Annotated in this window: 53 protein-coding genes and 1 tRNA gene (2 of these 54 only partly in view); 21 read left to right on the top strand and 33 right to left on the bottom strand. The window is 68.9% G+C overall.

What is annotated here, in order from left to right:
• The 3 genes from AC0IWM_RS06190 to AC0IWM_RS06200 form a co-directional block, all read left to right on the top strand.
• A protein-coding gene (locus AC0IWM_RS06190; protein WP_471753567.1) for a serine hydrolase crosses the window boundary here: on the top strand, positions 1 to 674 show its 3' portion. The gene continues 769 nt to the left of window position 1, outside the view; only the last 674 of its 1443 coding nucleotides appear in the window; its start codon lies off the left edge, out of view; it ends in the stop codon at positions 672 to 674.
• A gap of 181 nt (positions 675 to 855) precedes the next feature.
• Positions 856 to 2376 carry an aldehyde dehydrogenase gene (gene adh / locus AC0IWM_RS06195; protein WP_471753568.1) on the top strand — a complete coding sequence of 507 codons (1521 nt, stop codon included), beginning with the start codon at positions 856 to 858 and terminating at the stop codon, positions 2374 to 2376.
• A gap of 113 nt (positions 2377 to 2489) precedes the next feature.
• Positions 2490 to 2912 carry a DUF779 domain-containing protein gene (locus tag AC0IWM_RS06200; protein ID WP_056470430.1) on the top strand — a complete coding sequence of 141 codons (423 nt, stop codon included), beginning with the start codon at positions 2490 to 2492 and terminating at the stop codon, positions 2910 to 2912.
• Between the two features lie 4 nt (positions 2913 to 2916).
• On the opposite strand, the gene AC0IWM_RS06205 is transcribed toward AC0IWM_RS06200, so the two are convergent.
• From AC0IWM_RS06205 to AC0IWM_RS06230, 6 genes are all read right to left on the bottom strand, one after another.
• Positions 2917 to 3456 carry a hypothetical protein gene (locus tag AC0IWM_RS06205; protein ID WP_471753569.1) on the bottom strand — a complete coding sequence of 180 codons (540 nt, stop codon included), beginning with the start codon at positions 3454 to 3456 and terminating at the stop codon, positions 2917 to 2919.
• 37 nt (positions 3457 to 3493) lie between these two features.
• Positions 3494 to 4678 carry a hypothetical protein gene (locus AC0IWM_RS06210; RefSeq protein WP_471753570.1) on the bottom strand — a complete coding sequence of 395 codons (1185 nt, stop codon included), beginning with the start codon at positions 4676 to 4678 and terminating at the stop codon, positions 3494 to 3496.
• A 432-nt stretch (positions 4679 to 5110) separates the two neighbouring features.
• Positions 5111 to 6361 (bottom strand): alpha-hydroxy acid oxidase, encoded by a 1251-nt coding sequence (locus AC0IWM_RS06215; RefSeq protein ID WP_471753571.1) that lies wholly within the window; start codon positions 6359 to 6361, stop codon positions 5111 to 5113.
• Between the two features lie 312 nt (positions 6362 to 6673).
• A complete protein-coding gene (locus tag AC0IWM_RS06220; RefSeq protein WP_471753572.1) occupies positions 6674 to 7390 on the bottom strand; it encodes an RlmE family RNA methyltransferase in 717 nt (238 codons plus the stop codon).
• The gene (locus tag AC0IWM_RS06225) at positions 7387 to 8436 is read right to left on the bottom strand and encodes a Ppx/GppA phosphatase family protein (protein ID WP_471754109.1); all 1050 of its coding nucleotides are present in this window, start codon (positions 8434 to 8436) and stop codon (positions 7387 to 7389) included. The genes AC0IWM_RS06220 and AC0IWM_RS06225 overlap by 4 nt, the downstream gene beginning before the upstream one ends.
• 208 nt (positions 8437 to 8644) lie before the next feature.
• Entirely contained in the window at positions 8645 to 9115 is a 471-nt protein-coding gene (locus AC0IWM_RS06230) for a response regulator (protein WP_056189093.1), read from the bottom strand.
• 380 nt (positions 9116 to 9495) lie between these two features.
• On the opposite strand from AC0IWM_RS06230, the gene AC0IWM_RS06235 reads away from it, so the two are divergent.
• The gene (locus AC0IWM_RS06235) at positions 9496 to 10263 is read left to right on the top strand and encodes a cold-shock protein (protein WP_471753573.1); all 768 of its coding nucleotides are present in this window, start codon (positions 9496 to 9498) and stop codon (positions 10261 to 10263) included.
• Positions 10264 to 10376: 113 nt separating this feature from the next.
• Complete coding sequence (locus AC0IWM_RS06240) at positions 10377 to 10652, top strand: hypothetical protein (protein WP_471753574.1); 276 nt, start codon at positions 10377 to 10379, stop codon at positions 10650 to 10652.
• A 95-nt stretch (positions 10653 to 10747) separates the two neighbouring features.
• Here the strand turns inward: AC0IWM_RS06240 and rpsD are convergent, their stop codons facing one another.
• The 3 genes from rpsD to murI form a co-directional block, all read right to left on the bottom strand.
• The gene (gene rpsD / locus AC0IWM_RS06245; RefSeq protein ID WP_055953400.1) at positions 10748 to 11365 is read right to left on the bottom strand and encodes a 30S ribosomal protein S4; all 618 of its coding nucleotides are present in this window, start codon (positions 11363 to 11365) and stop codon (positions 10748 to 10750) included.
• 203 nt (positions 11366 to 11568) lie between these two features.
• Positions 11569 to 12006, bottom strand: a complete 438-nt coding sequence (locus tag AC0IWM_RS06250; RefSeq protein WP_471753575.1) for a DUF3291 domain-containing protein — start codon at positions 12004 to 12006, stop codon at positions 11569 to 11571.
• 90 nt (positions 12007 to 12096) lie between these two features.
• Positions 12097 to 12972: a glutamate racemase gene (murI, locus tag AC0IWM_RS06255; protein ID WP_471753576.1), complete on the bottom strand. Its 876-nt coding sequence runs from the start codon at positions 12970 to 12972 to the stop codon at positions 12097 to 12099.
• A gap of 212 nt (positions 12973 to 13184) precedes the next feature.
• Between murI and egtB the strand changes: the two genes are divergently transcribed.
• Positions 13185 to 14456, top strand: a complete 1272-nt coding sequence (gene egtB, locus AC0IWM_RS06260) for an ergothioneine biosynthesis protein EgtB (protein ID WP_471753577.1) — start codon at positions 13185 to 13187, stop codon at positions 14454 to 14456.
• Positions 14457 to 14488: 32 nt separating this feature from the next.
• Positions 14489 to 15463, top strand: a complete 975-nt coding sequence (gene egtD, locus AC0IWM_RS06265; protein ID WP_471753578.1) for an L-histidine N(alpha)-methyltransferase — start codon at positions 14489 to 14491, stop codon at positions 15461 to 15463.
• Positions 15464 to 15467: 4 nt separating this feature from the next.
• On the opposite strand, the gene AC0IWM_RS06270 is transcribed toward egtD, so the two are convergent.
• The 4 genes from AC0IWM_RS06270 to AC0IWM_RS06285 all read right to left on the bottom strand — a co-directional run bounded on the left by AC0IWM_RS06270 (position 15468) and on the right by AC0IWM_RS06285 (position 19605).
• Positions 15468 to 15731, bottom strand: coding sequence for a hypothetical protein (locus AC0IWM_RS06270; RefSeq protein ID WP_471753579.1), 264 nt, complete (start codon positions 15729 to 15731; stop codon positions 15468 to 15470).
• Between the two features lie 196 nt (positions 15732 to 15927).
• Positions 15928 to 18402, bottom strand: a complete 2475-nt coding sequence (gene clpA, locus AC0IWM_RS06275; protein ID WP_471753580.1) for an ATP-dependent Clp protease ATP-binding subunit ClpA — start codon at positions 18400 to 18402, stop codon at positions 15928 to 15930.
• Positions 18403 to 18425: 23 nt separating this feature from the next.
• Positions 18426 to 18854: an ATP-dependent Clp protease adapter ClpS gene (clpS, locus tag AC0IWM_RS06280; protein WP_471753581.1), complete on the bottom strand. Its 429-nt coding sequence runs from the start codon at positions 18852 to 18854 to the stop codon at positions 18426 to 18428.
• 301 nt (positions 18855 to 19155) lie between these two features.
• Positions 19156 to 19605, bottom strand: a complete 450-nt coding sequence (locus tag AC0IWM_RS06285) for a phasin family protein (protein ID WP_471753582.1) — start codon at positions 19603 to 19605, stop codon at positions 19156 to 19158.
• A gap of 301 nt (positions 19606 to 19906) precedes the next feature.
• On the opposite strand from AC0IWM_RS06285, the gene AC0IWM_RS06290 reads away from it, so the two are divergent.
• On the top strand, positions 19907 to 21397 hold the full coding sequence (locus tag AC0IWM_RS06290; protein WP_471753583.1) for a serine hydrolase: 1491 nt from the start codon (positions 19907 to 19909) through the stop codon (positions 21395 to 21397).
• Between the two features lie 130 nt (positions 21398 to 21527).
• Here AC0IWM_RS06290 and AC0IWM_RS06295 read toward each other — a convergent pair whose 3' ends face one another.
• From AC0IWM_RS06295 to AC0IWM_RS06305, 3 genes are all read right to left on the bottom strand, one after another.
• Positions 21528 to 22205 carry a J domain-containing protein gene (locus AC0IWM_RS06295; RefSeq protein WP_471753584.1) on the bottom strand — a complete coding sequence of 226 codons (678 nt, stop codon included), beginning with the start codon at positions 22203 to 22205 and terminating at the stop codon, positions 21528 to 21530.
• Positions 22202 to 22456: a hypothetical protein gene (locus tag AC0IWM_RS06300; protein WP_471753585.1), complete on the bottom strand. Its 255-nt coding sequence runs from the start codon at positions 22454 to 22456 to the stop codon at positions 22202 to 22204. The genes AC0IWM_RS06295 and AC0IWM_RS06300 overlap by 4 nt, the downstream gene beginning before the upstream one ends.
• A 65-nt stretch (positions 22457 to 22521) precedes the next feature.
• Positions 22522 to 23679 carry a S1C family serine protease gene (locus AC0IWM_RS06305; RefSeq protein ID WP_471753586.1) on the bottom strand — a complete coding sequence of 386 codons (1158 nt, stop codon included), beginning with the start codon at positions 23677 to 23679 and terminating at the stop codon, positions 22522 to 22524.
• Between the two features lie 439 nt (positions 23680 to 24118).
• Here AC0IWM_RS06305 and AC0IWM_RS06310 point away from each other — a divergent pair, with 439 nt between their 5' ends.
• Complete coding sequence (locus tag AC0IWM_RS06310; protein ID WP_055953370.1) at positions 24119 to 24334, top strand: hypothetical protein; 216 nt, start codon at positions 24119 to 24121, stop codon at positions 24332 to 24334.
• Positions 24335 to 24794: 460 nt separating this feature from the next.
• Here AC0IWM_RS06310 and galU read toward each other — a convergent pair whose 3' ends face one another.
• Positions 24795 to 25661 carry a UTP--glucose-1-phosphate uridylyltransferase GalU gene (galU, locus tag AC0IWM_RS06315; protein ID WP_471753587.1) on the bottom strand — a complete coding sequence of 289 codons (867 nt, stop codon included), beginning with the start codon at positions 25659 to 25661 and terminating at the stop codon, positions 24795 to 24797.
• Positions 25662 to 25829: 168 nt separating this feature from the next.
• Here galU and galE point away from each other — a divergent pair, with 168 nt between their 5' ends.
• From galE to AC0IWM_RS06330, 3 genes are all read left to right on the top strand, one after another.
• Positions 25830 to 26819 carry a UDP-glucose 4-epimerase GalE gene (gene galE / locus AC0IWM_RS06320; RefSeq protein WP_471753588.1) on the top strand — a complete coding sequence of 330 codons (990 nt, stop codon included), beginning with the start codon at positions 25830 to 25832 and terminating at the stop codon, positions 26817 to 26819.
• Positions 26820 to 26908: 89 nt separating this feature from the next.
• Positions 26909 to 28033 (top strand): lytic murein transglycosylase, encoded by a 1125-nt coding sequence (locus AC0IWM_RS06325; RefSeq protein WP_471753589.1) that lies wholly within the window; start codon positions 26909 to 26911, stop codon positions 28031 to 28033.
• 70 nt (positions 28034 to 28103) lie between these two features.
• Positions 28104 to 29507 carry an SGNH/GDSL hydrolase family protein gene (locus tag AC0IWM_RS06330; protein ID WP_471753590.1) on the top strand — a complete coding sequence of 468 codons (1404 nt, stop codon included), beginning with the start codon at positions 28104 to 28106 and terminating at the stop codon, positions 29505 to 29507.
• A 7-nt stretch (positions 29508 to 29514) separates the two neighbouring features.
• Here the strand turns inward: AC0IWM_RS06330 and AC0IWM_RS06335 are convergent, their stop codons facing one another.
• From AC0IWM_RS06335 to AC0IWM_RS06395, 13 genes are all read right to left on the bottom strand, one after another.
• Positions 29515 to 29838, bottom strand: a complete 324-nt coding sequence (locus AC0IWM_RS06335) for a hypothetical protein (RefSeq protein WP_471753591.1) — start codon at positions 29836 to 29838, stop codon at positions 29515 to 29517.
• Positions 29839 to 29845: 7 nt separating this feature from the next.
• Entirely contained in the window at positions 29846 to 31243 is a 1398-nt protein-coding gene (gor, locus tag AC0IWM_RS06340) for a glutathione-disulfide reductase (RefSeq protein WP_471753592.1), read from the bottom strand.
• A gap of 152 nt (positions 31244 to 31395) precedes the next feature.
• Positions 31396 to 31563 (bottom strand): 50S ribosomal protein L33, encoded by a 168-nt coding sequence (rpmG, locus tag AC0IWM_RS06345; protein WP_018044575.1) that lies wholly within the window; start codon positions 31561 to 31563, stop codon positions 31396 to 31398.
• Between the two features lie 107 nt (positions 31564 to 31670).
• Positions 31671 to 32852, bottom strand: a complete 1182-nt coding sequence (locus AC0IWM_RS06350; protein WP_471753593.1) for an MFS transporter — start codon at positions 32850 to 32852, stop codon at positions 31671 to 31673.
• Between the two features lie 156 nt (positions 32853 to 33008).
• A complete protein-coding gene (locus AC0IWM_RS06355) occupies positions 33009 to 33737 on the bottom strand; it encodes a hypothetical protein (RefSeq protein WP_471753594.1) in 729 nt (242 codons plus the stop codon).
• A 308-nt stretch (positions 33738 to 34045) separates the two neighbouring features.
• On the bottom strand, positions 34046 to 35320 hold the full coding sequence (locus AC0IWM_RS06360; RefSeq protein WP_471753595.1) for an efflux RND transporter periplasmic adaptor subunit: 1275 nt from the start codon (positions 35318 to 35320) through the stop codon (positions 34046 to 34048).
• 67 nt (positions 35321 to 35387) lie between these two features.
• A complete protein-coding gene (locus AC0IWM_RS06365) occupies positions 35388 to 38612 on the bottom strand; it encodes an efflux RND transporter permease subunit (RefSeq protein WP_471753596.1) in 3225 nt (1074 codons plus the stop codon).
• Positions 38613 to 38771: 159 nt separating this feature from the next.
• Positions 38772 to 38906 (bottom strand): hypothetical protein, encoded by a 135-nt coding sequence (locus AC0IWM_RS06370; protein WP_471753597.1) that lies wholly within the window; start codon positions 38904 to 38906, stop codon positions 38772 to 38774.
• Between the two features lie 149 nt (positions 38907 to 39055).
• Entirely contained in the window at positions 39056 to 39280 is a 225-nt protein-coding gene (locus AC0IWM_RS06375) for a YbdD/YjiX family protein (RefSeq protein ID WP_056212834.1), read from the bottom strand.
• A gap of 5 nt (positions 39281 to 39285) precedes the next feature.
• Positions 39286 to 41352, bottom strand: coding sequence for a carbon starvation CstA family protein (locus tag AC0IWM_RS06380; RefSeq protein WP_471753598.1), 2067 nt, complete (start codon positions 41350 to 41352; stop codon positions 39286 to 39288).
• A 156-nt stretch (positions 41353 to 41508) separates the two neighbouring features.
• Positions 41509 to 42141 (bottom strand): TPM domain-containing protein, encoded by a 633-nt coding sequence (locus tag AC0IWM_RS06385; protein ID WP_471753599.1) that lies wholly within the window; start codon positions 42139 to 42141, stop codon positions 41509 to 41511.
• Positions 42131 to 42961, bottom strand: coding sequence for a TPM domain-containing protein (locus AC0IWM_RS06390; RefSeq protein ID WP_471753600.1), 831 nt, complete (start codon positions 42959 to 42961; stop codon positions 42131 to 42133). Before AC0IWM_RS06390 ends, AC0IWM_RS06385 begins: the two co-directional genes overlap by 11 nt.
• Before the next feature lie 6 nt (positions 42962 to 42967).
• Complete coding sequence (locus tag AC0IWM_RS06395; protein ID WP_471753601.1) at positions 42968 to 43606, bottom strand: LemA family protein; 639 nt, start codon at positions 43604 to 43606, stop codon at positions 42968 to 42970.
• A gap of 317 nt (positions 43607 to 43923) precedes the next feature.
• On the opposite strand from AC0IWM_RS06395, the gene AC0IWM_RS06400 reads away from it, so the two are divergent.
• From AC0IWM_RS06400 to AC0IWM_RS06435, 8 genes are all read left to right on the top strand, one after another.
• Positions 43924 to 44241: an Rdx family protein gene (locus AC0IWM_RS06400; RefSeq protein WP_471753602.1), complete on the top strand. Its 318-nt coding sequence runs from the start codon at positions 43924 to 43926 to the stop codon at positions 44239 to 44241.
• On the top strand, positions 44238 to 46463 hold the full coding sequence (locus tag AC0IWM_RS06405; protein ID WP_471753603.1) for a sensor histidine kinase: 2226 nt from the start codon (positions 44238 to 44240) through the stop codon (positions 46461 to 46463). Before AC0IWM_RS06400 ends, AC0IWM_RS06405 begins: the two co-directional genes overlap by 4 nt.
• Before the next feature lie 504 nt (positions 46464 to 46967).
• Positions 46968 to 48341 carry a methyl-accepting chemotaxis protein gene (locus AC0IWM_RS06410; protein ID WP_471753604.1) on the top strand — a complete coding sequence of 458 codons (1374 nt, stop codon included), beginning with the start codon at positions 46968 to 46970 and terminating at the stop codon, positions 48339 to 48341.
• 99 nt (positions 48342 to 48440) lie between these two features.
• On the top strand, positions 48441 to 50006 hold the full coding sequence (locus AC0IWM_RS06415) for an acyl-CoA synthetase (protein WP_471753605.1): 1566 nt from the start codon (positions 48441 to 48443) through the stop codon (positions 50004 to 50006).
• Positions 50007 to 50136: 130 nt separating this feature from the next.
• Positions 50137 to 50228: transfer RNA gene (locus AC0IWM_RS06420), tRNA-Ser, on the top strand.
• 513 nt (positions 50229 to 50741) lie between these two features.
• Positions 50742 to 51017 (top strand): hypothetical protein, encoded by a 276-nt coding sequence (locus AC0IWM_RS06425; RefSeq protein WP_471753606.1) that lies wholly within the window; start codon positions 50742 to 50744, stop codon positions 51015 to 51017.
• Between the two features lie 206 nt (positions 51018 to 51223).
• Entirely contained in the window at positions 51224 to 51511 is a 288-nt protein-coding gene (locus AC0IWM_RS06430; protein ID WP_471753607.1) for a hypothetical protein, read from the top strand.
• 234 nt (positions 51512 to 51745) lie between these two features.
• Positions 51746 to 53179: a mannose-1-phosphate guanylyltransferase/mannose-6-phosphate isomerase gene (locus AC0IWM_RS06435; RefSeq protein ID WP_471753608.1), complete on the top strand. Its 1434-nt coding sequence runs from the start codon at positions 51746 to 51748 to the stop codon at positions 53177 to 53179.
• Positions 53180 to 53511: 332 nt separating this feature from the next.
• Here AC0IWM_RS06435 and AC0IWM_RS06440 read toward each other — a convergent pair whose 3' ends face one another.
• Positions 53512 to 53814, bottom strand: a complete 303-nt coding sequence (locus AC0IWM_RS06440) for a DUF6894 family protein (RefSeq protein WP_471753609.1) — start codon at positions 53812 to 53814, stop codon at positions 53512 to 53514.
• Positions 53815 to 54036: 222 nt separating this feature from the next.
• Between AC0IWM_RS06440 and AC0IWM_RS06445 the strand changes: the two genes are divergently transcribed.
• Positions 54037 to 54870 (top strand): YdcF family protein, encoded by an 834-nt coding sequence (locus AC0IWM_RS06445; protein WP_471753610.1) that lies wholly within the window; start codon positions 54037 to 54039, stop codon positions 54868 to 54870.
• On the opposite strand, the gene AC0IWM_RS06450 is transcribed toward AC0IWM_RS06445, so the two are convergent.
• Together AC0IWM_RS06450 and AC0IWM_RS06455 are read right to left on the bottom strand one after the other, a co-directional pair.
• Entirely contained in the window at positions 54828 to 55088 is a 261-nt protein-coding gene (locus tag AC0IWM_RS06450; RefSeq protein WP_471754112.1) for a DUF3253 domain-containing protein, read from the bottom strand. The genes AC0IWM_RS06445 and AC0IWM_RS06450 overlap by 43 nt on opposite strands.
• A 155-nt stretch (positions 55089 to 55243) precedes the next feature.
• On the bottom strand, positions 55244 to 55513 hold the 3' portion of the coding sequence (locus AC0IWM_RS06455) for a DUF599 domain-containing protein (protein WP_471753611.1). The gene runs 453 nt beyond the window's last position; the window shows 270 of its 723 coding nt (coding positions 454-723); its start codon lies off the right edge, out of view; its stop codon occupies positions 55244 to 55246.

The raw sequence follows: 55513 nt of genomic DNA on the forward strand, positions 1-55513 counted from the left end.
CGCCCGTGGTGCCGGCGGCGGCCCTCGGAGCCGGCGGTCTCGTCTCCACCCTCGACGACCTCGTGGCCTGGGACGCCGCGCTGCACTCGGACCGGGTCCTGCGGCCGGCCTCGGTGGCCGAGATGGTCCGCGACGGCGGCCACGGCTACGGGCTCGGCCTCTATGTCGGCCGGGCCTACGGCGAGCGGCTCCTGTCCCATGGCGGATTCCTGAACGGCTTCTCGGCGATCAAGGACACCTATCCGGATCTCGGCCTCAGCATCGTCGTCCTCGGCAACACCGAGACCGGACCGGCCCAGACCCTGTCCCGCCGCCTCGGCGCCCTCGTCCTCAGCCGGCCGGAGGCCACCGAGATCGCGGTGCCGGCCGCCGTGCTCGACCGCTATGTCGGGTTCTACCGGACGGGACCCCGTGCCGTGGTGTCCCTCGCCCGCGAGGGGGAGTGCCTCGTCGCCCGTGGGGCCGGCCCGGCGCGGCTCGTCCTGGCCCCGGAGAGCGACCGCGTCTTCGTGGCCGAGGACGGGACCCGCATCGCCCTCGACATCGAGCCCGACGGCCGGGCGACCGGCCTCCTCCTCGACCTCGCCGGCGGCGCCCGCTCCGGACCGCGCATCGACGCGGCGACGGCGCGCCGCATCGGCAACCGCCGCATGGCCCGCCTCGCTCCGCGCTGAGCCTCGGCCCGTCCGGGTCGCCAACCCGTCCGAACGGGTCTACCATCCCGCCGCGCGCCAGGACGCCATCCGGCGCGCCGAACATCCGGGCCGCGCCCGTCCGTTGGCCAAAAGTCCACCTTGATTTGACCCTGCGCCTGGCTTTGACTGCGGCCCATAAGAACAATCAGGAGGATACGCGATGAACAAGCCGGAGTTTCTCAACCAGGGTACGAAGGCGCCCTTCTCGGCGCGCTACGACAACTTCATCGGTGGCCAGTGGGTCGCGCCCGTGGCGGGCCGCTACTTCGAGAACACCTCCCCGATCACCGGCCGGGTGATCTGCGAGGTCGCCCGCTCGGACGCCGCCGACGTCGACAAGGCGCTCGACGCCGCCCACGCCGCGAAGGAGGCCTGGGGCCGCACCGCGCCGGGCGAGCGCGCCCGCATCCTGAACAGAATCGCCGACCGGATGGAGGAGAACCTCGACCTGATCGCGCTCGCCGAGACCTGGGACAACGGCAAGCCGATCCGCGAGACGACCCACGCCGACATCCCCCTCGCCATCGACCATTTCCGCTACTTCGCCGGCTGCGTGCGCGCGCAGGAGGGCTCGATCTCCGAGATCGACCACGACACCGTCGCCTACCACTTCCACGAGCCGCTCGGCGTCGTCGGCCAGATCATCCCATGGAACTTCCCTATCCTGATGGCGGTGTGGAAGCTCGCCCCGGCGCTCGCGGCCGGCAACTGCATCGTGCTGAAGCCCGCCGAGCAGACCCCGGCCTCGATCCTCGTGGTGGCCGAGCTCATCGCCGACCTGCTGCCGGCGGGCGTGCTCAACATCGTCAACGGCTTCGGCCTCGAATGCGGCAAGCCGCTGGCCTCCTCGCCCCGCATCGCCAAGATCGCCTTCACGGGCGAGACGACGACGGGCCGGCTGATCATGCAGTACGCCTCGCAGAACCTCATCCCGGTGACGCTCGAGCTCGGCGGCAAGTCGCCGAACATCTTCTTCTCCGACGTCGCCAACGAGGATGACGACTTCTTCGACAAGGCGCTGGAGGGCTTCACGATGTTCGCCCTGAACCAGGGCGAGGTCTGCACCTGTCCGAGCCGCGCCCTGGTGCACGAGTCGATCTACGACCGCTTCATGGAGCGGGCGATCAAGCGCGTCGAGGCGATCACGCAAGGGTCGCCCCTCGATCCCGCCACGATGATCGGCGCCCAGGCCTCCTCGGAGCAGCTGGAGAAGATCCTCAGCTACGTCGACATCGGCAAGCAGGAAGGCGCCGAGTGCCTCACCGGCGGCGAGCGCAACGTGAAGGATGGCGAGTTCGCGGAGGGCTACTACATGAAGCCGACCGTGTTCCGCGGCCACAACAAGATGCGCATCTTCCAGGAGGAGATCTTCGGCCCCGTCCTCTCGGTCACGACCTTCAAGGACGACGCCGACGCGCTCAGCATCGCCAACGACACCCTCTACGGCCTCGGCGCCGGCGTCTGGACCCGCGACGGGACCCGCGCCTACCGCTTCGGCCGCGCCATCCAGGCCGGCCGCGTCTGGACGAACTGCTACCATGCCTACCCGGCCCACGCGGCCTTCGGCGGCTACAAGCAGTCCGGCATCGGCCGCGAGAACCACAAGATGATGCTCGACCACTACCAGCAGACGAAGAACATGCTGGTGAGCTACTCGGCCAAGAAGCTCGGCTTCTTCTAGGACCCGTTCGAGACACGCAGACCCGCGTGAGACTTGCCCCGGCCGGACGACGGCCGGGGCTTTTTCGTTCGCCGCCCTATCTCTCCCGAAAGGCCTTTCCCGGAGACCGCCCCATGAGCGAGACCGCCCTCGACCCGACCACCGCCGATCAGGCCGGCGCCGACGGGACGCCCCTGCGCGTCACCGCGACCCCGGCCGCCATCGACCTCATCGAGGAATTGCGGGCCGATCACGGTCCGGTCATGTTCCACCAGTCCGGCGGCTGCTGCGACGGCTCGTCGCCGATGTGCTATCCCGTCGGCGACTTCCTGACCGGCGACAGCGACGTCCATCTCGGCACCGTGGCGGGGGCGGATTTCTGGATCAGCCGGCCGCAATTCGAGGTCTGGAAGCACACCCACCTCATCCTCGACGTGGTGCGCGGCCGCGGCGGCATGTTCTCCCTGGAGAACGGCCGCGACAAGCGCTTCCTGATCCGGTCCCGAATCTTCACCGAGGCCGAGAACACGGCCCTCGCGGGCGCCTGCCGGATCTGAGGCGTCAGGCGCGCGGCTTCGGCGCCTCGCCGGCATTGCAGCGCTTCATCGCCGCGAAGGCCTCGGAGGCGCCGCTGAGGTCGAAGCCCGCCTTCCAGCCCTTGCCCTTGAGCAGAATCTCCTCGGATTCCGCGGCCTTCTCGACGAGGTTGGCCGGCAGGGTTCCGACGAGCCGTGTGCCGTTGCCGGTCCAGGTCGCCTTGGCGTTCACGGTCTTGCCGCCGAGCTCGGTGGCGGCCACGATCTTCTCGTCCTTGTCGTGCTGCCACTTGCTGTAGGTCAGCACCACGACGAGCGCCTTGTTCTCCAGCGCGAAGGTGACGGAATTGTCGGCGTCGTCATCGTCCTCGTCGACGTAGGACCGCACGATCACGCAGGCATTGGTGCCGGTGATGCTGTCGGTCCGCTCGACCTGCCAGCCGTTCAGGCTCTCGAACAGGGAACGCTCCGGGAGACGACTCTCCTGGGCTGACGCGACCGCGGGGGAAACGAGACTGGCGAGGAGGCCGAACAGGCAGGTCCGGGCCGGCGACGGGCGCTTCATGACGGGGTTCTCCGGTTGGGGCGGGGACGGTCGCGGTTCAGAGCTTGGCGCCGGGCACCGGCGTGTCCGCCGGCTTGGCCGCGGACTTGGCGGCCTCGCGGGCATCCATGAACCCGGCGAAGTCCTCGGGCGTCTGGGTCGAGAACGCCACGATGGGCTGCGGATCCTCCGACAGGTCGCGGAATGCGCCGCAGAGTTCGGCAACCGGCTTCGTCAGGGTCGGCTGCAGCTTGCCCTGAACCTCTTCCAGGACCGTCGTCATCTCGGGCGCCAGGGCCGCGAGCTTGGCATCGAAGGCGGCCCGCTGCCGGGCGGTGGTCGGGATCTCGCAGCTCCCGAGAAGCTTCTGGAGGATCAGGCCCATGCCGTAGACCTTGATCCGGGTCTCCGAGGGCCGCGCGGCCGCGTTCTTCTTCTCCTGGCGCCGCGCCGTCTCGGCCGCGAAGGCCTCCGGCGGCAGGACGAGGTACTGGTCGAGGGCTGTCCCGAAAGCCGCCGCGTCGGCCGCCTTCGGGCAGAAGGGCTCCTTCGGGTCGCTGAACCGCTTGGCGAGTTCGATGTCGATCAGGGCCTGGATCGGGCTCATCTCCGGGCGCATGCCCGCCAGCTTGGCGTCGAGGTCGGCGCGCTGCTTGCCCGTGCTCGCCACCTCGCAATCGGTCAACGCCTTCTGGAAGTAGAGCCCGCTCGCGTAGTTGGCGATGCGGCCTTCCGACGGGATCTCCGTCGCGACCGGCGCCGTGTCCCCGTTGCAGCGCTTCAGGGCCTCGTAGGCTTCGGCGAAGGCCGGGATCTTGAAGTCGGCGTCGCCGTCCTTGAAGCGCAGCACGATGGCGTCGGCGCCCAGGAGGTGCGGCAGGAGCGTGTCCGGGAACTCCCCGGTGAGCTGGGTCTCGTCCGACTTCCACTTCGAGCGCGGAAGGACGACCTTGCCGCCGGCCAGGAGAACCACGGTGCGGTCCCCCTTGTCGTGCGACCAGCCCTGGTAGCCGAGGGAGAGGATCAGGAAGCCCGGATAGGTCGCGACGACGACCGAGCTGGCATTCTCGTCGTCCGGATCCTGGTAGCCGCGGGCCATGAGGCACTTGGCCTTGTCGCCCTCCCCGCTGCGGCTGATCTCCCAGTCCTTCACCTTCGCGAAGGGAACGTCCTTGGCCGCCGCCGCGGTCGCGGCGAACCCGATCCCGGTCGCGAGCAGGGACACCAGAAACCGGGAGACCATGGGCAACTCCACATCGCCTGTGCGTCCGGGGCCAAGTGCCCGGACCAGCTCCGGTCGCTGTAGACTGAGGAGCGTGGACGATGTCTTGATTTCACCGAGACCCTCGGACCTTCGTGCGGATCAGGGCTAATGAAAGCGTAATCACGCGCGATCCCGATGCCGGTGATCGTCCGTTCGGGAAGAAATCGGGACGGGTCTCGCGCCCGATCATCGGTCGGTGTGGAGTTGTCGCGCCAAACGGGCGGATCCGGAAGTCGAGGATCGACCCCGGTCCAGTTCAAGCCGGGTGAAGGGAGAGATCCGTGCAAGACCGAGGACCAACGCGCTCGGTCCGCTTCGGAAGGGCCCGAAACGCCCATCGCTCCCCGGGCGGTCCGGCCCGGGGAGCGATGTCGTGGCGGCGCGGTGAAAACCCCCGCGCGGACCGTGGGATCAGGCGCGGCTGACGCTGGCGGGGGTGATCTCGGAGAGCTTCGTGGCGCCGACCTGGCGCATGATCGTCTCGAACTCGCGCTGCATGATCGCCAGGACCGCCGTGACGCCGGGCTCGCCGAAGGCGGCCAGACCCCAGACGTAGGGACGTCCGATGCAGACCGCGTTGGCGCCCAGCGCCAGGGCCTTGATCACGTCGGTGCCGCGGCGGAAGCCGCCGTCGATGAGGACGGGTACCTTGCCGTTGACCGCCTGGACGACCTCCGGCAGCGCGTCGATGGTCGCCTCGAGGCTCTCCTCGGCGCGGCCGCCGTGGTTCGACACGATCAGGGCGTCGACGCCGTAATCGAGGGCCTTCTTGGCATCCTCGTGGGTGACGATGCCCTTGAGGACGAGCTTGCCCTTCACGATGCCGCGCAGGCGCTTCACGTAGTCCCAGGTCATGCCGGTGCCGTAGAGGTTCGTCACCTTCGACACGTCGATGTCGTCGAACATCGGCTTGCGGCTGACCTCGTTCTTGAAGCCCGGCGTATGGCAATCCGAGCAGTTGCGGGTGTCGAGGCGACGTTCCCGGAACAGCGTCTCGGTGTTGCGGCCGCCCTGACGATCGACGGTGAGCACGATCGCGGGGGCGCCGGCCTTCTCGGCCCGCTTCACCAGGGCTTCGGTCACGGCCCAGTCGTCGGTGGGGTACAGCATGTACCAGACCGGCGCGCCGCGCTCCTTGATGACGTCCTCGATCGAGGTGCTGCCTACGGTCGACAGGATCATCTGGTGACCCTTGACCTTGGCGCCGCGCGCCACGGCCGACTCGGCCTCGGGGTGGAAGGCCGCCTGGCTGCTCACCGGGGCCAGGACGATCGGGCTCGCCCAGATCTCCCCGAAGATCTTTACCGTGGTGTCGATCTTGCGCACGTCGATGAGGCGGCGGGCGCGGATGCGGATCTTCTCGAAGCCCTCGCGGTTGGCCTTGAGGGTCTCGTCGCCGTCGACGCCGCTGGCGAGGTAGCCGTAATGGGCCGGGGGCAGGGCCTTCTTCGCGGCGGGCTCGAAGTCGAAGACGTTGAGGGCCTGGCTCGGGGAATCGATGATCTCGCCGACATTGCCGGGGGACTGGCGCAGGACGTCGTAGCTCTGGGCCATGGCCGAATCGGTGCCGAGGGCCGTCAGGCCGGCGAGCGCGCTCACCATCGACGGCGCCACCACGGGGCTGGCCGACAGGAATTCCAGGAACTTGCGGCGATGGAACATTTTTTCAGTCTCAGAACCGGGCTGAGGTTGAAAAGTCTCGGACATGGAACGGGCTCACACAGCGATCTCGCGAAGCCGCCGTCCTGCACCAGAAATGTTGCACTGCGCAAGATCGCGGCGCGGATCTATAGTTCTACAGTCCGGCCCGCGAACCACCCGATATAATTCCGGCCCGCGATTTATAATGAGAATAAGCTGAGCAGATTCCGGCCTGGACAGATCCGAACAATGGAAAGGTCTGCGCGAGACTGCATGCTGTATTGCACCCGGCGCATTATGGTCACGCTTCGCGCGCCCCCAGGATGGCCCGGTTCAGTCGTCCCGAGGATCGACGGCGGCCCCGGCCGGGCCGCGATAGCCCGAAGCCAGGACGTAGAGTTCGCTCGAATCGGCCCGGCTGGCGTTCGGCTTCACGTGGCGCACGCTGGCGAAGTCGCGCTTCAGGTCGGCCAGCAGGGTCCCCTCGGTTCCGCCCTGGAACACCTTGGCGAGGTAGGAGCCGCCCGGCGCCAGGATCTCGCGGGCGAACCCCGCCGCCGTCTCGGCCAGGCCGATGATGCGCAGGTGGTCGGTCTGCTTGTGTCCGGTGGTGTTAGCGGCCATGTCGGACAGGACGAGGTCGGCCGGCCCGCCGAGGAGGTCCGTGAGCAGCTTCGGGGCTTCCGGGGCGAGGAAGTCGAGGGTGATGAAGTCGACGCCGACCATGGGCTCGATCTCGAGAAGGTCGATGCCGACGATCTTGCCGCTGGTGCCGACGATCTTGGCCGCCACCTGCGACCAGCCGCCGGGGGCCGCGCCGAGGTCGACGATGCGCTGGCCGGGCTTCAGGAGCTTGAAGCGCTCGTCGATCTCGATGAGCTTGAAGGCCGCGCGCGAGCGGTAGCCCTCGCGCTTGGCCCGGGCCACGTAGGGATCGTTGAGCTGGCGCTCGAGCCAGCGCTTCTGGGAGGCGGTACGGCCCCGCCCCGTCTTGACCCGCTGCTTGAGTTCGCCGCGCAGACCCGCGCCGGCACCACGCCTGTCACTCACCGGTAGCTCCCACGGCGCCAGACGCCGTCCTCACGCATCATGTTCATCAGGAGACCCTCGCGCAGGCCGCGATCGGCGATGCGCAGGCGGTCGGAGGGAAACGCCCGACGGATCGCCTCCAGGATGGCGCAGCCCGCGAGCACGAGGTCCGCGCGGTCGCGCCCGATGCACGGATTGTCCGCGCGCTGCTCGAGCCGGGTGTCGAGGAGGTCGTCGATGGCCTCGCCGACATCGGCGTCGCTCATCCACAGGCCGTCGACCCGCCGGCGCTCGTAGCGGGCGAGACGCAGGTGCATCGCCGCCAGCGTCGTCACCGTACCGGAGGTGCCGAGCAGGTGGAAGTGCCGGGCATTGGCGGCGGGCGCGGCCCGGATGGCGAAGCGCGCCAGCAGGTCGGCCACCTCCTCCACCATGCCCTCGAAGGTCAGGCGGGTGACGTCGGAGCCGCCGTGCCGCTCGGCCAGGGTGACGACGCCCACCGGCAGGGAATCCCAGGCCCGGATGCGCAGGGTCGGGTCGGCGGACGGGTTCGTCGCCGCCCCGTCGAGCCAGGCGATCTCGGTGGAGCCGCCGCCGATGTCGAAGATCACCACCGATTCGGAATAGGGGTCGGCCAGGGCGGCGCAGCCCGTCACCGCGAGGTAGGCCTCGGTCTGGCGGTCGACGATCTCGAGGTCGAGCCCGACCTCGTTGCGGACGCGCTCGACGAATTCGGCCCCGTTCACCGCGAGGCGGCAGGCCTCGGTGGCGATGATCTTGGCCCGCACGACGCCGCGGGCCTGCATCTTGGCCTTGCAGACCCGCAGGGCCTCGATGGTCCGCTCGATCGCCGCCTCGCTGAGCCGGTCGGAACTGCCGAGGCCCTCGCCGAGGCGCACGATGCGCGAGAAGGCGTCGATGACCCGGAAGCCGTGCGCGGCCGGCTCCGCCACCAGCAGGCGGCAATTGTTGGTCCCGAGGTCGAGGGCGGCATAGGCGCTGCGCCGGTTGGCGCGCCCCGGGGTTCCCGGCGCGTCGGCGCGCGAGGCGGGGGCCGGTGACGGCATCTTCCCACCGCTCGGGCGGGCCGGCATGGTCGCGGCGCTCTCTTCCCTCATCGGCCGAGCCGAAATCCCCGATCGTGGTCCCAGGCGGAGAGCCGGACCAACACGTCCCCGGGACGCTACAGGTCTCCCCGGCAAACTGCAAAGCCTCGATCACGAGGGCGCGTGGATCGGGGATGATTTCGGCGGCCCGAACGGAGCGGCCGGCGGGTCAGCCGAGCTTGCCGGCGGCGGCCATGCGCGGCACCGGCCTGAGCAGGCTCTTGACCTGCGAGAACGGGCGCGGCCGGTTGATCACCTCGTCGAGGCGCGACCAGAGGGTCTTGGGCGAGAACGGCTTGGCGATGATCTCGTTGACGCCGAGCGAGATCGCCCGGTCCACCACGTTCCGGCGGGGCTGCGCCAGCATCAGGATGATCGGGACGGTCGGCGACGGCGAGGTGGTGGGGGTCCGTGCGAGGCGGATGAACTCCTCGCCCGAGAGGATCGCCAGGTCCCAGTCGATGATGGTCAGGTCCGGCTTGCTCTCGGCCAGGACGCCGAGGGCCTCGGCCCCGTCCGGCGCCTCCAGGACCCGCTTGATGCCGACGCGCATCAGCATGTCGCGCACGATGCGGCGGATATAGAGGCTCTCGTCGACCACGAGTGCCGAGAGGTCCGGAAAACTCGGAGTGGCGATCATCGATGCGGCGTCGGGCCCGGCGGGTCGGGGCGAGCATGCCCCGCCGGCACCCTAGCGCCGCGGAGCTTTGCGCTTTGCTAACGTCAGCCAGCAAATCGACTCGATCGCGCCCGGCGGAAACTGCTCAAATGGCAGGCAGGGGGCGGGCCACCCGCGCGGCTGCGCGAAAAAGCTACGCATTTTGCCGCAGGAAAGTTACGGAACTCTCGCCAAGCGGGGCAGAAGCATCTTGCGATCAAGGCGGCTTTCAGTCAGGACTAAGGCGTTATTCTTGGTCACCGCTGCTGGGAGTAATGATAGGGCGGAGCGTGGGCTGTCTGGGATGGCGCGCACGCGGTTATCGAAACTGATGGTCGGCGGACGGTTTTTGCGAGCTTTCTATGGGACGTGGTCGTGATTTTCGGGGGCCGCAGAAGCGCGGCTTCGATGAGGGTGGAGCCGAGCCGCGTTGGCCGGATCAGGCTCCCCCGAGCGGCGGTGGCTACGGTGGCGGTTTCGGCGGTGGCGGCGGTTTCGACCGTGGTCCGTCGCGCGCCGCTGCGGCACCCTCTGGGCCGGAGCGCGATGCGACGGTCAAGTGGTTCAACAAGGAGAAAGGCTTCGGTTTCGTCGAGCTGGCTGACGGCTCGGGCGATGCCTTCCTCCACATCCGCGCCGTCGAAGCAGCTGGCCATGCCGACCTTCTCCCCGGCACGCGCCTGACGGTCCACACCGCGCAGGGCCAGAAGGGTCCGCAGGTGACGGACGTCACCAGCGTCGACACCTCCACGGCCGAGGCCGCTCCCATGCGCGACGCGCGTCCGCCCCGCAGCGGCGGCTTCGGCGGCGGCGACCGCTTCGGCGGTGGCGGTGGTGGGGGTTACGGTGGTGGCGGCGGCGGTGCTTATGGCGACCGCGGCGGTGATCGTGGCGGCGGCCGCTTCGCCAGCGGTCCGTCCACCGAGATGACCGGCACCGTGAAGTGGTACGACCCGGCCAAGGGCTTCGGCTTCGTCTCCGTCAACGACGGCGGCAAGGACGTGTTCGTGCACCGCTCCGCCCTCTCCCGCGCCGGCCTCGACTCCCTGGCCGAAGGCCAGCAGGTCGTCCTCGGCGTCGTCGAGGGTCAGAAGGGTCGCGAGGCCCAGAGCATCAACGTCGACGATTGATCGTCCCGGGGGGCTGGCCGCGCTGCGGCCACCTTTCACGGCATGACTGAAACGGCGGCCCCACCGGGCCGCCGTTTCACGTTTCGAGACCTGACTCGCCTTCGGAGATTGCGATGCGGACCGCCCTCCTCGCGCTGATCGGCCTCGCCGGCCTGGCGATGCAGGTCCCGGCCTCGGCCGAGGATTTCAGCGGCTTCTATGCCGGCGTGAATGCGGGCTACGGCTTCGAGACCGGTGGACGCGACAAGCGTGGCTTCGTGCCCGGCGTGCCGGGCGACGAGTCCGGAACCGCCGCCGAGACCGGACTTCCGCCGAGCGCGCGGGATGCGTCCCGCGCCCTGCAGTCGCGCAACCGCGCGTCTCAAGGGGCCGGCGCCGTCACCCGCTGACATCCCCGCATGCGCCCCGGCCGCACGAACCCGCAACGAGAAAGGGCCGCCCTCGCGGGCGGCCCTTTCGTATCGTCGCCGGTGATCCGTGGGGATCAGCGCGAGTAGAACTCGATCACGAGGTTCGGTTCCATCTGGACCGGGTAGGGAACCTCGCCGAGATTCGGCACGCGGGTGACGCGGGCGGTCATCTTGGAGTGATCCACCTCGATGTAATCGGGCACGTCGCGCTCGGCGAGCTGCGCGGCCACGACCACGATCTCGAGCTGCTTCGAGGAATCCTTGACCTCGATCAGGTCGCCCGGCTTCACGAGGTAGCTGGCGATGTTCACGCGCTGGCCGTTGACCTTGACGTGGCCGTGATTGACGAACTGGCGCGCCGCGAACGGGGTCGGAACGAACTTCGCGCGGTACACGACGGCGTCGAGGCGGCGCTCGAGCAGGCCGATCAGGTTCTCGCCGGAATCGCCGCGCAGGCGGATCGCCTCGGCGTAGTAGCGGCGGAACTGCTTCTCGGTGATGTTGGCGTAGTAGCCCTTGAGCTTCTGCTTGGCGCGCAGCTGCGTGCCGAAGTCGGACATCTTGCCCTTGCGGCGCTGGCCGTGTTGGCCGGGGCCGTACTCGCGGCGATTGACGGGGCTCTTCGGGCGGCCCCAGATGTTCTGGCCCATGCGGCGATCGAGCTTGTGCTTCGCCTGAATGCGTTTTGACATCGCGGTTCCTCTCGCAATGGAGATCTATCGAGGAACGCGCCCTCCTCTCTTCGCCGCCGGCCTCGGCCGGGGACGGAGCGACAGGACGGACATTGCCGCCCACGGGTGCGCTGGAAAATGCTTCGGGGCCCCTCGTCGGAGCCCCGTCACCGGCGCCTCGTTAGAGCAGGCCGACCTCCGCGTCAATGCCGAGCCGGCTCGGTTCAGGCCGACGCCGCCGGGCGGATCGGCCCCGAACGGGTCAGGCGGGGTTCGCGGTAGGTCATCGCCGCGTGCCGCGCGCTCGGGTGGCGGACCTTGGAGGGCCGGCCCTCGGCGCGCATGCGCGCGTCCGCCTCCGCCCAGGACGGCAGGTCCGCCGCGTCCTGGACCCAGTGTACGATCGAGGCCTCGTCGCACCAGTGGACCAGGCGCGGCATGGCACGCCGATGCGCGCCCGCCAGGATGTAGGCGCGCATGCTGGCCTCGTCGGTCCAGGCCGTCATGGTCCAGAAGGTCCAGCTCCGGTCCGGCAGCAGCGCCCCGCCCGTGAAGCCCGGGGCCGCCCGAACCTGGTTGCGGGTCCGGACGGCGTGGAGCGCGAAGCCGGGCAGGAAGCGCAGCGCGCGGATGCGCAGGCGGGTGACGCTGATGAACGGCATGGTGGGTTCGTTCGCCTCGGAAATTCCTGCGCCCACGCAGATGCCCCGCACCTGCGCAGACCCGGAGGCCGGGCGCCAGAGCCGCGTCGGCTATTGCAGGCCCAGCGGCAGGGACTCCACCGCGATTCCGTCGATGCCGCGCGCGGCCAGGGAGCGGCGTAGCGACGGGGTCAGGCCGAACCCGCCGGTGAAGGCCCCGTGTATCGGAGCGGAGGCCGGGGCGCTGCGATCGACGGGCCCGAGGAGCTGGATCACCCGCCGGGCGATGGCCGGGGCGGGGTCGATCCAGGTCACGGGCCAGGGAGCGAGCGTCTGGAAGCGGGCGAGCAGCAGGGGATAGTGCGTACAGGCGAGGCAGATCACGTCGGTGCGCCGGCCGTCCTCGAGGGTGACGAAGCAGGGCGCGATCTCGCGGGCCAGGGCGTCGTCGTCCACGGGCAGGCCGGCCAGCTCGGCCTCCGCGAAGCCGGCGAGGTTCGGGGCGCCCACCAGGGTGACGGCGCAGGCGCTCGCGTAGGATTCGATGAGTTCGTGGGTATAGGCGCGGGCCACGGTGCCGGGCGTCGCCAGCAGGCTGACGACCCGCGAGCGGGTCGCTTCGGCCGCCGGCTTGATCGGCGGTACGACGCCGACGAACGGCGTGGCGAAGCGCTGGCGCAGGGCGGGAAGCACCAGGGTCGAGGCGGTGTTGCAGGCCACCACCACGAGATCCGGCGCATGCAGGCCGATCAGGCGCTCCATGACGCCGAGCACCCGGTCGATCAGCACCGGCTCCGACAGGCGGCCATAGGGAAAAGCGGCGTCGTCGGCGGCATAGACGTAGGCCGCGTCCGGCCGGGCGCGCCGGACCTGCTCCAGCACCGTCAGGCCTCCCAGCCCGGAATCGAACACCAGGATGGTCGGCGCCGGCGCGACGCTCCGTGCCACGGCCGCCGTGGTCGCTCCTGCCATGAGATCGATCCGCATCCGAGTCCGGCCCGACTGTCCCGCGTCAACGGCGAAGTGTCGGCCCCGGAGGGTTAAGGGGAGGTCACCGTGGCCGGAAAAAGGCGATCGATCCGATGGTCCGAGCGTGGCCGCGACGAAGGACCCCGATGCGCCTCCGTTGCCGAATGCGCGCGCGGCCATATCTCCTCCTGACGTTCGAGTCCGAACCTTCAAGTCTGGGAGTGGTCGCCATGGCAGCGACGGCAGCGTTTCGCGAGACCCCTGAGGCGGAGCCTGGCCGATCCGCTTTCCCGCCCCCGCCCCTCTCGGCCAGACCCGTCGACCGTGCGGCCTGGATCGCGGCTTTCCACTATGTCCGTGACGAGACCGAGCGCCGCGCCGCGCCACTCTCTCCGGAGGACCAGCAGGTCCAGTCGATGGCGGATGCCAGTCCGACCAAGTGGCACCGCGCGCACACGACCTGGTTCTTCGAGCAGTTCCTGCTGCGCGAGCACCTGCCGGGCTACGCCATCTACGACGAGCGACTGCACTACCTGTTCAATTCCTACTACGTCGCCGCCGGCCCGCGTCAGCCGCGGATCCTGCGCGGCCTGATCACCCGCCCGACGGCGGACGAGGTCGCCGCCTATCGCGGGCATGTGGACCGGTCCGTCGACGCCCTGCTGAGCCAAGCCTCGGCGAGCGCCCTCGAAGCGGTCCTGCCGGTCCTCGAGATCGGGCTCTATCACGAGCAGCAGCACCAGGAATTGCTGGTCACCGACATCCTGCACGCCTTCGCGCAGAACCCGCTCGGACCGGCCTACGATGCGGCCTGGAGCTTTCCGCAGGCACAGGGCGCGACGGGCCGCACCGACCTGCGCCGCGGCATCGAGCCCATCGGCCACGAGGGCGAGGGCTTCTCCTTCGACAACGAATCGCCGCGGCATGACGCGCTCATCCAGGGCGGCACCATCGACCGGGCCCTGGTGACCAACGCGCAGTGGCTCGAATTCATGGCCGATGGCGGCTATGCGCGGCCCGAACTCTGGCTCTCGGACGGCTGGATCGCGGCCCAGGCCGAGGGCTGGCAGGCGCCGGGCTACTGGCGCGAGGCCGATCACGGCTGGGCGAGCATGACGCTCGCGGGGATCCGTCCGGTCGATCCGGCGCTTCCCGTCACCCATATCAGCTACTACGAGGCCGACGCCTATGCCCGCTGGGCCGGGCGCGACCTGCCCACGGAGTTCGAATGGGAGGTGGCGGCGCGCGAGGGCGATCTCCCCGACGCCTTCGGACTGGTCTGGCAATGGACCCGAAGCGCCTACACGGCCTACCCGGGCTACCGCCCGGTGGACGGGGCGCTCGGCGAGTACAACGGCAAGTTCATGTCCAACCAGTTCGTCCTGCGCGGCTCCTCGGTGGCGACGCCGCAGGGCCATGCGCGGGTCGGCTACCGCAACTTCTTCTACCCGCACCAGCGCTGGCAGTTCACGGGCCTGCGCCTGTCGGACGCCCGGTCCTGATCCTCGAATCGTCGCGCATCCGGAGACGTCCCTTGACCATCAACCCCGTCTTCACGGATGCGACCCCGATCGCCGCCATCGACGCCGAGCGTCAGTTCCTGGACGACGTGCTGGCCGGCCTCTCGGCGCCGCAGAAGTACCTCTCGGCGAAGTACTTCTACGACGCGGCGGGTTCGGATCTGTTCGAGGCGATCACCCGGCAGCCGGAATACTACCCGACGCGTACGGAGCTCGGCATCCTCGAGGCGCAGGGCGCGTCCATCGCCGCCACCCTGCCGGCAGGGGCCAACCTCGTCGAACTCGGCAGCGGCTCGACGGTCAAGGTCCGGCGCCTGATGGTGCATCGGCCGGATCTGGCCGCCTACGTCCCGGTGGACGTCTCGGAAAGTTTTCTCCTGAGCGAGGCCGAAGCCCTGGCCCGTGACTTCCCGAACCTGACGATCGCACCCGTGGCGGCCGATTTCACGCGCGCCTTCACCCTGCCCGACGGCCTGTCGGACGGCCCGGTGGCCGGATTCTTCCCGGGCTCGACCATCGGCAATTTCGAGCCGCCGCAGGCGACCCGGCTGCTGGCCCATTTCGGGCGTGTGCTCGGTGCCGGCGCCGCCCTGATCATCGGCGTCGATCTCGTGAAGGCGAAGGCCGTGCTCGATGCGGCCTATGACGACGCGGCCGGCGTGACGGCGGCCTTCAACCGCAATCTTCTCGTGCGGATGCGCCGGGAACTCGGCGCCGAGGTCGACCTCGACGCCTTCGCCCACCGCGCCTTCTTCAACGCCGAGGCGTCCCGCATCGAGATGCATCTCGTCAGCCTGAAGGCCCAGACGATCCGGATCGCCGATCGCGTGATCGCCTTCGCCGAGGGCGAGACGATCCACACCGAGAACAGCTACAAGTACACGGTCGAAGGCTTCCGCGCCCTGGCGCACGAGGCCGGTTGGAGCGCCGAGGCGGTCTGGACCGATCCCGGCCGGCTGTTCTCGATCCACGCCCTGCGGCGGGGCTGACGGATCAGCTCCGCTTCTCCATCATCGCCTTGACCTGCATCAGCTGGTCCCAGAGCTGGCCCGGCGAGGTTCCGAGGAAGTCGAGGCCGGCGGTCACGCCCCAGTAGATCCCGAAGACGATCACCGGGACGAGGATCCAGCCCAGGATCTCCTCGCCGCGCCGGCGCCGCCTGCGCCGCAGGCGGCGCTGCTCGCGGGCCGTGAGCTTCGGCGCCGGCGCCTGCTTGGTCGCGATGGGCGTGAGGGGTCCCTCGTGCAAGTCGTTCATCGGGGACGCCCCTCCTCAACCGATCTCAGCGTTGGGGAGGGGTATCCGGCCAGTCTCTCGCAGTGCCCGCTCTCCGTTCCCGCGCTTGCTAACCATCCGGCGACCGCGTGTCGACCGCCGGATGTCGTTTTCCGCACCCTCGAGACGTGACGAACCGGCCCCTCCCCACGGGCGGGGCCGGTTCGACGGAACGCGATCAGGCCTTGACCAACGGCACCTTCGGAACGGTTCGGACGCCACCGGAGCCGCCGCTCGGGCCGCCCTTGTCGTCGCGCTTGTCGTTCGTCTTGCGCGCGCTGGCCTTGGCCTTCGTGCGCTTGTGCTTCTTGGCCGCGTTGGCCACGTCCTTCTCGGGCTTGGGCGTGACCGGGCCGGCCGGGAACTCGAAGCCGAGACCGTCCTTCTCCGCGCCCTCGCCCTTGCGCAGGACCACCCGCACCGCGCCGCCATCCTTGAGCCGCCCGAACAGGACCTCGTCGGCCAGCGGGGTCTTGATGGTCGACTGGATCAGGCGGGCCATCGGCCGGGCGCCCATCGCGTCGTCGTAGCCGTTCTCGGTCAGCCACTCGCGCGCCTCGTCCGAGAGCTCGATGGTGACGTTGCGGTCGGCGAGCTGCGCCTCGAGCTGGAGGACGAACTTGTCGACCACCTTCGCCACCACGTCCTTCGGCAGGTGGCCGAAGGAGATGATCGAGTCGAGACGGTTGCGGAATTCCGGCGCGAACAGCTTGTTGATCGCCTCGACGTCGTCGCCCGTGCGCTTGGCCTGGGTGAAGCCGTAGGCCGAGCGCGCGAGGTCTGAGGCGCCCGCATTCGTGGTCATGATGATGATCACGTTGCGGAAATCGACCTGCTTGCCGTTGTGATCGGTCAGCTTGCCGTGATCCATGACCTGCAGCAGGATGTTGAACAGGTCCGGATGCGCCTTCTCGATCTCGTCGAGCAGCAGCACGCAGTGCGGGTGCTGGTCGATGCCGTCGGTGAGGAGGCCGCCCTGGTCGAACCCGACATAGCCGGGCGGCGCGCCGATGAGGCGGCTGACCGTGTGCCGCTCCATGTACTCCGACATGTCGAAGCGCAGCATCTCGACGCCGAGGGACGCGGCGAGCTGCTTGGCGGCCTCGGTCTTGCCGACGCCGGTCGGACCCGCGAACAGGTACGAGCCGATCGGCTTGTCCGGATCGCGCAGGCCGGCCCGGGCGAGCTTGATCGCCGAGGTCAGCGCCTCGATGGCGTTGGGCTGGCCGTAGACCACGCGCTTGAGGTTCTCGGTCAGGTTCTTGAGAACCACCGCGTCGTCCTTCGAGACGGTCTTCGGCGGGATGCGGGCCATCGTGGCGATGGTGGCCTCGATCTCCTTGACACCGATGGTGCGCTTCCGGCGTGCCTCCGGCACCAGCATCTGCGAGGCGCCGGTCTCGTCGATGACGTCGATCGCCTTGTCCGGCAGCTTGCGGTCGTTGATGTAGCGCGCCGACAGCTCGACCGCGGCCTTCACGGCCTCGGTGGTGTACTTGAGCTTGTGGAACTCCTCGAAATACGGCTTCAGGCCCTTCACGATCTCGATCGCATCGGGGATCGACGGCTCGTTGACGTCGATCTTCTGGAAGCGGCGCACCAGGGCGCGGTCCTTCTCGAAGTACTGGCGGTACTCCTTGTAGGTGGTCGAGCCGATGCAGCGCAGGGAGCCGTTGGCCAGCGCGGGCTTGAGCAAGTTCGAGGCGTCCATCGCCCCGCCCGAGGTCGCGCCGGCACCGATCACCGTGTGGATCTCGTCGATGAAGAGCACCGCGTTCGGATGCGCCTCGATCTCCTTCATCACCTGCTTCAGGCGCTCCTCGAAGTCGCCGCGGTAGCGGGTGCCCGCCAGCAGGGTGCCCATGTCGAGGGAGAACACCGTGGCCTCGATGAGGACCTCGGGAACCTCCTTGTTGATGATCTTGCGGGCTAGGCCCTCGGCGATGGCGGTCTTGCCGACGCCGGGCTCTCCCACGAGGAGCGGGTTGTTCTTCTGGCGGCGGCACAGGATCTGGATCGTGCGTTGCACCTCGGCCTCGCGGCCGATCAGCGGGTCGATCCGGCCGTCGCGGGCCTTCTTGTTGAGGTTGACGCAATAGGCGTCGAGGGCATCGCCCTTCTTCTTCGTGCGGCCCTCGCCCTCGTCGCCGCTCGGGCGCTCGGAGGCGGATTCCTCGTCGGCCCCGCGCACGGGCTTGGCCTCGGAGGCGCCGGGGCGCTTGGCGATGCCGTGGCTGATGTAGTTGACCGCATCGTAGCGCGTCATGTCCTGCTCCTGCAGGAAGTACGCGGCATGGCTCTCGCGCTCGGCGAAGATCGCCACCAGCACGTTCGCGCCGGTGACCTCCTCGCGCCCGGAGGACTGCACGTGGATCACGGCGCGCTGGATGACGCGCTGGAAGCCGGCCGTCGGCTTGGCATCCTGGCGGCCGTCCCCGATGAGGTTCGACAGTTCGGTGTCGACGTACTCTACGAGGGCGCGCTTGAGGGTGTCGACCTCGACGTTGCAGGCCCGCATGACGGCCGCCGCGTCCTGATCGTCCACGAGGGCGAGCAGGAGATGCTCCAGCGTCGCATATTCGTGCCGGCGCTCGCCGGCGAGCGCCAGGGCGCGGTGGAGAGCTTGTTCTAGGCTGCGAGAGAAGCTGGGCAAAGCGTGGCCTCTGTGTGGGGTGCCTATTTCTTTTCCATAACGCACTGGAGAGGATGTTGGTGTTTGCGGGCGAAGTCCATGACCTGCGTCACCTTGGTCTCCGCAACTTCGTACGTGAAGATGCCGCACTCGCCGACACCGTTGTGGTGCACGTGCATCATGATCTGAAACGCGACTTCCTGCGACTTGTTGAAGAACTTTTCGACGACGTGAACGACGAATTCTTGCGGTGTGTAGTCGTCGTTCAGCAAGAGAACCCGGTAGAGGCTCGGTCGCTTGGTCTTCGGCTTGGTGCGGGTGATGATGGCGGTTCCGGAGCGTCCGTCATCCGTACCACCCGGTTCGCGCGGCTCGTCCGCCGCCCGCACATCCGTGCGGTGACGGTGAAGCGTGAAGGTTTCGGGGCCGCCCGCGCGCGAGGATTCGCTGCCCCGTATCAGGACGTCGGTCATCTGAATTGCATCGACCCCTTGGTGCGGCATGCTGCTCGTTGGCTGCTCATCCGCGGGTCGCGCCGGCGAGGCGCGCTCGCATCGCCGGTAATCTATAGGGCGTTCGGCCGCTTCGCCAGTCGGCTGCGCGCACTTGTCCGAGACCGTCACGGTCCGGGTCCGCGCTGGTCGCCGAGCGCGTAGCCGCGAACGGTCGGCGTGAAAACGGAAACGGCCCCGTGCGATGGCTCGCACGAGGCCGAGTGGCAGGCTTTGAGGCCGGGTCCGCGAGTGGATCCCTCCGCTTGCGGAACTCCGCGGGTCAGGCGGCCTTCTGCTCGGCCGCGGGGAAGCCCGGGAGCTTCGGGAAGGACTTCAGGTCGAAGGCCTTGGGACCGAAGAACGTCTTGGGGTCGAAGAATGCCTTCGAGTCGAAGAAGGTCTTCATGTCGAAGGGAGCCTTGGCCTGCAGCGGCGCACCGATCTCCTGGGCGAGGCCCTGATACAGATCGGTCATCACCTTGGCCTGGCTCTGGAAGCGCTCGTAGGAGGCCTTCAGGTAGTCGGCCTGGATCTCGAGGGCGGACTGGAGCGTGCGGGCGGCGGCCAGCTTCTTCATCGCTTCGGCGCCGGCGCTGTAGGATTCCTTGGCGAAATCGGCCATCTCGATGCCGGCGGTATGGTTGGTCTTGGCGAGCGACGAGACGCTCTTCATCACGGTGGCGAGACCGGACTTGTTCATCTCGGCGGCCTTCTCGTAAACTTGGCTCATCTGATGATCCTTTCGCCCCGATGGGGCTTACCCTGACGTGTCGGGCAGATGCCCGCGAGGCCGATTGCGGCCCGTATCGCCTATGTGTGCGATGCAACATGGAACGTCAAGCGATATATTGCACTGCACCATGACGATCGATTTCGAGAATCGGTCTCATGGCATTAACCGGGCCGTAACTGCGTCCACCTAGCCTGATTGACAGATGTTGCGGGGTCACGGCGGCACGGCCGCACCCCCCGCCGAGATGTTGCGGTGCAAGCCGGCCCATGGGCCGTGCATGTCGAGGCAGTGAGTCGTGATGCGTAGCCATACTCCCCGCGTCGGCCGGGTGGCCGCCCTGTCGGCCGCGATCGCGGCGGCCGCCGTCCTGGCCGCCCTCGCCTCCCCGGCCGAGGCGCGGCGCGGCCACCATCACCGCGGTGGCGGCGGTGGCGGCTACAACCCGCCCTACGCCGCCATGGTGGTGGACGTGAAGACCGGCAAGACGCTGCACGCGATCAACGAGGATTCGCTGCGCCACCCGGCCTCGATCACCAAGGTGATGACCCTCTACATGCTGTTCGAGCAGCTGGAGCGCGGGCGCTACACCCTCGAGTCGCCCCTCACCGTCTCGTCCTTCGCTGCCTCCCAGGCCCCCTCGAAGCTCGGCCTGCGCCCGGGATCCACCATCGAGGTCGAGGACGCCATCAAGGCGATCGTGACCAAGTCGGCCAACGACGTGGCCTGCGCCATCGGCGAGAACATCGCCGGCTCGGAATCACGCTTCGCCGAGATGATGACGCAGAAGGCCAAGGCGCTCGGCATGAGCCGCACCCACTACGCCAATGCGTCCGGCCTGCCGGATGCCGACCAGATCACCACGGCGCGGGACCTGACGATCCTCGCCCGGGCGATCCAGGACCGCTTTCCGCGCTACTACAAGTATTTCCAGACCCGCTCCTTCGCCTTCCGCGGCCGGGTCATCGGCAATCACAACCGCCTCCTCGGCAACGTCCAGGGCGTGGACGGGATCAAGACCGGCTACACCCGGGATTCCGGCTTCAACCTGATGACGGCGGCCAGGCTCGACGACCGGCAGATCGTGGCGATCGTGCTCGGCGGAAAGTCCGGCGCCAGCCGCGACCGCATCATGGCCGACCTCGTCCGCCAGTCCCTGCCCCGCGCCTATGCCGGCTCCCGCCAGACCCCCGCGACCACCGAGGTCGCCGAGCGCGCCCGCCCGGCCGTGGTCGCCGACGGCGCTTCGCGGACCCGGACCCAGGTCGCCTCCGCCGATGACGAGGCGGACGTGGAGACCACGGCCTCGACCCTGCGGGCCGGCCAGCCCCTGGACATCTCGCCCAACCGCTCCGCCACCACGACGCCCGGCAGCGCCGGCATGAAGTGGCGCTCCGGTGCCCTCCCGGCTTCGGCGCAGGCCTATGCGCCGTCGAACGGCCAGGCCGCGTTCCCGGCCGGCGGCAAGACCGACGCCCGCCTCGCCTCCGTCGACGGCCCGCGCACCGAAGGTCCGAAGCCGGTGGCCGGCGCGCGGATCACGCCCACGGCCTGGGTCATCCAGCTCGGCGCCATGGACGACGAGGACAAGGCGAAGTCCATGCTCTCCGACGCACGCAGCCGGGCCGGCGGCGCGCTGGCCAAGGCCTCGCCCTACACCGTGAAGGTCGAGCACGGCGGCGCCACGCTGTTCCGCGCCCGCTTCTCCGGCTTCGCCGAGCAGGACACCGCGCAGGACGCCTGCAACGCCCTGAAGCGCAACGGCTTCAACTGTTTCGCCACCCGCAGCTGAGTTCGCGCTGACGGCACCGCAAGGGACCGGAGCCGCCCGCGGGCGGCCCGGCACAGCACAGCTACGCCCGGTTCGTATCGCCGGACGTCCGCACCCTCGACATTCCCTGTCTGGCAACGCGCGTGGAGTATCAGCGATGTCGGTTGTTAAGCCTGTCACGGGCCGCGTTGACGCGGGCCGCCTGCTCGGCCGTGCCTCCCTGGTCGGGGTGCAGCCGCTTCATCAGCGTCCGATGAGCCGCGCGGACCTGCTCCAGGGACGCCCCGCGCTCAAGCCCCAGGATCTCATAGGCCTCCTGCTCCGTCATCGCCCCTGGATACGCCGCGCGGCGCGGCCCCGGGTCGGGATCTCCCTGAGCGTCTACACGCCAGCCGGGATACCGGCGGTCGAGATACGCCTCTAGGCGCCGCGTCGTCTCCGCGTCGCGTCCGAACAGGGCGACCAGGGCGGGCAGCGGGATCACCGAGAGGGGCTGACCGGCATAGGGTCCCGCAAGGGCGATCCCCTCGCCGGCCCCGTCGAAGCCGATCGTCGCGCCCGTGAGGCGAACCGGATCGAAGCGGGCGGCAAAGGCCCGGCCCCGTCTCCGAAGACCGTCCGAGCCTTCGAGCAGCCAGACGGCACCCCCGCCGAACAGGATCGCGAGTTCGACGCGGCCCCGCACCAGGAACAGGCCCGCCCCCGCGAGAGCGGCGTAGCCTCCGACCCGGCGCAGGACGCGCGTGGTCAGGGCGGGATGCCGGAGCCGAAGGTTCCGCCCGAACCACCAGATCAGGAGAAGCGCGACCGCACCGGCGAGGAACGTCACCGGCCGGTGCCGTATTCGGCGCTCACCCGGCCTCCGACCCGCAGCTTCACCCCGCCGAGGTCGCGAAAGCCCTGCGCGTCCGGTGCCGCCGGTCGCGCTCGGGCGGTCCCGCAGCCGGGTCGCGGCGGCAGCCGGACGCCCTCCGGTGCGTTCTCCGGGCAGAGATGCGGCGGAACCTGCTCGGCCGCGCCGGCGGCGAGGGCGCCGGCAAGCCAGAGCAGGACGACGGGGGGAGAGCGGTGCCGGGCCATGGATCGCCTTCGCTGATCGATGCGCCGCTTTAGCGAGCGCCGCGCGCCGTGACGAGGGGGCGGTCTCAGAGCCGGCTCTCCGCCACGTCGGTGGTGGTCAGGCGGACCCGGCGCGTGCGCCCGTCGCGCTCCACGGTGAGCTCGATCGAGGCGCCGAGGCCGGCAGCCTCCATGGCGGCGGTGAGATCGGCGAGGCGGTGCACCGGCCGGTCTCCGGCGCCCACGATGATGTCTCCGATCTCGCCCGTCTGCGGATCGACCCCGCGCAGGCCGGCCGCGGCGGCGGGCGAGCCGCGCAGGACGCGCAGGACGACGACCCCGTCGATGCCGAGGCGAGCCGCGGTGGCCTCCTGCCCCGCGATGATGCCGATGCCGGGATTGCGCGTCCGGCCGTTGCGGATCAGCTCGGGCACGACGCGGTTCACGACGTCGACGGGGATCGCGAAGCCGATCCCGGCGCTGGCCCCGGAGGGCGAGAAGATCGCGGTGTTGACGCCGATGAGCCGCCCGGCGGAATCGAGGAGCGGTCCGCCGGAATTGCCCGGGTTGATCGCCGCATCGGTCTGGATCACGCCCGAGAGCTCGCGGCCCGCGCTGGTGGGCAGCCGCCGCTGCAGGGCGCTGATCACGCCGGTGGTCAGGGTGTGGTCGAGGCCGAAGGGGTTGCCGATGGCGAAGGCCGACTGGCCGACCTTGAGGTCGGCGGAGGTGCCGACCGCCAGGGGCTGCAGCGGGGCGGTCGTCCGGCCGAGGCGGATGACCGCGAGGTCATAGCTCGGCGCCGCGCCGACGAGGCTCGCCGAGACGACCTCGCCCGAGGACAGGCGCACTGCGATGGAGCCGCCGCCCTGGGCGGCCGCCGCGACCACGTGGTTGTTGGTGACGATGTGCCCGGCCGCGTCCCAGATGAATCCCGTTCCGGTCTGCGAGCCACCGCCCTGCTCGCCGTTCTCGCTGTCGACCCCCATCAGGGCCCGCCCCTGCGCCGCCGCCTGGACGAAGACGTGGACCACCGACGGGCTGGCGCGGGCGAAGAGGTCCACGGTCGCCGTCTCAGCGGGCGCGAGGTCGCCCCGGGCGGTGACCGCCCGCGGGGTCTCGGCCGAGAACAGGAAGCCGGTCAGGTAGGGCTGTGCCACGAACAGCGCGAGCAGGATGAGGGCCGCCCCGGCGGCCCAGCGCAGGAAGCGATCCGCCGGCTGCGGCGGATACCGATCGGGCATGTGTCATCCTCTTCACCATGCTGCGAAAACCGCATCGCCTCGCAGGTCCATTAACTGGGCGGTGACCCAATGCCCTTCAACTGGATGGGTGCCGTGACGGATCAGGGTGCGACAGCACACGGAAGCCGGACGCGACCATAGATAAACATCGGCTAGATATTGTCAGCCAAAGCGACAAAACAGAACGAGAGGGCGTCCAAAAGCAGCCATATTCTGCGCGCTGATCAACAACAGCGCGCTTTATGTGAGGGAGGGAGCGTTCTGGCCGGAATGAGCTTTTCATTCTTGCCTGATTTGACCTCAAAGCTGCCTTAGAGATGCTTCCATTCACCCGGATAGACGTCCCGCGGCAAATGTTCAGGTTCGAGGTCGTACAGACTTCTGGCCGGACATCCGGCATCGCGGGGAACGACCCTCACGATTGAAGGAATCGAGACCTATGGAAACCCAAGCCCTGGAACGCCCCGCCGATCTCACGATCTGGCGCACCGCTCCGGTCCCGGCGCCCCTCGCCCAACCTGCCCGCTACCGCACCCTGCGCGAGGCGATCGAGGCCGCGGCCGGCGCCCTGTCCGATCCGGCCAAGCAGCCCTGGATCATCACCGAGGATGGCGAGGTCCTCTCGCCGAACTGGATCCGCACCTACCTGAACTGAGTCCGTCGGCGCTTTCGCGCCCGTCGTCCCGCGAGCCGACCGCCGCCCCGTGCGCGGCCGGCCCGCGCGCCGCTTGGCGGCGCATGATCGATCCCTGCGGCACCACGCCGAGCCTTCGCTCCGCGACTCCGACATCGCAGTCGCGTGCAGATCCGTAGCCTCCTCTGCCTCCAACCTGACGTGCCCGCATTCCGGCGATGTTCTGGGAGCCAGCCTCACGGCGTCGGCTGGCCCGGTAGCCGCCGTGCCGCGCCGGACACCGGACGAAAAAAAGGCCGCTCCGAAGAGCGGCCCGAAGTCTAGGGAGGAAACGCCCAAGAAGGGCTGCTGAACCGCGACGCCATCGCGGTCCCGCAATGCACAATCTAAAGTGCGCCGCACAAAATGCAAGGGCTTTGAACGTCGTTCAACGCAGATTCTCGCTGCGGCGTACCACGCCTCCCGCGGCGGCGCCTCGTCCCTAGTGCTCGCTCAGGAGCTGCGCGATCTCCACCTTGAGGGCATCGGACAGGTCCTTGCGCTCGAGGGCGTAGGCGATGTTGGCCGTCAGGAAGCCGAGCTTGGAGCCGGTGTCGTAGGTCCGGCCCTGGTAGTGCATGCCGAAGAAGGCCTGGTCCTTGGCGAGCTTGATCATGGCGTCGGTGAGCTGGATCTCGCCGCCGGCACCGGTCTCGCCGTGCGCGAGAATGTCGAAGATCTCGGGCTGGAGGATGTAGCGCCCGGAGATGATGAAGTTGGACGGTGCCGTTCCGGCCTTCGGCTTCTCCACCATGCCGTTGATCTCGAAGGTCTGGCCGAAGGTCTGGCCGACGCCGACGATGCCGTACTGGTGCGTCTCCTCGGGCTTGACCTCCTCGACCGCGATGACGTTGCCGCCGTGGCGCTCGTAGGCGGAGAGCATCTGCTGCATGCAGCCCCGGCTCAGCATGTCGGGCAGCAGGACCGCGAAGGGCTCGTCGCCGACGATCTCGCGGGCGCACCACACCGCGTGGCCGAGGCCGAGGGGCGCCTGCTGCCGGGTGAAGCTGGTCTGGCCGGCGGCCGGCAGGTCGCGCTTCAGGGCCTCGTAGGCCTCGGTCTTGCCCCGCTCCTGCAGCATACGGTCGAGCTCGAAGGCGACGTCGAAGTGATCCTCGATCACCGCCTTGCCGCGTCCCGTCACGAAGATGAAGTGCTCGATCCCCGCTTCCCGAGCCTCGTCGACGACGTGCTGCACGACGGGGCGGTCGACGACGGTGAGCATCTCCTTCGGAACCGCCTTCGTGGCCGGAAGGAAACGGGTGCCCAAGCCGGCAACGGGCAGGACGGCTTTGCGAATCGGTTTCATCAAGCGGGACCCGGTAGCGAGGATAGGGTGAGGAGAACCTCGAATGGATTGACGTCGCCCCGCTACAACCTCCACTGACAGAGGTGATCGAGGCGTCGCCGTTACGGGCATAACCGACAAGCTCGATTTCCGATATATCGTCGGTGAGACGTTTGGGGAGAAGATGTCATGGCGGTTCTTGTCACGGGCGGGGCGGGCTATATCGGCAGCCACATGGTCCTGGCACTTCTCGACGCCGGACACGAAGAGGTTGTCGTGCTCGACGACCTCTCGACAGGGTTCGACTGGGCGCTCCCTCCCGAGGTCAAGCTCGTCGTCGGCGATGTCGCGGACCAGTCTCTGGTCACGGAAATCATCCTTCAGCACCGTATCGATGCGATCGCGCACTTCGCCGCGCGCATCGTCGTGCCGGATTCGGTCGCGGATCCGCTGCATTACTACTTGGCCAATACCGTAAAGACGCGGGCATTGATCGAAACCGCGGTCCGCTGCGGGGTCAAGCACGTGATCTTCTCCTCGACGGCGGCGGTCTACGGGGAGCCGGAGGTCGTGCCGGTGCCGGAGGATCTGCTGCCCGCGCCGATCAATCCGTACGGACGCTCCAAGCTGATGAGCGAGTGGATGATCGCCGATGCGGCCAAGGCCCATGGCTTCTCCTACGTCGTCCTGCGCTACTTCAACGTCGCCGGCGCCGACCCGCGCGGCCGGACCGGGCAATCGACGCCGAATGCCACCCACCTGATCAAGGTCGCGACGCAGGCCGCCCTCGGCCAGCGGACCCATCTGGAGGTCTACGGGACCGATTACCCGACCCGCGACGGCTCGTGCCTGCGCGACTACATCCAGGTCTCCGACCTCGCCGAGGCCCATCGCGTGGCGCTCAACCACCTCCGATCGGGCGGCGAGAGCCTGACCCTGAATTGCGGCTACGGCCGCGGCTACTCGGTCCTGGAGGTGATCGAGGTGGTCAAGCGCGTCTCGGGGCGCGATTTCGAGGTTCGCCTCTCGCCGCGCCGGCCGGGGGATCCCGCCCAGATCGTCGCCGAGGCGCAGCGCATCCGCGATCTCGGCTGGACCCCGCAGAACGACGACCTCGACCGGATCGTCGCCCAGGCCTTCGCCTGGGAAGAGGCCCTGACCCGGCGCAATCGCACGTGAGGCGCTGGACGCCCGTCGTCCTCGCCGCGTTGCTCGGAGCCGGCCCCGTCCAGGCGGCGGGTGCCGCGTCGACACCGGCTGCGGCGACGATGGAGGCAAGATCGGGCTTTGCCGCCTTCGTCGCCGCGCTGCGGCCGGATGCCGAGGCCCGTGGCGTCACGCCCCGGACCTTCTCGGCCGCCTTCGCGGGGATCTCCGGGCCCGATCCCGACATCCTCTCCCGCACGCGCAAGCAGGGCGAGTTCGGGCGGCCCGTCTGGGACTATCTGGTGGGCGCCGTCTCGGCTGGGCGGATTGCCCGCGGTCAGGCCCAGGCCAGGCGACTCGCGCCCGTCCTCGCCCGAATCGAGGCGCGCTACGGTGTGCCGCGGTGGATCGTGTTGGCCTTCTGGGGCGTCGAATCGGATTTCGGGGCGAGCGCCGGCAGCGTTCCGACGATCCGGGCGCTCGCGACCCTGGCGGAGGCGAAGTTCCGCGGCGCCCTGTTTCGCGACGAGCTCCTCGCCGCCCTCACCATCCTGGAGCGCGGCGACGTCACGCCGGAGCGCATGAAGGGCTCCTGGGCCGGCGCCATGGGTCAGGTGCAGTTCCTGCCCTCCAGCTTCCTGGCGCATGCCGTGGACTTCGACGGGGACGGGCATCGCGACATCTGGGGATCGGAGGCCGATGCCCTCGCCTCCATCGCCGCCTATCTCAAGGCCCTGGGCTGGAACCCGGGCCTGTCCTGGGGCTACGAGGTGATCCTGCCGCCCGGGTTCGACCTCGCGCGCTACCGCGGGAACCTCGCGGATTTCGCCCAGCGCGGCGTCAGGCGTGCCGACGGGGAAGCCCTGCCCGGCGCAGGCCTGGGCAGCCTGTTCCTGCCCGGTGGCCTCGGCGGCCCGGTCTTCCTGATCACCGACAATTTCGAGGTGGTCCGCGCCTACAACACGTCGGATTCCTACGCCCTGGCGGTGGGGCACCTCGCCGACCGGCTGGCCGGCGGACCCGTCCTCGCCGCGCCCTGGCCCGTGCGGGATGCCCGCCTCGACAAGGCCGGGCTGCAGGCGCTCCAGAGCGGCCTCGCCGGGCGCGGCCTCTACGCGGGCGAGGCCGACGGGCGCGCCGGGCCGAAGCTGCGCGAGGCGGTGCGCCAGTACCAGATCGCCGAGGGGCTGCCGGCGGACGGCTACGCCACACCTTCGCTGCTGGAGCACCTCCGGCGCCGCCCTTAGACCTCGCCCGCATCCTCCTCTAAGGTGACGGCACCCGACCGGTCTCCGGTCTGATCGATCGAGGCGTCCCATGACCTTGCCGGCATCGCGCGCGGCCTGGTGTTTCCTCTCCGGATTGTCCCTGCTCCTCGCGGGTGCCGCGCCGGCACGCGCGCAGTGGGGCGATTCCTACGATGCGCCGCGGGGCGGCGACTACCCGTCCCCGCGCCGCCGGGCGCGCGACTATTACCGGGACGACGACGGCTACGGAGCACGGCAGGCGAACCGGCGCTATGCGCCGGCGCCACCGCAGGAGGCGCCGCGCCAGTTCTACTGGCCCTGGGAGGACCGCCCGGCACCGGCCCAGGTCGCCCCTGTTCCCAGTGCCCGGCCAGCGCCGCCGCGCAATCGCGGCTACGCCGACGATGGGCGCTCGGGTCACGACGACGGACGTGCCGTCCGCCGCCGCCCCCGCCCCGCTCCGGTCGTCGCCCAGCCGAAGCCCGCCGTCCCGAAGGTCGAGCCGACGACCCGCATCGCGGTGTTCGGCGACACGCTCGCGGGCCACCTCGGGAGCGGGCTGTCGAACGTCTTCGAGGACAACACCGAGATCGGCGTCGTCGATCGCTCGAAGGCCGATAGCGGCCTCGTGCGCAAGGACGTGGTCGACTGGCCGAAGGCCGCCGAGGAGTTCCTGAAGGCGAACCCGAAGACCAGCTACGCCGTGATCATGCTGGGTTCGAACGATCGTCAGCCCATCCGCGAGGGCGACCAGACCCTCGACCCCCTGAGCGACCGCTGGCGCACCCTCTATGCCGAGCGGGTCGATGCCCTGATCAGGGTGTTCGGCGAGGCCAAGATCCCGCTGATCTGGGTCGGGGCGCCGCCCATGCGCAGCGAATCCCTGACGAAGGACATCGCGGCGATCAACGACATCTTTCGCGAGCGCGTGGCCAAGGCCGGCCAGACCTACGTCGACATCTGGCCGGGCTTCGTGGACGATCGCAATCGCTACACCGCGACGGGTCCCGATCTCGAAGGGCAGGAGGCGAAGCTGCGCACCGCGGACGGCGTGCACTTCACCAAGGCGGGCGCGCGCAAGATGGCGCATTTCGCCGACGTCGAGCTGAAGCGGATGATGGGGGCCGGCACCCCGGCCCAGCCGTCGCTCGCGGCCCCCGTGGCGGTGGCGCCGCAGCCGACGCTGGAGGGCGAGACGGCCAAACTCGACGATGCCGCCGCCATCGACCGGCAGATCACCGCGATGCTGCCGAGCCTGCCCGAGCCGCCGGGCATCCCGGCGCTTCCGGTCAAGCCCCTTGCCGGTCCCGTCGTGCCCCTCGGACGGGCCGAGGTGACGCCGGGTGGAACCCTCATCAGCGGCCGGCCGCGCGATCCCGATCCGTCGGGCACCGTCGAGCGGGCCCTGGTGCGGGGCGCCGCGCCCCTGCCCCAACCCGGCCGGGCCGACGACTTCAAGTGGCCGCCGGGCTGACCCGCGGTCAATCCTCCAGCTTGCCGAGATGCCCGATGGCGATCCAGTGCAGGGCAAAGCCCAGGGTGAGGGCACCGAGGCTCGCGACGCCGGGCTCGGTCTGGAAGTAACGCCAGATCACGTCCAGGGCCTCGCTCTGGGTCAGGCGATAGTCGTAACGGTCGTAGAGCCGGATGCCGGGCAGGAAGAAGCCCAGCATCACCAGGGATGTGCCGATGGTGTTCAGGAACGTCGCGCGGTAGCGGATCCTGTCGTTGCGCGCGTTCTTGCCGATGACGCGCCGGCGGAAGATGTAGCGCCGCGACGTATCGGGCGACGGAGCCTCGCTCACCGCGCCGCTAGCCGACGCCCACCGGGTGCTTCGTCACCACGGGGCTGCGCATCGTGACGAGTTCCTCGCCGGCCGTCGGATGCACCGCGATGGTGCGGTCGAAATCCGCCTTGGTGGCGCCCATCGTGACCGCGATGCCCACGGCCTGGATGATCTCGCCGGCATCGTGCCCGAGCACGTGCACGCCGACGACCCGGTCGCTCGCGCAATCGACCACCACCTTCATCAGCACACGTTCCGCGCGGCCGGACAGAGTCGCCTTCATCGGGCGGAAGCTCGACCGGTAGACGTCGACGGCCCCGTAGAGCTTGCGCGCCACGTCCTCGTTGTGGCCGACGACGCCGATCTCCGGCGTCGAGAAGACGGCGGTGGGGATGAGGCCGTGATCGACGCACCAGGGCTTGTCGCCGAACACGGTGTCGGCGAAGGCATGGCCCTCGCGGATCGCGATCGGCGTCAGCGCCGCCCGGTCGGTGACGTCGCCGACCGCGTAGATCGACGGAACGCAGGTCTGCGAAAACGCATCGACCGGAATCGCGCCGCGCGCATCCGGCTCGATTCCGACCCGATCGAGGCCAAGGCCGGCGATGTTCGGTCGCCGCCCCGTGGCGGTCAGGACATGATCGACCTCCAGATGGCTGCCGTCGTCGAGGGTGACGCGAATGCCGCCATCGGTCCGGTCGAGGCGTTCCACCGTCCGGTTGAGGCGCAGGTCCATGCGCTCGGCATAGGCCTCGCCGAGGGCGTCGCGGATCTCGTCGTCGAAGCCGCGCAGCAGGCGGTCGCCCCGGTGCAGCAGCGTCGTGCGGCTGCCGAGATGCGCGAAGACGCCGGCGAATTCCACCGCGATGTAGCCGCCGCCGACCACGAGGATGCGCTCGGGCAGGGTCTCGAGGTCGAAGACCTCGTTGGACGTGATGGCGAGCTCGGCGCCCGGGATCAGCGGCTCCTTGACCGGATGGGCGCCGACCGCGACCAGGATGGTGCGGGCCGTGACGCGGCGGTCCGATCCGACGAGGCGCACCGTGTGCGCATCCTCGATCACGGCCCGCTCGGGAACGACGGTGACGCCGGCACGGCCGAGATTGGCATCGTAGATGCCCTCGAGCCGCGCCACCTCCGAATCGCGCCGGGCCTTCAGGATGCTCCAGTCGAAGCGCGGTTCGGGCACCGACCAGCCGAAGCCGGCGGCATCCGCGAAGTCGTCGGCGAAGCGCCCGGCATAGACCATGAGCTTCTTCGGCACGCAGCCGCGGATTACGCAGGTGCCGCCGACCCGATACTCCTCGGCGAGCCGGACCCGGGCACCGTACCCGGCGGCGATGCGGGCCGCCCGGACGCCACCGGAGCCGCCGCCGATGACGAACAGGTCGACGTCTAAGGTGCGGTCCGGATCGTCTGCCATGAACTCATCCTGCGGGTGGGACGCGGAGGGCTCTCCATCGCCCGAACGCGGCGGTACATCAACCGTCCCGCCGCTCAAACGAAAAGGCCGCTTCCCCTCCCGGAGAAACGGCCCCTCGGACACCCGTGCGGCGCGAGAACGCCCCGGCGGGCTTACTTGATCTTGGTTTCCTTGAAGTCGACGTGCTTGCGCACGACGGGGTCGTACTTCTTCATCGACAGCTTCTCGGTCTGCGTGCGGGAGTTCTTCTTCGTGACGTAGAAGTAACCCGTATCGGCGGTCGAAATCAGCTTGACTTTAACGGTGACGGCCTTGGCCATGGACGCGGCGCTCCTGTGATCGCGGCATTCCGCATCAGCGAAACGCAAAAGGGCCGGCGTTGGCCGGCTGAATACCGGCGGGTGATTGCCTCATCGGCCGGGATTCGTCAAGGCGCATCCTGCTTCGGATGCTGGACGATGCGCAGGGCGACGACCACCGCGTAGCCGAGAAACAGCAGGCAGAGGCTGTAGGCGAAGCCCTGGGGCGGGGCGAGGTCCATGCCGCCCCCGATGATCGGCGGACCGAGCATCAGGCCGACATTGTAGAGCACCACGAAGGCGGCGTTGGCGCCTGCGAGCTCCGGTCCGCGCACCGTCGCCCCGAGATGGGCGAGGCCCACCGTGTAGAGCGTGCCGGCGATCCCGCCCCACAGGAACAGCAGGACCAGCAGTGCGGAGAACGAGGCGGAGGCGAGCGGGATCAGGCTCGACCCGAGCGCGCCGCCGAGGCCGGCCATGAGCAGCACGCGGCGGCGGTCCATGCGGTCGGCGAGCCAGCCGAAGGGGATCTGGAACACGACGTTGCCCAGCGCCAGCGCGCTGACGAGCCCGGCCGCCGTCCCGGCGTCGTAGCCGAGGCGCAGGCCGTAGAGCGGCAGGATCGCGAAGCCGCCGGTCTCCACCGCGCCGTAGACCAGGGCCGCGACCGTGGCGGCGGGGGCGAGGCGCAGATAGGCGAAGAAGGACCGCCCACGCCCTTGACCGATCACGGGCGACAGGTCCCGGGCCAGCAGGAGCGGCACCAGGGCGACGAGGAAGAGGCCGCCGCCGCCGAGATAGGGGGCGTAGCCCTGTGTGCCGAAGACGGCGAGCAGGGCCGGTCCGACCGCGAAGCCGAGGGCCAGGACCGTCGCGTAGATCCCCATCACCAGCCCGCGTCGCTCCGGCGGGGCGGCCGCGTTGATCCAGAACTCGGAGAGCACGAACAGGGCGCCGAGGCTCGTGGAGAACACGAAGCGCAGCACGAACCACCAAGCGATGCCCTGCAGCAGCTTGAAGGCGACGAGGCAGAGTGCACCGAGGACGATGGCGCCGACGAGCAGGCGCAGGACGCCGAGCCGGGCGGCGAGGCGCGGCACGAACGGAACCGTCAGAATGGCCGCGAGGCCGGCGACCGCGGTGTTCACCCCGATCAGGGTGCTCGAGGCCCCCATGCGCTCCATCTCGATGGAGAGCAGCGGGATCGTCAGGCTGAGCCCGATCCCGACCACCGCGACGCAGGTGATGGCAGCGGCAATCGAGGCGAAGCGCGCGCCGTCCGCGATCTCGCTGTGAGGTTGAGCCGGCATGTCGGGGTCCATCGCGGGTCGCCGGGGCAACGCCGGGACTGCCTTGTCCATGTCGGGTTCGCTTCGCGCAACCACCTGCGGCTGCGAGGCGACGATCCGATGGCGGCTCGCCCCGCCGTGCCGGGACCCGTGACGGGCCGCAGGGCCTTCGAGGAGTCAGGTCCGATCCACGTCGGGAAGGCGGCGACGCTCGCCCGAGACCGCCCGCATCCGCCACGCCGCCAGCAAGTCCGCCAGGGCATCCGGGCTCAACCCATAGGTGTCCGGCAGGCCCACGCCGCGTCCGGTGAGCTGGCGGTTCATCGCCGCGAGGCGCGTCTCGCCGGCGCTGGCGTCGTCGAACATGACGATCCGCTGCGCCGCGCCCGACACCGCGACCGCCGTGAATCCGCTGGCATCGTGCCAGCGCACCCGCCGCAAGCGGCCGGCCCGCACGATCGTCAGGTCCACCCCGTCCAGGTGCAGCGCCGAACCCCGGATCGCCATGACGATCATCAAGGGCGCCCCACCGAGGAAAAGTACCACGCCCGGCCAGACCAGCACCTGGGCGGCGATCGGGATCGCCTCGCGCAGCAGCATCCAGAGCATGACCCCGCCGAAGACGGCCGACAGAGCGGCCAGGAACAGGAGCTTGCGCTTCGAGGCGCGCAGGACGACCGGACCCGGGTAGCGCGCGAGCAGGGCGTCGGCGGAACGGGTCTCGGTCTCGAGCAGGCCCGGCCACATCTGCCAGACAGCGACGGCCGCGCAGACCCCGAAGAACGCCGTCGTCGTGATGCCGCCATCCGCTCCGGTGACGATCATCCCGAGACCGGCCGCGACGAACACGATACTGAGAATGAGCAGCAGGAGGTGTCGGATGCGAGACCCGTTCGCTGTCCTCATGAAGCCAAACCTGTCTTCTCTTCGTGACGGGGTCTGCCGGCGCGATCGACCCGCCCGCCCCGCGGTGTGCACCGAGGTGGCAGATTCCGACGAAGGACACCACAGCGCGCAGGTGTCGATGCTCGTCGGCTTCGAGGTCGCGCAGGGGCACGATCCCGGGATCGCCGCGGTCGATAGGTCTTCGACGCCCAGGGTCACACCTGCCCGGATTTCATCGGCTCCAAACAGGCCGGAAACACCGATCGCCCCGATGAGATCGCCCGATTTCGGCCGATGGAACGTGCGGCGCGGAGGGTGTGAAGGGTGCGCTACCGGGCCGCCGATTTCAGCGGCTTGCCGTCGCCCACGGGCGGTTTGCGCTCGATCTTCTGGCCGTCGCGCAGGTCGGCGGGCGGGCTCAGCACGATCTCCTCGCCGCCCTCCAGCCCCTGGCCGAGCTCGACGGTCGTGCCGAGGTCGCGCCGGATCGTCACCGTGCGCCACTGCGCCGTACCGTCGTCGCGGGCCACCGCCACCTGCGTGCCGCGCTGGTTGAAGACGAGGCTCTCGGCCGGCACCCGCACGTTGGGCTCGGTGCGCGGCACCTTCAGGGTGACGTAGACGTAGAGCCCGGCCCGGAGGGCGCCGTCCGTGTTCGGCACGTCGACCTGGGTCGTGAGAGTGCGCGACGAGGTCAGCAGCGCCACGGAGCTGCGCTCGACCTTGCCTGAAAAGGTCCGGTCGGCGATCTGCGGCACCTTGATCGAGGCATCGACGCCGGGCTTCACGCCGACCGCGACGTTCTGGGGCACGTTGACCGAGACGCGCAGGATGTCGTCCCGGTCCATGGAGAGCAGGGCCGTCCCCGTTCCGTCCGCGTGCACGAGGTCGCCGACATCGACGCCGCGCTGGGTGACGACGCCGTCGAAGGGCGCGATGATGTCCTTGAAGCCGGTGAGCGCGCGCAGGCGCTCCACCGTGGCCGCCTGCGCCTTGATGTTGGCCTGGGCCACCTTCACGCCGGCCTCCGCCGAGGCGAGGGTCGCGGCCTGGCTGAGCACGCTGGCCTGGGAATTGTCCGCGTTCTGCTTCGAGGCCCAGCCCTGGCCGGCGAGGGTCGTGGTGCGGGTGTTGGTGACGTTGGCGAGGTTCACGTTGGCCTTGGCCTGGTCGACCATGGACTTGGCCTGCAGGAGCGCGGCCTCGAGTTGCCCCGTCTGCGCTTCCGCCTGGGCCAGCTGCTGGTCGAGATCCGGAGCGGCGATCCGCATCAGGATGTCGCCCTGGCGGACGCGGCTGCCGATGTCGACGCGGCGTTCGGCGATGTAGCCGGTGGCGCGCGCGTAGAGGGCCGCCTTGGCGAAGGCGTCGGTCTGGCCTGGCAGGGTGATGTCGATCGGCTTGTCCGCCCGCTCCGCGGTGGCGGTGCGCACCACCGGAACGAAACTGTTCATCTTGCGCTGGGTCTCGGAGGCGGCGGCGCGCCGCTCCATCTGACCGTACCCGCCCCAGGCGAGCAGGCCGATGGCGGCCAGCGCGGCGATCAGGAACGGCGCCTTGCCGGGCGGCGGCGGAATGTCGGACGGGTCATGGGTCTGATGCATCACGGCTGTCCCATCCCCGAACCGGCGGGCCTCACCCTGCCAGCAATGCCCAAGACCCGCCAACGGCTCACGCGTAATCCTCCAACGGCTTGACCTCGCCCCGGCGCAGAAGGGCGTACAGGAACGGCACGAAGAGCAGCGTCGCCGGGGTGCCGACCGCGATGCCGCCCATCACCGCCCGGGCCAGCGCGGCGTTCTGCTCGCCCCCCTCTCCCGTTCCGAGGGCCATGGGGATCAGACCGAGGAACATCGCGCTCGCGGTCATCAGCACCGGCCGCAGGCGGGTCTCGCCGGCCAGCAGGGCCGCCTCGACCGCGCCGCATCCGGTCGCCTCGCGATGCTCCTTGGCGAAGGTGACCAGCAGGATGGAGTTGGCGGAGGCGATACCCACCGACATGATCGCGCCGAACAGCGAGGGAATCGAGAACGTCGTTCCGGTGATGAACAGGCTCGCGACGATGCCGCAGAAGGCAAGCGGCAGGGCAGCCAGCACCACGAAGGGGTCGCCCCAGCTCTGGAAGTTCACCGCCATCAGGAGGTAGACCGCCACGAGGGCGATCGCGAGGCCGACCTGGAGCCGGAAGAAGGCCGATTCCATGTTCTCGATCTGCCCGCGCACCGTGATCTTGTCGGGCGCCGGCAGGGCCTTCTGTTCGTCGGCGATGATCTTGCGGATCTCCTTCGACACGGAGCCGAGGTCGCTGTCCTGCACCGCTGCGTAGACGTTGAAGGTCGGCTGCGTGTTGACGTGGTTGATGACCGTCTGCGATCCCTCGCGGCGCATGGTGGAGACGCTGGAGAGAAGCGTCAGCACGCCCGGCGCGTCGGGGCCGCCATTGACCAGGAGCGGCGTGTTTTGAAGCGCCGTCAGCGAGTCGTTGCGATACTCCGGCGTCTGGACCCAGAGCTGGTAGGGGATGCCGGTCTTCGGATCGGTCCAGAAGTTCGGCGTGACCTGGAAGGAGCCCGACAGCGAGACGTTCAGGCCCTGGGCGATCTGCTGCTGGGTCAGCCCGAGCTCGGAGGCGAGCCGCCGGTCGACGTCCACGAAGAATTGCGGCGTGCCGACGATCTGGTGCAGGTGCACGTCGACGGCGCCGCGCACCGCCTTCAGGCGGCGGACGATGTTCTGCGCCACCTCCAGGTCCTTGGCGGTGTTGCGACCGGAAACCTGGATGTCGATCTGCGCCAGGGTTCCGAAGTTCAGGATCTGGGTGATGATGTCCGAGGGCTGGAAGTAGAAGACCACGTCGGGGAAGCGCTCGCGCAGCACCTCGCGCAGGCGCTTGGTGTAGTCGGCCACCGAACCGTGTCCCTCCTTGAGGTTGATGAGCATCTGGCCGTCGTTGTAGGCGACGAACGAGCCGTCTGAGAAGGCGAAGTTGTAGTTGTTCGCCGGCAGTCCGATATTGTCGAGGATCTGGTCGATCTCACCCTCGGGGATCACTTCGCGGACGACGTTCTCGACCTGGGCGAAGACCTGCTCGGCGGTCTCGATGCGCATGCCGGGCCGGGTCCTCAGGTGCAGGGTCATCTGGCTCGAGGCGACCTGCGGGAAGTAATCCTGCCCCACGAAGACGAAGAGCCCGGCCGTGGTCGCGAAGACGACGGCCACCAGGGTCAGCGTTGCTGCGCGGCGCGCGATGACGACGTGGAGCAGGCCGAGATAGCCGCGGTGGAAGCGCGCGAACCGCACCTCGAAGCCGTGCCGGAACCAGCCGGCCAAGCGGAGCACCGGGCCGCCGATCCAGCCGAGGGAACGGGCGACGCGCCCCCGCCGCGGCTCGGCGCCCTGCCCGTGCTTGGCATCGTATTCCCGGGCCACCAGCACGTCGATCAGCACCGGGACGAGGGTGCGCGAGAGGACGTAGGAGGTCAGCATCGCGAACACGACCGCCAGGGCCTGCGGCGTGAACAGGTATTTCGGCGTGTCGGTGAGGGCGAAGACCGAGACGAAGGCGGCGCAGATCGACAGGGTCGAGATCAGCGCCGGCTTGGCGATGCCGGCCGCGCCCTCCACCACGGACTTGCGGAAGGGTTCGCCCTCCTCGAACAGCCGGTAGGTGTTCTCGATCGCCACGGTGGCGTCGTCGACCAGGATGCCGACCGCCAGCGCCAGGCCACCGAGGGTCATCACGTTGATGGTCTCGCCCAGCGCCGCCAGGATCGCCAGTGAGGTCAGGATCGAGAGCGGAATCGAGACCAGCACCACGATGGTGGAGCGCCACGATCCCAGGAACAGCAGGATGGTGAGGCCCGTGAGGCCCGCCGCGATGATCGCCTCGTGGATCACGCCCTCGATGGCGGCGGAGACGAAGACCGACTGGTCGAACAGCGGCTTCAGGCTCATGCCCTCGGGGGCGGCGGCCTGAATGTCCGGCAGAGCCTTCTTCACGTTGTTGACCACGTCCAGCGTCGAGGCGGTGCCGTTCTTGAAGATGCGCATCAGCACCGAGTGCAGGCCGTCGGCGCGCACGATGTTGACCTGCGGCGGGCCGCCGTCGCGCACGTTGGCGACGTCGCGCACCAGGATCGGCTGGCCGCCCACTACCTTGATGGGGATCTGGTTCAGGGCCTCGATCGCCTCGGGCGAGGCGTTGAGCTGCACCGGGTATTGCTGCTCACCGATCTTGGCGAGGCCGGAGGGAATCGTGAGGTTCTGCGCCGTCACGGCGTTGGTGACGTCCAGCGCCGTGAGCCCGAGGGCCTGCAGGGCATGCAGGTCGAGGTCGACCATGATCTGGCGCGGCGTGCCGCCGAAGGGCGACGGCAGGGTCGAACCCGGCACCTGGGTCAGGCGCTGCCGGATTCGGTACTGGGCGTAATCGAAGACCTTGGTCAGGCTCTCGCGGTCGGACGAGAGCGCGAGCTGGATCACCGGCACCGAGGAGGCCGAGAAGCGCAGGACGATGGGCGGCTGCACGCCGGGCGGCATCGTCGCGCGGATCGAGTTCATCGCCGAGACGACCTGCGCGATGGCGAGATCGATGCTCACCGAACCGTCGAAGTAGATCTTCTGGATCGCCGTGCCCTGGAGGGTCGTGGATTCCATCCGGGCGATGTTGTTGACGTTGTTGGAGAGCGAGAACTCCGCGTAGGTGGTGATGCGACGCTCCATCTCGGAGGTCGACAGGCCGTTATAGGTCCACACTACCACGACCACCGGGATATCCACGGTGGGCAGCACGTCCTTGGGCGCGACCACGACCGCCGCCGCGCCGCCGAGCATCATCAGCACGGCGAGGACGTAGATCGTGATGCGGAACTTCAGAGCGTACTGAACGAGGCCCATGCGGCTCCCACGCGATCGCGTCGAGGCTGGTGTACCACGGTGGTCGCATGCCACCGGCTCCTCTGTAGCCGTGACGACGCGACGCAATCGAGGTCTGGACCCGAGTTTTTTGTTTCCGGGTGTAAACCGGCGGCCTGGACCCTGACGTCGCCGCCTGTTTCAGGGGGCCGATGTGGCCGGGCCGTCGCGGCAGATGCCCTTCAGCAACGCCCAGTCCTGGCCCGTCAGGATGGGCCGGTCGGTGGTGGCGGAGCCAGCCAGGGCGCGGATGCGCTGCGCCCGTTCCCGAGTCATGGGATGGATGCGCAGGAAGCTCGCGACGGCGCCATGGTCGCCATCCCTGGCGATGCGCTCCAGGATGGACGCGAGCGCGGCGCTGCCAGCGCCGCGGGCGGGGGGCCGCCAGCCTGGTTGACATCCGCCAGGATGGCAGACGGAACCGATCAGCAGCAGCGGAAGCCGCTGCGGTTGCCGACGCCGAAACGGGCGTTCTCCCGGTTCCGGAAGAATTCCCGCTCGCTCATGGGCTCCTGATCCGCATGCGTCCTGCGGATATGGGCGGCATAGGCCTCGTAGTCGCCCTGCCCCACCATCAGACGGGCGCCGTCGCAGACGCATTTCGAGAAGGTCTTGAGACGGTCCCGCAACTCGGTCGACGACAGCGCCATGGGGCTTACTCCGCGGGAACGGCGACCGGGCCGCCACTCTCCAGGGCGGTCCAGCGATCGGCCCGGTAGGCCTTCACGCAGGCCATGATGCCGAAGGTGGCGATGGCGACCACGAGGCCGACGAACAGCACCGCGAGGGCCGCGTCGATCCGATCGTTGAAGACGATCTTGTGCATGTCGGCCATGTCCTTGGCCGGCGCCAGCACCTTGTTCTCGGCGATGGCGGCCGAGAAGCGGTCGGCATGGGAGAGGAAGCCGATCTTCGGATCCGCCGAGAAGATCTTCTGCCAGCCCGCCGTCAGGGTGCAGGCGCAGAGCCAGACGGTGGGGATGATCGTGACGAAGGCATAGCGCTCGCGCTTCATCTTGAAGATCACCACGGTCGCGAGCGTGAGGGCCACGGCAGCCAGCATCTGGTTGGATATGCCGAACAGCGGCCAGAGGGTGTAGATGCCGCCGAGCGGATCGGTGACGCCCTGGTAGAGGAAGTAGCCCCAGGCGCCGACGCACAGGGCGGTGGCCAGGATGCTGGGCGCCCAGGCCGTCGTGTCCTTGAACCGCGGCGAGACGAGGCCGAGCAGGTCCTGCAGCATGAAGCGCCCGGCGCGGGTGCCGGCGTCCACGGCCGTCAGGATGAACAGCGCCTCGAACAGGATGGCGAAGTGGTACCAGAACGCCATCATCGCCTTGCCGCCGACGGCCGAGGAGATGATGTGGGCCATGCCGACCGCGAGGGTCGGCGCGCCGCCGGCGCGGGAAATGATCGAGTGCTCGCCGACGTCCTTGGCCGTCTGGGCGATCTGCTCCGCCGTGATGGCGAAGGCGGGATCGAGCTTCGTGACCGCGGCGGCCGCGCTCTCCGGCGTCGTGCCGACGAGGCCGGCCGGGGAGTTCATGGTGAAGTAGATGCCCGGTTCGATCACGCTGGCGGAGACCAGGGCCATCACGGCCACGAAGCTCTCCATGAGCATGCCGCCGTAGCCGATGAAGCGGGCATCGGACTCACGGTCGATCAGCTTCGGCGTCGTGCCGGAGGAGATCAGGGCGTGGAAGCCCGAGACCGCGCCGCAGGCGATGGTGATGAACAGGAACGGAAACAGCGACCCGGCCCAGACCGGTCCGCTCCCGTCGACGAACTTGGTGACGGCCGGCATCTGCATGTGCGGGGCGACGTAGGCGATGCCGAGCGCGAGACCGATGATGGTGCCGATCTTGAGGAAGGTCGAGAGGTAGTCTCGCGGGGCGAGCAGGAGCCAGACCGGCAGGATCGAGGCGATGAAGCCGTAACCGATCAGCAGCCAGCAGAGCTGGGTGCCGGTGAAGGTGAAGAACGGACCCCAGTACGGATCTGCGGCGACGTTGCCGCCGTAGACGATCGCCAGCATCAGCAGCACGAAGCCGATGATCGAGACCTCGCCGACCTTTCCGGGCCGGATGTAGCGGGCGTAGAGGCCCATCAGCATCGCGATCGGGATCGTCGCCGCGACGGTAAAGGTGCCCCAGGGGCTCTCGGCCAGGGCCTTCACGACGATCATGGCCAGCACCGCCAGCAGGATGACCATGATCATGAACGTGCCGAAGAGGGCGATGACGCCCGGGATGGTGCCGAGCTCGGACCGGATCAGCTCGCCGAGCGAGCGCCCGTCCCGGCGCATCGAGATGAAGAGGACCATGAAGTCCTGCACGGCACCGGCCAGGACCACGCCTGCCAGGATCCAGAGGAGGCCCGGCAGGTAGCCCATCTGCGCGGCGAGCACGGGGCCGACGAGCGGCCCGGCACCCGCGATGGCGGCGAAGTGGTGGCCGAACAGCACGTTGCGGTTGGTCGGAACGTAGTCGAGGCCGTCGTTGTGCACGTGGGCCGGGGTCTGGCGACTGTTGTCGAGCCGCATGACCTTCGAGGAGATGAAGAGCGAGTAGTAGCGGTAGGCGATCACGTAGACGCACACCGCCGCCACGACGATCCAGAGGGCGTTGACCGTTTCGCCGCGCGTCGTCGCGACGATGGCGAGGGCTGCAGCCCCCAGCGCTCCCACGAGTGCCCAGGGCCCGTGCTTCGATACCGCACTCATGACGTCTCGCTCCAGCGACCTGTCCTTGATGGCAGATCGTCAAGGGTGCTTCTCGCGCAAATTCTGCGGAACAGCCAGAGGCGGGGTGTTTCAATCGTTAGGGTTTGAATCACACATCCGGGAATTGTAACTGGAAGTTGCAAGGCCCCCCGATCGTCAGTCGAGTTCGATCACCCGGTTCGGCAGGGCGTCGACGGGCCTCGCCTCCGGCGGCAGCGGCCCGGCCAGGATGGTGCCGACCTGGGCCACGACGGTGGTCAGCCCCGCCTCCGCCTCGCCGCGCCGCAGGGCCGCCAGCAGATTCTCGATCGCGCCGGCCCAGGCGGCTGGCGGAACGCGCGCGGCGACGCCGTGGTCCGCGACGATCTCGGCATGGCCCTCAGCGCGGGCCACGTAGATCAGCACGCCGGTCCGCCCCTCCGTGCGGCTGAGACCGCGGGTCGTGAACTCGCGCAGGGCCTGCTCGTGCGCCCGGTCGCGGCGGATCGCCCGCGGCACCAGGGCCATCCGAACGCGGGGATGGAGACCCGCGAGCAGCGCCAGCAGGACCACGGCGACCTGCGTCAGGGCGATCGCGGCGGCGCTCCAGGGGGTCAGCACGATGAGGGGCCATGGCACGGCGAGGCCGGCGGCGAGCGCCAGCAGCAGCGGGGCCGAGCGGTAGAGCCCGGCGCGGGCGGCCACCAGCACCACGATCTCGCCCGCCGTCTCGGTCTCGGCCCGGCGAATCGCCTCTCCGATCCGCGTCCGCGCCGCCGGGTCCAGGAAGGGACGCCGTTCACCAGTCACCGGACGCCCCTCCCCCACCCGACGAGCCACCACCGCCGGAGAATCCGCCGCCGCCGGAAAAGCCGCTGTCGAAGCCGCCCGAGACGCCGCCGCTCCAGCCACCGGACGACGGTCCCGGCAGGACGATGAATCCGCCTCCGCCGCCCCGTCGCCCCCGGTTCATCCGGTAGACGACGAACAGGACGATGAAGAACAGGACGATGAAGATGATCACCTGTCCGGGATCGGCCTCGTCGCTGCGTATCTCAGCCTTGCGATGCCATTCCTCGGCGTCGCCAGCGAGGATGGACAGCATCGCGTCGACGCCCGCGTTGATGCCGCCGGCGAAGTCGCCCGTCTTGAAACGCGGCGTGATCGCGGTGGTGATGATCACCTTCGTGAGGGCGTCGGTCAGGGCACCCTCGAGTCCGTAGCCGACCTCGATCCGGACCTTGCGCTCCGTCGGGGCGACGAGGAGTAATGCGCCGTTGTTGGTCTTCGCCTGCCCGAGCTTCCAGGCACGGAACAGGCGGTTGGCGTAGTCCTCCACGGTACGGTCCTGCAGGCCCGGAACCGTTGCGACCACGACCTGGTCCGAGGTCCTGTCCTCGTAGGCCTTCAGCTTGGCCTCCAGCGCCGCCCGCTCGTCGGGTTTCAGGATGCCGGCGGCATCGACGACCCGACCCGTCAGGGCCGGGAAGGTTGGCTCGGCGGCGCGGGCCTCAACGCCAGTGAGGCCGAAGGCCAGCCAGAGACCCAGGAGCAGGCCCGCCGCGGAAAGCCGGAGGGCGTGTGGCCGGCCCGACGGCGTTCCGAGGCGTCCCGGGCGCGGACGGCCCATGGCGGGCTAGAACTTCACGTTCGGCGGGCGCTCGGAATTGGGCGTCGCCGTGAAGGTCTCCATCGGCTTCGCCTCCGGATAGAACCATGCCGCGATCCAGCGCCCGGGGATGGTGCGGACCTCCGTATTGTAGTCCTGGACGGCCGCGATGTAGTCGCGGCGCGCGACGGCGATCCGATTCTCGGTGCCTTCGAGCTGCGATTGCAGGGCGAGGAAGTTCTGGTTCGACTTGATGTCGGGGTAGCGCTCCACCGTGACGAGCAGGCGGCCGAGGGCGCCGGAGAGCTGGTTCTGGGCGTCCTGGAATTCCTTGAACTTCTGCGGATCGCTGACCGTGGAGGCATCGACCTTGACGCTGGAGGCCTTGGCCCGCGCCTCTGTGACGCCGATCAGCACGTCCTTTTCCTGCTGGGCGTAGCCTTTCACCGTCTCGACGAGGTTCGGGATCAGGTCGGCCCGGCGCTGGTACTGGTTCTGCACCTCGCTCCAGGAGGACTTGGCCCGCTCCTCCAGGGTCGGAACCCGGTTGATGGCGCCACAGCCGGTCAGGGTCGTCCCCAGAGCGAGGGCGGCGACCGCGATCCGCGCCCGGCCGAGCCAAGTCCTGATCGGCCCCGCCGCCGGGGTGACGACACCTGAACGCATGTTGGACTCCTCGGCAGCGGACCGGCACCCGCGATCGATCCCCGGGCGCCGCGTGATGACACATAGGTGCGCGCCCGCTGCGATAAAGGCGCGCGGCGAAAAACTTGGCCGCAAGAGAAGACCCGGCCGCAAGAGAAGACCCGGCCGCAAGAGAAAACCCGGCCGCGAGAGAAAACCCGGCCGCGAGAGACGGCATGGCCGGAAGACGGCTTGGCAGCCGGGGAAAACCCGGCCGAAAGCGGGTCGCCCCCGGTTTGCACCGGAGGCGTGCCGCGCGCCGGTTGACAAGCCGGGAACGATCGGTCGCTTTACCCGCCATGGACGAAACGCCCCGCCCATCGCCCGAGAAGCCGCGGGTTTCAATCACCTACTGCACGCAGTGCCAATGGCTGCTGCGAGCGGGATGGATGGCGCAGGAACTCCTATCCACCTTTCGGGACGATCTCGGCGAAGTGGCGCTCGTTCCCGGCACCGGCGGCGTCTTCGTGATCCAGTGCGGACCACACCTGATCTGGGATCGGACGCGCGACGGCGGCTTTCCGGACGTGAAGATGTTGAAGCAGCGGGTTCGGGACCAGCTCGCCCCCGGGCGCGACCTCGGCCATATCGATCGTTCGGGCGTCGACCGTCCATGAACAGCCCGCCACCCGGAGAATCCACGACCGAGCGTCGCACGGGGCGTCGGTGGTGGAGGCCAAGGTCGCTCGCCTCGGCCTACGCCCATATCCGCCTACGGGGATTCTCGACGCAGGTCTACCTCGTCGCCCTGGTGGTGGCGCTGATCGGTCCGGGTCTGATCTTCACGGCGATCCTTCTTGTCCGATACGCCGGAACGGAACGGGCCCGTTTCGAGCAGGATGCCCGCGAGAACGTGCGGGGCATCGCGTTATCCGTCGATCGCGACACCGCCGGGCTCGTCTCGGTGCTGCAGACCCTGGCGACGTCGCCGCGACTGAAGGATGGCGAGTTCGACAACTTCGACGCCCAGGCCCGCCTGGTGCGCGATGCCGTCGGCCTCGACATCCTTCTGCGGCGTCCGGATGGGCAGCAGGTCGTGAACACGGCGGTTCCGCGCGGCGCGCCCCTGCCGCGCAGCGGGCTGCCGTTTGACCGCGAGATCGCATCGGGGAGCCAGCGCGCGGTGGTTTCCGGATACGTCAAGGGCATGAAGCCGACCGAGGCGACCTACGCGGTGGCCGTGCCGGTGCTCGGCGAGGGCGGCATCAGCCACATCCTCAGCTTCACCGTGCCGATCAGCCGTCTCGAGAGCCTCGTCGCCCGGGAAGCCGTCGAGGGCTGGATCACTGGGCTCTCCGACCGGGATGGGATCATCCTGTCGCGGGTGCCCGATCCGGACGCCCTCATCGGCGCGCAGCAACCCGCGACTCTGCGCCAGTATCAGACCGCGACGCCGAACGTCTGGGAGGGCAAGGACCGGCGCCTGAAGGCCGTGACCGTCGTCGAGGCACGCTCGCGCCTGACCGGTTGGACGGCAGCCGCCATCATCCCTCAGGCCCTGGTGGAAGCGCGCCTGCGCAACTGGATCTGGGCGTTCTGCGGCTTCGGGCTCCTCGTGCTGGCGACCTCGTCCATCCTCGCCGTCCATCTGTGGTCGCGCGTCTCGCAACCCCTGCGCCGGCTCGCTGCGACGGGTCCGGCCCTCGCGCGGGGCGAAGTCATTCCCCGGATCACCTCGCCCATCCACGAGATCCGCCGTCTCGGGGACGTGCTCGCGGATGCCTCGTTGCGCCTGCGCCTGCGCAGCGACGAGCGCGACCGCGCCCTGGCCGAGACGGAGCGGGGCCTGAGCGCCCTGCGCGAGAGCGAGGCCCGGTTCCGGCACATGGCCGATTCCGCGCCGGCCCTGATCTGGATGACGGACGAGACGGCTCAGATCAGTTTCGCCAACATGCATTTCGACCACATGTTCGGCCTCCATACGGCGGCGGAACTCACGGGTGAGGATTGGCGCCGCGTCATCTTCGCGGAGGATTACGAGACCTTCGCGACGCGCTTTCGGGATGCCTTCGCGGCCCGGGTGCCCTTCCAGGCCGATGTCCGCGTGATCGACCGGGACGGTGTGGTCCGCTGGATCCGCTGCGAGGGCGTGCCGCGCACGGACGATACCGGCAATTTCCTCGGCTATACCGGGTGCAACGTCGACATCACCGATGCCAAGCGCGCCGCGGAGCACCAGCAACTGCTCATCCACGAGCTCAATCATCGCGTCAAGAACACCCTGGCGACGGTGCAGTCGATCGCCGGGCAATCCTTGCGCCGCCTGGAGGGACCGGAGGCCGGTGCGGCCCGGGCCGCCTTCGAGGCCCGCCTGCTGGCCCTCGCCCGGGTCCACAACGTCCTGACTCGCGAGAGCTGGGACGGTGCCGAGCTCGGAAACGTCGTGGCCGACGCCATCGCGCCGCTGGACGCGACGGAGGGGCAGCGCTCGCGCTTCCTCGTGTCCGGTCCTGCCCTGCGCCTGCCGCCGCGTCTCGCCCTGTCGATCGCCATGGCGCTGCACGAACTCGGCACCAACGCGGTGAAGTACGGGTCCCTCTCGCAGGAGGGGGGAACCGTGACGATCGCCTGGTCGGTGGAGCGCCAGGCGGAGACCCGGCTGATCCTGCGCTGGAGCGAGGATGGGGGGCCGCCCGTCGTCCCGCCAACCCGGACCGGTTTCGGGTCTCGCCTGATCGAGCGCAGCCTCGCCCGGGAACTCGACGGCGAGGTTCAGCTGCTGTTCGCGACGGCGGGAGTCGTCTGCACCATCGAGGCCCCGGTGCCCCCGCCCACCCTGCTGGAGCGGAAGGCCGACCTCATCGGTCCGCGCGAGGTCGCGCTGTCGCGCTCGGCCTGATCCGCGCCCCTCGATCCCCGAATACAACTCAGGGCAGGTTTCCGTTCCGCGGACGACATGGCCGACGGGGCTCGCGAAATGAACGATTTCGGCTCAATTCGACGGAAGGCCGGGGCCGGGTGGGGAACGGGCCGCATCGGTTCGAACCTGACACCAGAAGCGGGATCCCGCGATCGGACGGGAAGAGGCGCAAGCTTGAGCTCGTGTCGCGGCCGACGTTCACGGCTGGACCGCGAAATTTTGATCCGTAACCGTTTGGTCAAGGATGGAGAGCTGAAATTTTCAGTTCGAAGTTTTGAGCCGGTGCGGCTCTAATCGCCTAGATGACCGGTAGATGACAAGCACTGATTGTGTGAATGGGACTGCGAATTGTTTGCGCTGCACCCAAATTCGGGCGCGCGATTGCGCATGGCGTCTTGCTGGGGCGCCGATGTGATCACGAATAAGGATACTTTAATGGAAGACCGGTAGATCACATCGCTACGCCCTACAGGATCACTCCCGATGCTCGGCCTACCCTTCGCCCGTTCCGCCCCGAAGCCGTCCGCCATCGACGCCGCGCCCGGCACCATCCAGGCCGGGGACGAAGCACGCCTGATTCGAGCCGTCGAATCGCTGATGGCGAGCCAGTCCCTCGCCGCCGTCGAGCTCCCCGAGGGGCCCCTGCGGGCCGCGATCGAACGGCTGCACGCGAACCGCGAAGCCGAGCTGCTGCGCAGCCTCGGCAGCACCGCTTCCGTCGCCCGCGAGGCCTCCGAGGCAGCCACCAATACCGGCTGGATGACCTACGATGTCGGCGAGGTGGCGAGCGCCACCCAGACGATCGCTGGCGCCACCGAGGAAATGGCGGCCTCCGTGGCGGAGGTGGCCCAGACCTCCGAGACCGTCGTGGCGGTGGCGCAGGGCGCCCTAGCGGAGACTCAGGCCTGCATCCAAGACGCGCAGAAGGCGCGCACGGCGATGCACGAGATCGACGCTCGGACCTCTCAGATCTCGGACCGCGTCGTGGTCCTCGAGCGCGCCATCGCCCAGATCGAGGTGATGGCCACCACCATCGCGGCGATCTCGGCCCAGACCAACCTCCTCGCACTCAACGCCACCATCGAGGCCGCCCGGGCCGGCGAGGCCGGCCGCGGCTTCTCCGTCGTGGCCGCCGAGGTGAAGTCGCTCTCCGCCCAGACCGCCAAGTCCACCGGTGAGATCCGCGGGCTCCTGAGCACCCTCACCGCCGAGATGGGTGCGATCTCCGAAGCCGTGCACGAGAGCCGGAGCGCCGTCACCACGGGCCGCACCATCGTCGATCACCTCGAGCACCGCATCGTCGAGACCAACGCCCGCATCGCGCAGGCGAGCGACCTCAACCAAGCCATTTCCCAGATGCTTGGCCAGCAGCGCGCGGCGACCTCGGAGATCTCCACCAGCGTCCAGAACATCGCCGCCAAGGCCTCCAAAACCCACGAGGAGATCGAGAAGATCACCAGCCGCCTCGTGCGCGCCGAGGCCACCGGCCAGACGGCCCTGAACGCCAATGCGCGCGACGTGCCACTCTATGCCCTGGTGCGCCTGCCGGCCGACATCGGTGCCTGGAAGCGGAGGCTCGCGCGCGTCCTCGTCGGCATGGCGCAGCCCGACCCGGTCCTGGCGACCCTGTCGGGGCAGCCCGGCCGCAGCCTCAGGGCCGACCTCGCCGGTACGGCCCCCGCCGCCCATCCCGCCTTCGCCCGCCTCGCGGCCGCGGAAACCAAGGCCGTCGCCGAGGCCAACCGGATGCTGGAAGCCCTCAAGGCGAACAACTGGGACGTCGGAACGCCGGCTTACCAGGCCGCCGCCGAGGCCATGAAGGAGATGCTGACGGCCGCCAAGGAAATCACCGGCTGAGGAGCACGAGCCGCCGGCAAATCCGTCGCAGGAAGGCGGGCGCCCTTGTCGGGGCGTCCGCTTTCGGCTTCCCTGTGCGGGTCGCCACGGAGCCTTCTCTTGACCGCATCCTATGCCGTTGCCCCCGAAACCTCTCGGTTCAACGGCGCCCGTCACTGCCTCGCCGAGAACGCCCGCCTGCGCGCCGACAAGACGGCGCTCATCATGGCGGGTGCCGGCGACGACGCCCGCACCCTGACCTTCGGTGAGGTCGACCGTGCGGTGCGCAGCATCGGTGCGGGGCTTCGGTCCCTGGGTCTCGAGCCCGGCGCCCGGGTGATGATCCGCATGGGCAACGAGGCCGATTACGTCCTCGTCTATTTCGCGGCCCTGGCGGCGGGCTTCGTCGCCCTGCCCTCCTCGCCGCAATTGACTGAGCCCGAGGCGGCGTTCCTGATGGAGAACTCAGGCGCGTCGGTGGTCGTCGCCGGCGCCGGCCATTCCGTCGATCGGGCCGGGCTCGGCGGTCGGATCCTGCTCCGGTCCGACGACATCGCCGCCATGAAGGCCGGCCCCGCCCTGCCCGACTACGCCGAGACCGGCGCCGATGATCCGGCGACCCTGGTCTATACCTCCGGCACGACCAGCCGCCCCAAGGGCGTTCTGCACGCCCACCGGGCGATCCGCGGCCGCCGGCCGATGCACGCGCACTGGCTCGGCCTGTCCGAGCACGACGTGATGCTCCATGCCGGCACGATGAACTGGACCTACACCCTCGGCGTCGGCATCACCGACCCCTGGGCCTGCGGCGCCACCGCGGTGCTCTACGACGGCCCGCGCGATCCGGCGATCTGGCCGGCGCTCATCGCGCGCCACGGTGCGACGCTGTTCGCCGCCGTGCCGAGCCTCTACCGGCAGATCCTGAAATATGCCGACCTCGGTGCCGTCGACCTCGGCACCCTGCGCCACGGCGTGACGGCGGGCGAGGCGCTGGCGCCCGAACTCCTCGCCGCCTGGACGCAGGCGACCGGGAAACCCCTCTACGAGGCCCTCGGGATGAGCGAGTGCTCCACCTACGTGTCGAGCGGCCCGACCATTCCGGTGCGTCCCGGCTCACCCGGCAAGCCGCAGCCCGGGCGCCGCGTCGCGATCCTGCCGACGGAAGGCCCGGCCGAGCCGCTGCCCCCCGGTGAGATCGGTCTCCTCGCCATCCATCGTTCCGAGCCCGGGCTGATGCTGGGGTACTGGAACCGGCCCGAAGAGGAGGCGTCGGTGATGCGCGGCGACTGGTTCGTCGGCGGCGATCTCGCGAGCCTGGACGCGGACGGTTACCTGACCTTCCATGGCCGCAACGACGACCTGATGAACGCATTCGGTTACCGGGTTTCGCCGAACGAGATCGAGGGTGTCCTGATCGAGCACCCGGACGTCGCCGAGGTCGGGGTGGCGGAGATGCCCGTCCGGGCGGACCTCAGCGTGATCACCGCCTTCGTGGTGGCGAAGCCAGACACCGATCTCGACTCCGATGACATCCTCGCCTGGTGCCTCGATCGCCTGGCCGCTTACAAGTGCCCGCGCGAGGTGCGCTTCCTCGAAGCGCTCCCGCGCACCGCGAACGGCAAGGTTCAACGCAAGCGCCTCGCCAGCGCCGGGGGATTGGTTCGACACGACCGTGTCGGGCCGTGATGCTGTCCCGGACGATCGACCAGTCCCTGTGCCTCAGCCGGCACGGAGGTCCGGAACGCTTCGATTTCCCCGCGACGCCACCAATCGCAGCTTGACCCGCCGGATGCGAAATTCTAGATCGACGGCCTGCGGAGACGTGGCCGAGCGGCTGAAGGCACTCGTTTGCTAAATGAGCATACCCCGAAAGGGGTATCGAGGGTTCGAATCCCTCCGTCTCCGCCATTCGAGCGTCCAGCTCAAGAACTCGGTTGTTTAGAACCGTTCGTTGCGCGACCGATGCCCTCATGTGGATCGCGCCCAGCATGGCGTAATCCCGGTATTGTTGCGTAGTCGCAGCAAAGCCAGGGCAACCGCTTCCGAGCGTGAATGACATGCAATAGCTTGGCTCAGGACGCATCGCGCAGAAACTGCGTCCGGCTTTCTTGTTGCTCCATGAGTCTCGGTCCCCGTTCAAGAGTGGCCCGAGTCGATTTCGCCTCGAGCCTGCAAAGGGGGCGACAATAGGTGGGCCGTAACCCGTCAACACGGCAGATTCGATTGACCTGACGCCGGCCACTTCTTGTCCGGGTAGAAATCGTCATCTTTAGACGCTGATCATCGGTCTTCGCGCGCGCGATCACGGCGATACGGCCGGGTGTCTCCGCACCTGATCCATCAATGGGGCGCGCCTTGGTCACAGGAACAGGCGCTCGGAGCCGCAGGTTGATGCGAAGAACTTGAACCTCGGGATTTCCTATGAAGATTTCTGCTTTCGTGGCGGGCGCTTGTGCGCTCGCGATCCTGATAACGCAGCCGGCTCTGGCCCAGGGTGTCCTGGGACCGGAAGGTCGCCCTGGCGTCATCATTCAGAATCAGCCGAACACGACCGGCAACAGTAATGACGTCGTCATATCCTACGGTGCGACCGGCGCCGACACGGTGACAACCAATTCGGCCGCGGGTGGGAATGCGAGCCGGCCGGAGCAGGCATTTCCCAACGGCAGCGCCAATGGCGGCCCCGGCGGCCGCTGAACTGGGTGCCTGCCAGTCCGAGAACCTTGACGACGCGCCCGTTCGACCCGGCCTGAGCGAGGCTGCGTCGTACTGGAAGTGCCTGAGTGCGCCTGCTCCGGCGGCAACCCAGGGTGTGCCTGCACGGCAAGGAAGGTTCAACGGACTGTCTTCGAACCGAGGCGCCGAACCGTTGTCGGCGTCCAGATGCGCTGGCATGATGGGTCATGCCGCAGACATCCTATCCCCGCTGGTCGCCCGCCGAACTCGTCGACGAACTGCGTGAGGCCGCCGAGGAGATCGCGCCCGAACTGAACGGGATCCGCGCCGAGGAAACCCTGGAGGGTGAGTCGGCGCAGATGATCGAGGAGATGGCCGACGCTTTGAAGAGGATCGCCCGGGGCGATCCGAGACCCCAGGAGATCGCCCGCGCGGCCTTGGCCGCTCAGACACCCCGCAAACCGATCGGGCGCCCGCAGCCGGCGGCGCGCAAGCCTCTGAAGACGCGGCGCTGACGTCGCCACGCAGGATGTGGCCAAGCGGCCCGTACCCGATGTCCCGACGGCCGGATCGATGCTCTGATCCGTGTGATCGGCGGATTGGGGAAACCGGACCCTTGGTGGTCATTCCAGGCCAATGCGAGGTGGCGTGGCTGCTGCTGAACTGGTAGAGCACGCAATTGTTGCACTGCAATCTGTATAGGGCTCGTCGGCCCTATGCGTCCTGCAATTTACGAGGCGATTGGTCGAATGTCTGAGCCTGCCGGCGTCTTGATCCATCCGATCATCCTGTGTGGTGGCTCGGGCACCCGGCTGTGGCCGGCCTCGCGCGAGAGCATGCCCAAGCAGTTCACGCCGCTCGTCAATCCGGACAGCTCGACCTTCCAGGACACCGCCCGGCGCCTGGCCGACACCCGGGTGTTCTCCCGCCCCACCGTACTCACCAGCAGCGATGCGCGCTTCATCGTCGCCGAGCAGCTGCAGCAGACCGGCATCGCGGCCGACATCATCCTCGAGCCCGAGCGGCGCGACTCGGCCGCGGCGGTCGCCGTCGCCACCCTGCACGCGGCGCGGCGCGACCCTGAGGGCGTCGTGCTGATCATGGCCGCCGACCACGTCATCGGCGACACCCCCGCCTTCGTGGCGGCCGCCGAGGCCGCCGCCGCCGGCGCCCGGGCCGGGGCGATCATGACCCTCGGCATCACCCCGACCGCGCCCGCCACCGGTTACGGCTACATTCGCGTCGGCGCAGCCCTGGCGGGGGGCGCGGGCAACCACGCGGTCGAGCGCTTCGTCGAGAAGCCCGATCGCGACGGCGCCCTGCGGCTGATCGACGAGGGCGCCCTGTGGAACTCGGGCTACTTCCTGTTCCGCGCCGACGTGATGCTGGCCGAGCTCGAGGCCCATGCCCCGGAGATCCTGGCCGCCACCCGCGCCGCGCTCGACGCGGCCGTGACCGACCTCGACTTCGTCCGGCTCGACGCGGCCGCCTTCGGCCGGGCGCCCAAGACCTCGATCGACTACGCCGTGATGGAGCGCACCCGGCATGCCGGCGTCCGTCCGGTCTCCTTCGCCTGGTCGGATGTCGGCACCTGGGACGCGGTCTGGGACGTGCTGGCGCACGATGCCGACGGCAACGCCGTCCGGGGCCGGGTCGAGACCATCGACACGCGCGGCAGCCTGATCCACAGCGAGGGCGAGCACCTGACGACGGTGGTGGGCCTCGACGACGTCGTCGTGGTGACCACGCCCGACGCCGTGCTGGTGACCTCGAAGGCGCGTTCGGGTCAGGTCAAGGATCTCGTCAACCGCCTGCGCGAGAAGGCGCATCCGGAGGCGGACGCGCATCGGCGGATGTACCGGCCCTGGGGCTGGTACCAGCGCATCGACATCGGCGAGCGCTTCCAGGTCAAGCGGATCATGGTGACGCCGGGCGGGCGGCTGTCCCTGCAGAAGCACTTCCACCGGGCCGAGCACTGGGTGGTGGTCAAGGGCACGGCGGAGGTGACGCTGAACGAGTCGGTGGTGCTGGTGCACGAGAACGAGGCGATCTACCTGCCGATCGGCTCGATGCACCGCCTGACCAACCCGGGCAAGATCCCGCTGGAGCTGATCGAGGTGCAGGTCGGCTCCTACACCGGCGAGGACGACATCATCCGCGTCGAGGATATCTACGGACGCTGAGGCGTCCGCGAGGATCGCCTCGACATCGGCACAATGGGAAATCTCCAGACCCTCGCCCATCGCGAGGGTCTGCTTCCCATTGGGCTTCGTCTCATCCGCCGGAACGATATGGTCGGGGCGGCGTCGGCACACCCATGGTTTCTATGAGAACTGCCGCGATTGCGATCGGTGCCGAGCCATGGGCGCTTCCGTGCGTGCGCCATCGCCGCACGAGCTGGATCGAACCCACATTTCCGATGACCTGCCAATCCACGAAGGTCTCGTTCGGCTCTAGGTCGTGGAAACCGTGCGAGGCTCGGTTCCGATACCGGAATGCAAGGCCCTGAAATCGATCAGGATTCGTCGGGATTGACCTCGACTGCGCCGGTGACCCGTTCGATATCGAGCGACAGATGCGCTCGGAAATGGACCTGCGCGCCCTCGCCGCGAACGATCGCCAGATAATCCTGCCGTTCGGCATCGACGCTGAATTCCTGCGCGATCTTGGCCATGATGCGCACGAGCTTGGTCCGCACGGCGTCCTCGTCGGACAACTCGAATCCGACCTTGTCCTTGACGAAATTCGCTCCGTCGTGGAGGTCGATGAAAAAGCGTGGCATTGACAATGATACCCGTGGGAATTTATCCCACTCCATAAGGTTAACCTAGGCCGTTCGAGAGCCGAGTGCAATCGGTGGTTCCTGCTTAGGTCTCATACGGGACAAATCTGTCAGTTCCGGGTCCCGCGCAAGCGGATGACGATGTCGCGGCCCGTTCCCGGTCCGGGCGATCGACCAACTCGTCGAGCGCGATAGGGACAAGGCCGCAGGCGTTGCGCTATCACGCCTCACCCGCCCACCCGCTTCGGTTGCCCGCGCATGTTTTTTCCACTCTCGAAGCTGCTGTTCTTTCTCGTGACGCCTTCGAACGCGCTGATCCTCCTCGCGCTCGCCGGAACCGGCCTGGCGGCGGCGGGGTGGCTTCGATCAGGGTTGTGGCTCGGCGGCCTAGCGGCACTGCTGCTCCTCGTGGCCGGCCTGTCCCCCCTCTCGGCCTTCGTTGCCCTGCCTCTGGAGGAGCGCTTTCCGGCCTTCGTCGAGGACGATCGGCCGGTGACCGGAATCATCGTCCTTGGCGGAGCGATCGAGACGCGGCTCTCGGCGAGTCGCGGACAGTTTCTCCTCAACGACTCGGCCGAGCGTCAGGTCGCCCTGGCGGACCTCGCCCGGCGCTATCCGCAGAGCCGCCTCGTCTTCAGCGGCGGGAGCGGCGCCCTCGGCGGGAGCAGAGCCTCGGAATCCGAGATCGTCGGGCGCTACGCCGACACGATGGGGCTGCCGCGCACCCGGCTCATCCTGGAGGACCGCTCCCGGAACACCCGCGAGAATGCACTCTTCACCGCCGAGATGGTGAAGCCGCAGCCGGACGAGCGCTGGCTCCTCGTCACCTCGGCCTGGCACATGCCGCGGGCCGTCGGCTGCTTCCGGCAGGCGGGCTTCACGGTCGCCGCCTACCCGGTCGATTACCGCACCGGCGGTTGGGACGATGTCTGGCGCATCAACGGCTTCGCTTCGGAAGGGCTGTCACTCCTCGACGTGATCACGAAGGAATGGTTCGGCCTCGTCGCCTACCGGCTGGCGGGTTACACCGATGCCCTGTTGCCGGCCCCTCAGGTCTCGTCCGATGCCGTCGCGACGGCGCCGAGCCGGTAGATGCCGCGGAAGTCGTCCGGGTCCTCCACGGGCTTACCCTTGCGAAGGATGGCGACCTCCCCGGCCTTGGTCATCCGCACCGCGATCCGGCGGATCGGTTGCATCAAGGGGCTCCATTCCTCCGGTTGCGGCCCGCCCAGTTCCCGGGCCACCTCCGACGGACACACCGTCTTTCCGGCGTCGCGCGCCGTGACGAGGCGCAGAATCGTCTCGGCGATGAGCGTCTCGGAGGGACCCTTGCGCTCCGGCCGTCCACCGGGCTTCGCCGCGACCTTCGGGGCGGGCGCGGAGACCGGTGCCTGCGGCGCCGGCGTCTTGGAGCGCGGAGCCTTCGGAGATGAGGTGCGCTGGCGTGTCGGCTTCTTGGGAATCGTCATGGCTGCCATCCCTGCCCTGTCCCGTCGTCTTCCGCCAGCAGGGCCGCGCGAATTCGCGAGGCGAATTGCCGTCGCCACATCACCAGCACCACCGCCGTCGTCGTCAGCATGAGCAGCCAGGGGCTCACGAACCAGCCGAGATAGGCCAGGGCGAAGAAGAAGGCCCGCTGGCCGCGGGCGAAGTGGCTGCCGGCGGCGATGTTCATCGCGGCGGCCTTGCGGGCCGCACGGAGCATCTGCTCCGGGGTTGCGTCCGATCCCTTAGG

The sequence above is a fragment of the Methylobacterium sp. AC433 genome, assembly GCF_979253015.1.

What these genes read in the sequence shown, in the direction of transcription:
- AC0IWM_RS06365 (WP_471753596.1), bottom strand. Translation starts at nt 38,612, where the DNA reads ATGGGCCTCGTTCAGTACGCTCTGAAGTTCCGCATCACGATCTACGTC.
- gor (WP_471753592.1), bottom strand. Translation starts at nt 31,243, where the DNA reads ATGGCAGACGATCCGGACCGCACCTTAGACGTCGACCTGTTCGTCATC.
- AC0IWM_RS06270 (WP_471753579.1), bottom strand. Translation starts at nt 15,731, where the DNA reads ATGAACGACTTGCACGAGGGACCCCTCACGCCCATCGCGACCAAGCAG.
- AC0IWM_RS06390 (WP_471753600.1), bottom strand. Translation starts at nt 42,961, where the DNA reads ATGGGCCGTCCGCGCCCGGGACGCCTCGGAACGCCGTCGGGCCGGCCA.
- AC0IWM_RS06235 (WP_471753573.1), top strand. Translation starts at nt 9,496, where the DNA reads ATGGGACGTGGTCGTGATTTTCGGGGGCCGCAGAAGCGCGGCTTCGAT.
- AC0IWM_RS06400 (WP_471753602.1), top strand. Translation starts at nt 43,924, where the DNA reads ATGGACGAAACGCCCCGCCCATCGCCCGAGAAGCCGCGGGTTTCAATC.
- AC0IWM_RS06300 (WP_471753585.1), bottom strand. Translation starts at nt 22,456, where the DNA reads ATGGCCCGGCACCGCTCTCCCCCCGTCGTCCTGCTCTGGCTTGCCGGC.
- AC0IWM_RS06380 (WP_471753598.1), bottom strand. Translation starts at nt 41,352, where the DNA reads ATGAGTGCGGTATCGAAGCACGGGCCCTGGGCACTCGTGGGAGCGCTG.
- AC0IWM_RS06290 (WP_471753583.1), top strand. Translation starts at nt 19,907, where the DNA reads ATGCGTAGCCATACTCCCCGCGTCGGCCGGGTGGCCGCCCTGTCGGCC.
- AC0IWM_RS06250 (WP_471753575.1), bottom strand. Translation starts at nt 12,006, where the DNA reads ATGCCGTTCATCAGCGTCACCCGCCTGCGCATCCGCGCGCTGCGCTTC.
- AC0IWM_RS06305 (WP_471753586.1), bottom strand. Translation starts at nt 23,679, where the DNA reads ATGCCCGATCGGTATCCGCCGCAGCCGGCGGATCGCTTCCTGCGCTGG.
- AC0IWM_RS06240 (WP_471753574.1), top strand. Translation starts at nt 10,377, where the DNA reads ATGCGGACCGCCCTCCTCGCGCTGATCGGCCTCGCCGGCCTGGCGATG.
- AC0IWM_RS06330 (WP_471753590.1), top strand. Translation starts at nt 28,104, where the DNA reads ATGACCTTGCCGGCATCGCGCGCGGCCTGGTGTTTCCTCTCCGGATTG.
- AC0IWM_RS06410 (WP_471753604.1), top strand. Translation starts at nt 46,968, where the DNA reads ATGCTCGGCCTACCCTTCGCCCGTTCCGCCCCGAAGCCGTCCGCCATC.
- rpmG (WP_018044575.1), bottom strand. Translation starts at nt 31,563, where the DNA reads ATGGCCAAGGCCGTCACCGTTAAAGTCAAGCTGATTTCGACCGCCGAT.
- AC0IWM_RS06405 (WP_471753603.1), top strand. Translation starts at nt 44,238, where the DNA reads ATGAACAGCCCGCCACCCGGAGAATCCACGACCGAGCGTCGCACGGGG.
- AC0IWM_RS06425 (WP_471753606.1), top strand. Translation starts at nt 50,742, where the DNA reads ATGAAGATTTCTGCTTTCGTGGCGGGCGCTTGTGCGCTCGCGATCCTG.
- AC0IWM_RS06285 (WP_471753582.1), bottom strand. Translation starts at nt 19,605, where the DNA reads ATGAGCCAAGTTTACGAGAAGGCCGCCGAGATGAACAAGTCCGGTCTC.
- AC0IWM_RS06355 (WP_471753594.1), bottom strand. Translation starts at nt 33,737, where the DNA reads ATGAGGACAGCGAACGGGTCTCGCATCCGACACCTCCTGCTGCTCATT.
- egtB (WP_471753577.1), top strand. Translation starts at nt 13,185, where the DNA reads ATGGCAGCGACGGCAGCGTTTCGCGAGACCCCTGAGGCGGAGCCTGGC.
- AC0IWM_RS06205 (WP_471753569.1), bottom strand. Translation starts at nt 3,456, where the DNA reads ATGAAGCGCCCGTCGCCGGCCCGGACCTGCCTGTTCGGCCTCCTCGCC.
- clpS (WP_471753581.1), bottom strand. Translation starts at nt 18,854, where the DNA reads ATGACCGACGTCCTGATACGGGGCAGCGAATCCTCGCGCGCGGGCGGC.
- AC0IWM_RS06325 (WP_471753589.1), top strand. Translation starts at nt 26,909, where the DNA reads ATGGAGGCAAGATCGGGCTTTGCCGCCTTCGTCGCCGCGCTGCGGCCG.
- adh (WP_471753568.1), top strand. Translation starts at nt 856, where the DNA reads ATGAACAAGCCGGAGTTTCTCAACCAGGGTACGAAGGCGCCCTTCTCG.
- AC0IWM_RS06310 (WP_055953370.1), top strand. Translation starts at nt 24,119, where the DNA reads ATGGAAACCCAAGCCCTGGAACGCCCCGCCGATCTCACGATCTGGCGC.
- galE (WP_471753588.1), top strand. Translation starts at nt 25,830, where the DNA reads ATGGCGGTTCTTGTCACGGGCGGGGCGGGCTATATCGGCAGCCACATG.
- AC0IWM_RS06445 (WP_471753610.1), top strand. Translation starts at nt 54,037, where the DNA reads ATGTTTTTTCCACTCTCGAAGCTGCTGTTCTTTCTCGTGACGCCTTCG.
- murI (WP_471753576.1), bottom strand. Translation starts at nt 12,972, where the DNA reads ATGCGGATCGATCTCATGGCAGGAGCGACCACGGCGGCCGTGGCACGG.
- AC0IWM_RS06435 (WP_471753608.1), top strand. Translation starts at nt 51,746, where the DNA reads ATGTCTGAGCCTGCCGGCGTCTTGATCCATCCGATCATCCTGTGTGGT.
- AC0IWM_RS06350 (WP_471753593.1), bottom strand. Translation starts at nt 32,852, where the DNA reads ATGCCGGCTCAACCTCACAGCGAGATCGCGGACGGCGCGCGCTTCGCC.
- AC0IWM_RS06440 (WP_471753609.1), bottom strand. Translation starts at nt 53,814, where the DNA reads ATGGAGTGGGATAAATTCCCACGGGTATCATTGTCAATGCCACGCTTT.
- AC0IWM_RS06230 (WP_056189093.1), bottom strand. Translation starts at nt 9,115, where the DNA reads ATGATCGCCACTCCGAGTTTTCCGGACCTCTCGGCACTCGTGGTCGAC.
- AC0IWM_RS06200 (WP_056470430.1), top strand. Translation starts at nt 2,490, where the DNA reads ATGAGCGAGACCGCCCTCGACCCGACCACCGCCGATCAGGCCGGCGCC.
- AC0IWM_RS06395 (WP_471753601.1), bottom strand. Translation starts at nt 43,606, where the DNA reads ATGCGTTCAGGTGTCGTCACCCCGGCGGCGGGGCCGATCAGGACTTGG.
- AC0IWM_RS06210 (WP_471753570.1), bottom strand. Translation starts at nt 4,678, where the DNA reads ATGGTCTCCCGGTTTCTGGTGTCCCTGCTCGCGACCGGGATCGGGTTC.
- AC0IWM_RS06375 (WP_056212834.1), bottom strand. Translation starts at nt 39,280, where the DNA reads ATGGCGCTGTCGTCGACCGAGTTGCGGGACCGTCTCAAGACCTTCTCG.
- AC0IWM_RS06360 (WP_471753595.1), bottom strand. Translation starts at nt 35,320, where the DNA reads ATGCATCAGACCCATGACCCGTCCGACATTCCGCCGCCGCCCGGCAAG.
- rpsD (WP_055953400.1), bottom strand. Translation starts at nt 11,365, where the DNA reads ATGTCAAAACGCATTCAGGCGAAGCACAAGCTCGATCGCCGCATGGGC.
- galU (WP_471753587.1), bottom strand. Translation starts at nt 25,661, where the DNA reads ATGAAACCGATTCGCAAAGCCGTCCTGCCCGTTGCCGGCTTGGGCACC.
- AC0IWM_RS06215 (WP_471753571.1), bottom strand. Translation starts at nt 6,361, where the DNA reads ATGTTCCATCGCCGCAAGTTCCTGGAATTCCTGTCGGCCAGCCCCGTG.
- AC0IWM_RS06370 (WP_471753597.1), bottom strand. Translation starts at nt 38,906, where the DNA reads ATGACTCGGGAACGGGCGCAGCGCATCCGCGCCCTGGCTGGCTCCGCC.
- AC0IWM_RS06225 (WP_471754109.1), bottom strand. Translation starts at nt 8,436, where the DNA reads ATGCCGTCACCGGCCCCCGCCTCGCGCGCCGACGCGCCGGGAACCCCG.
- AC0IWM_RS06430 (WP_471753607.1), top strand. Translation starts at nt 51,224, where the DNA reads ATGCCGCAGACATCCTATCCCCGCTGGTCGCCCGCCGAACTCGTCGAC.